Genomic DNA, 56,668 nt, shown 5'->3' with positions numbered 1-56,668 from the left:
AACCAATATTGTGATAACACATAGTAATATTGTGAAAACACCAAATATTGCTCGTAAGCTAAGATGCTTACCAGGCCGTCTATTCTGCTTTTCAGCACTTTTTTAAAGCCTCCCATTATGGGGGGCTTTTTTATGGCCAATACATTATTGTGGGGAAGAAGATCATGGCGAATTCGCTCTATCAAAAGCACATCATCTCAATTCCAGAGCTTTCTCGTGAAGAGCTAGAATTAATTGTTCAAACGGCAGGTCAGCTAAAGGCTGAGCCAAACCCAGAACTCATCAAGAACAAAGTTGTTGCCAGCTGCTTCTTCGAACCTTCTACGCGAACTCGTCTCTCTTTTGAAACTGCGATTCAACGCATCGGTGGTGATGTGATTGGTTTCGACAGTGGTGGTAACACTTCTTTGGCAAAGAAAGGCGAAACGCTAGCGGACTCGGTACAGGTTATCTCTTCATACGTTGACGCTTACGTGATGCGTCACCCTCAAGAAGGCGCAGCGCGTCTGGCTTCTGAGTTCTCAAACGGTGTTCCTGTTATTAACGCAGGTGACGGCGCAAACCAACACCCAACACAAACGTTATTAGACCTATTCTCTATAGCTGAGACACAAGGCCGCCTCGACAACCTAAACGTTGCATTCGTTGGTGACCTTAAGTACGGCCGTACGGTTCACTCGTTGACTCAAGCACTAGCAAAATTCGACAACATCTGTTTCTACTTCGTGGCTCCAGAAGCACTAGCGATGCCAGACTACATTTGCGAAGAGCTTGATGAAGCGGGCATCAAGTACCAACTATTGACGGACATGGAAGATGTGATTCCTGAGCTCGATGTCTTGTACATGACTCGAGTTCAAAAAGAGCGCTTCGATGAGTCAGAATACGCGCACATAAAATCCGCATACATCCTGACCGCTTCGATGCTGGAAAATGCACGCGATAACCTGAAGGTTCTGCACCCTCTTCCTCGCGTTGATGAAATTACTGTCGATGTCGATAAAACACCTTACGCTTACTACTTCCAGCAAGCAGAGAATGGTGTTTACGCCCGTGAAGCATTGCTAGCCCTTGTTCTTAACGAAACGCTGTAGAGGAGAGATATAATGTCTAAAGAGACTCAATTAAAAGTTGAAGCAATCAGAAACGGTACTGTTATCGACCATATCCCAGCCAATATCGGGATCAAGGTTCTAAAACTGTTCGACATGCACAATTCTCATCAGCGCGTGACGATTGGCCTGAATCTACCGTCTTCTGCACTAGGCGGAAAAGACCTGCTCAAGATTGAGAATGTGTTTATCACAGAAGAACAGGCGAGCAAGCTGGCACTTTATGCGCCTCACGCAACAGTGAATCAAATCGAAGATTACGAAGTGGTTAAGAAACTACCACTAGAACTTCCTGAGCAAATCAACGATGTGTTCGAGTGTCCAAATACTAACTGTATTACTCACAATGAACCGGTTGAAAGCAGCTTTAAGATCTTTGAAAAGAAAGAAGATATTCGATTGAAGTGTAAGTATTGCGAAAAAGTCTTCTCTCGCGAGATCGTGACAGAAAGATAACGTCATACTGCAAAGAAGACCGAATGTAAAAACTATCAAATACCTCGCCTGTGCGGGGTATTTTGCGCTTTACCTATCCAAAGTTTGAAGGCACACTGAAAATTGATTTTTATCTAATAACTGATGGAATAAACCAATGACTAAAGTACTTCACACAGAATCTGCTCCAGCTGCAATCGGCCCATACGTACAAGGCGTTGACCTTGGCAACATGGTACTGACTTCTGGTCAAATCCCAGTAAATCCAGCAACTGGTGAAGTATCTGCTGATATCGCAGAGCAAGCTCGCCAATCTCTAGACAACGTTCAAGCGGTTGTTGAAGCTTCAGGCCTGACTGTAAAAGACATCGTAAAACTAACGGTATTCGTTAAAGACCTAAACGACTTCGGCACAGTAAACGAGGTTTACGGCAAATTCTTCGATGAGCACGGCGTTGCAAACTACCCTGCACGTTCATGTGTTGAAGTAGCTCGTCTGCCAAAAGATGTAGGTATCGAGATCGAAGCTATTGCGGTTCGCAAATAGGTTTTAATCTCTAGATTAAACACCTTCTAATAAACGACTTAGCGTAATGCTGAGTGTTTATTAGATACAAAAAAAGGTTGCCCAGTTGGCAACCTTTTTTATTGTCTGTCGTTTAGCTTAAATGATTACTTCTTATTAAGATCGACCACTTCTTTGTCTAACTCTTCAAGCTTAGCAGCCATCTGCTCACGAGCTAGGTTAGCCAGTTCACGAACATTAGACTTGTCGTAGCCTTCAGTGCTGATTGGTGGCAGCATTTCAACAATCACGTGACCATTGTTCCAACGGTTTAGCTTCACGCCACCGGTTGAGCTACACACGATAGGGATGATAGGCAAGCCAGCACCAATCGCAGCATGGAATGCACCTGTTTTGAATGGCAGCAGACCACGGCCACGAGAACGAGTGCCTTCAGGGAACATCCAAACTGAAACATCGCTCTCTTTTAGACTCGTCACGACCTGATCAATCGTACCTACCGCTTTGCTACGGTTAGCACGGTCAATTAGGATGTTACCCGTCAACCAGTAAAGCTGACCAAATAGAGGCATCCACACTAGGCTTTTCTTACCAACAGTTACCACTTTTGGCGTTACCGCTGATGAAATCGTGAATAGATCCCAGCTGTTTTGGTGGTTCGCCACATAAACATGTTGGCCGCGAGAGTAGGCATCTTCTGGGATGCGAAGCTCTAACTTCATGCCGAAGATCTTCGACATGCGACCGAAATAACGGCCAAAGGTAAATACGTGTTTCGGGTTGCGTGGACTTAATAGGCAGTAACCACAACCAAATACAAACATAAGAATCGCAAATATCGCCACTGCGAAAATACGTAATATTGCTATCATTTTGTTCCTCACCGACCGCCAAGTTGATTCATCTATTCGCGCAAAAATGAGCAATAGATTTACTCGCGGTAAATACAACTATAAAAAAGCCGAAACCAAGGTTCCGACTTTTATGTTTTCATCTTACTGATTCATGAATCCACTAACCTAGGTTAGTTCGACTCACTAAATCGTGTAATGTTTGCGCCTAAGGCTGACAATTTATCTTCAATCTTATCGTAGCCACGATCGATGTGATAAATACGGTCAACGATGGTTTCACCTTGAGCAATACAGCCAGCAATAACAAGGCTCGCAGATGCGCGAAGGTCCGTTGCCATTACTTGAGCGCCGCTCAGTTTTTCCGTTTCACCACAGATAGCCGTGTTACCTTCGATTTCCGCTTTTGCACCCATTCGCTGTAACTCAGGAATGTGCATAAAACGGTTTTCAAAGATAGTCTCAGTGATAACACCACTGCCCTTCGCCATCATGTTAAGCAGAGTAAACTGTGCTTGCATGTCGGTTGGGAAACCAGGGTGAGGTGCCGTTACGATTTTCACCGCTTTCAGTTCACGACCCGTCATATCAAGACTGATCCAGTCTTCGCCCGTTTCAACCTTCGCACCCGCTTCTTCAAGCTTCGCTAAGGCAGCTTCAAGAAGATGAGCGTTGGTGTTGCGACAAACCACTTTACCGCCAGAAACAGCAGCAGCAACCAGGAAAGTACCTGTTTCAATACGGTCAGCAACCACAGAGTGTTGGCCACCACCAAGACGTTCAACGCCTTCGATAGTAATCGTATCTGTACCTGCGCCAGAAATTTTAGCACCCAGTTTGTTTAGGAAGTCAGCCGTATCAACAATCTCAGGCTCACGCGCTGAGTTATCGAGTACTGTTGTTCCTTCCGCTAGCGTTGCTGCACACATGATAGTAATGGTGGCACCCACACTTACTTTATCCATCACGATGTGCGCGCCTTTCAGACGGCCATCAACACTTGCTTTCACATAACCATCTTCCAACTTAATGGTCGCACCTAGTTGCTCTAGACCGTGGATATGCAGATCAACAGGTCGAGCACCAATTGCACAACCGCCTGGAAGTGACACTTGGCCTTCACCAAAACGAGCGACTAGAGGACCTAAAGCCCAGATAGAAGCACGCATTGTTTTCACTAAATCGTAAGGCGCACAAAATTCATTAATTTCGCTGCCATCAACATGAACACTACCATTACGCGATACTTTTGCGCCTAAACGCTTAAGCAGTTCCATCGTAGTATCGATGTCACGTAGGTGAGGAACGTTACTTACTTCCACTGGCTCTTCAGCAAGAATTGAAGCAAATAAGATAGGTAGCGCTGCATTTTTTGCGCCTGAGATCGTCACTTCACCGCTTAGCGGCTTATCCGATCCAATAACTCGAAACTTTTCCATCATAAACCTTAAAGTGACATCAGTTTCTTATCACGTTCCCACTCTTCCGGCGTGAAAGCCTTAATAGAAAGAGCATGGATGTCATTGCGTTGAATGTATTCCATTAGTGGGCCGTAGATTAGTTGCTGCTTCTTAACTCGATTCATGCCGTCAAAACATGGATCAACCGCAACAACTTCGTAATGACTGCCTTCCCCTTTCACGAAAATTTCCTGAAGGTTCAGTGCTTCTGCTAATAATTCTTGTACTTTTGTGCTGTCCACAAATAGCTCCTGCCTAATTTTTTATGTGTTCTGCCATCATTGGCTGGATATTGCTCAATTGGAACAACGTTCGTAATTGTTCTGGCACGAAACTGAGCATTATATGACAGTTTTGATTTTTTGCATGCTCTAATAAGTGAATTAGCATCACCATTCCTGCTGAATCGACTCGATTTATATGGCTAAGGTCAATTTCAACGCTCGATTCCGTCGTTTGCCACTTTTCCAATATACGCCAGATTGCAGGGACACTGTCTCGGTCTAAATCACCGAACAGTTGATACTCTTTAGAGCTTAGTGCTTGCCATTGAGAATGGCTCATTATTTGTTACTCTCAAAACGAATCGGTTGTGCGGCTAATTTCTCTAGTTCGTCTGCAACTTGTAAGATGCCTTCTTGACGAATCTTAGTATTCCACTCCGATTGCTTGCTCGACAACAAGCTAATACCTTCGGCAACCATATCAAATGCTTTCCACTCGCCAGATTTCTTGTCTTTGCGAAGCTTAAATTCAAGCTTAATGTTTGGTCGCGGCGTATCGATGATGTCGACCTTGATACTGGTAATGCGGCTATCCGCTTTGATTTTTGGTTCTGGACCAAATTCAATCGTCTGATCTGTGTATTGAGTCAGCACTTGGGCATAAGAAGAAACAAGGTATTTACGGAATGAATCGATAAACACGCCCACGTCTTTTCTATCCGCGCCTTTCAAGTTTGGTCCAAGTAACTTAAGAGCTGCATATTGTGCATTCACATAAGGCATCAACTCTTCTTCCACGATGACCTTCAATAACTCTGGATCTTGGTGGATGTTGTCTTGTTCACTCTTCAAACGCTCAAATGCCACTTCGGCAACTTGAGTCATCATCTGGTAAGGCTGAGTACGGTCAATCGATTCTGCAGCAAAGGCTTGGGTAGAAATAAGCAACGCCATTGCCGCCATAAACATTGATTTCAAGTAACCAATAGCTTTTAAATAACTAATAGTTTTCAACATTATCTTATTCCTTAGCTTCGCTGTCATTAGAACCACCAACGCTATACAGCACTTGGCCAATCAAATCTTCTAGTACCAATGCTGACTTAGTGTCTTCAATTGAATCACCATCGACCAACATCTCTTCATCATCAAAAATGAAGCCTGGAACCAGACTAATGTACTGCTCACCAATTAAGCCAGATGTTAAAATTTGAGCACTAGAGGTATCTGGAAATTGTGAGTACTTCCCGTCAATAGACAGTTCAACGACAGGAAGGTAGCTCTCGGTATCAAGCTCAATGCTTTTAACTCGTCCAACAACGACGCCACCCACTTTCACTGGAGAACGAACTTTTAGGCTGCCAATGTTGTCAAAGGTCGCTTTTAGATTGTAAGTATGGTTCGAACCTATGCCTTTTACGTCAGCGACTTGAAAGATCATGATTAAGATTGCGCAAATTCCGGCAATAACAAAGGTGCCGACCCATAATTCTAATTTTCGAGTTTGTTGCATGATTAATTCCCAAACATCAATGCGGTAAGAACAAAATCTAGCCCTAGTACCGCTAGAGAAGAGTGCACTACAGTGCGTGTGGTTGCCTGACTGATACCTTCTGAAGTCGGTACTGCGTCATAACCATTGAAAAGTGCGATCCAAGTTACGGTGATAGCGAAGACCATACATTTGATCATGCTGTTACCAATATCTCGGCCAAGTTCTACTGAAGACTGCATCGCAGACCAGAAACTGCCGTGATCAATGCCTTTCCAATCAACACCAACCAGTTGACCGCCCCAAATACCTACCGCCATAAAAATCATAGCAAGCAATGGCATTGAGATAAGCCCGGCCCAAAGACGTGGTGCAATAATGCGTTTAAGAGGGTCAACGGCCATCATCTCAAGGCTTGAGATCTGCTCTGTTGCCTTCATTAACCCAATCTCTGCCGTGAGTGCTGAACCGGCTCGACCTGCAAATAATAACGCAGTCACCACAGGCCCCAACTCACGCAACAGTGAAAGCGCGACCATTTGACCAAGGTTTCCCTCAGCGCCGTAGTCAATTAACACGACATAGCCCTGCAGGCTGAGCACCATGCCGATAAACAGACCCGAAACTAAAATAATAGCCAATGACTGAACGCCAACGCTATAAAGTTGTTTTACTAATAAGGGGAAGTTTTTTAGTCGCGGGATGCCAAACAAAGCCCCAAATAACATCAGGCTTGCTCGACCAAATGACTCACAGCTCGCAAGTGTACGCTTACCGACACCCGCAATAGTTTTAACAATCATATTAAAACAAATCCTTTTCTAAGCTCTTCGCAGGGAATCTAAATGGTACTGGACCATCGGCTTCGCCTTGCAAAAATTGCTGCACTCTCGGATCGCTATTGTTGTACAACTCATCAGGTGTTCCAGCGGCAATAATCTTGCTATCTGCCATGAGGTAAACCCAATCAGCAATACTCATCACCTCTGGCACATCGTGAGAAACAACAATCGAGGTTAAGCCCAAGGCTTGATTGAGATTTCGTATCAATTCAACCAATACGCCCATGGTGATGGGATCTTGGCCAACAAACGGCTCATCGTACATGATAAGTTCTGGATCCAGTGCGATTGCGCGCGCCAGTGCGGCACGCCTAGCCATTCCGCCAGACAACTCACTCGGCATCAATTGCGCAGCACCACGTAATCCTACCGCTTCAAGCTTAAGTAATACGATGGTAAGAATGAATTTTTCATTAAGTTCAGTGTGCTCTCGCAGCGGAAACGCCACATTATCAAAGACATTGAGATCCGTAAAAAGCGCACCCGATTGGAATAGCATGCTCATTTTCTTACGTGCTTGATACAGCTTTCGGCGTGATAATGCAGGGATATTGTCACCATCAAACCAAACTTCGCCTTCATCTGGCGGCAGTTGCCCACCGATCAAACGCAGTAAAGTCGTTTTGCCGATCCCAGACGGCCCCATGATGGCGGTTATCTTGCCTTGAGGCACCTCTAAACTGATGTCATCAAAGATAACGCGGTCACCGCGTGAGAAGCTGAGGTTCTTAACTTTCACAAGCTCAGTGTTCAACATATTTTTGTTGTTTCCTTGCTTTAAAAAACGCCAATTATGGCTGCAATAATAATGAGTCTACTTTAGAATTAAAAGCACTGTTCAATTAATTCATATTAAACAGGAATCTATGCAGGGATTTGAAAGCATTAGGAAATTATCTATTGATCTCTCTTTCTTGCCTGCTAACTGGTAATTAATTTGCCGAGTGACTTCCCTTTTATCTAGCAACAGGTCAAAATTAGCGGTTAATTCTCCGTTTTTATTAATTTTTTAGGAATCATCATGCTTGAAGCGATTGCGTTTCTTATTATCGGTCTAGGTTTTTTGGTGTGGAGTGCAGATAAGCTGGTTTACGGTGCCGCTGCTCTTGCTCGCAACTTCGGTATTTCACCACTAGTTATCGGTATGACGATCTTAGCAATGGGGTCTTCGGCTCCTGAAATGATGGTTTCTGCGACAGCAGCCCTTGATGGCAAAACAGATACAGCTGTAGGCAACGTACTGGGCTCTAACATCGCCAACATCGCGCTGATTTTAGGTATTACAGCCCTTATCAAGCCGTTATCGATTAGCTCAGGCGTGATTCGTCGTGAACTACCATTAATGATCGGTGTCACTCTGCTAGCGGGCGCCCTATTGTGGGATAACCATTTAGGCTTCTATGAAGGCGTGTTGTTGTTTGTTCTTTTTGCCGCGTTTTTGTTTGCTATGTTGCAAATCAGCCGCAGCGAGAAAAAGAACGGCGATGCTTTCCTTGATGAGCAAGAATCAGAGATCCCTGAAGGCGTAAGTAACCCTAAGGCTGCAATGTGGGTCGTGATTGGTCTAATCGTCCTACCTTTAGCTGCTGATATGCTGGTAGATAACGCTGTGATCATCGCGAAGTTCTTCGGCATGAGCGACCTTGTCATTGGTTTAACCATCATTGCTGTTGGTACTAGCCTTCCTGAACTTGCAGCATCACTAGCCGGCGTTATGAAGGGTGAAGATGATATGGCTGTAGGTAATATCATTGGTTCAAACGTATTCAACATCCTTGCTGTTATGGGTATCCCGGGCATCCTAAACCCTTCGATCTTGAGCGAGTTCGCTATGGGTCGTGACTTCTGGGTAATGCTAGGCGTATCGCTACTACTTGTTGTGATGGCACTAGGAAAATCTCGTAGTGTGAATCGTATTGAAGGCGGCGTGTTAATTGTGACGTTCGTGGCCTACCAAAGTTACCTATTAATGAACATGTCGGCTTAATTGTTGATTTAACTTCCCGTACTTGGAGTATTTGATGTCTCAGCCATTTGATTACCGCAGCGTTGCAAAACAAGTTTTGGAAACCGAAGTTGCAGGTCTCACTCAATTAGACCAATATTTTAATGATGATTTTTGTAAAGCTTGCGACCTTATCCTGAACAACAAAGGCAAAGTCGTTGTGATGGGCATGGGTAAATCAGGCCACATTGGCAACAAAATCGCAGCAACATTGGCAAGTACCGGGACATCGGCTTTCTTTGTTCACCCAGGCGAAGCGGCGCATGGCGACTTAGGCATGATCGAACCTGGTGATATTGTGATTGCAATATCCAACTCCGGCGAATCGGGAGAAATCCTCAGCCTATTTCCTGTGTTAAAGCGTCTGAGCATCAAGATCATCAGCATGACAGGCAAGCCAGCATCAAACATGGCAACCCTGTCTGATATCCATTTACAAATTTCAGTACCGGAAGAAGCTTGTCCGCTGGGCTTAGCACCAACAACAAGCACCACGGCGACTTTGGTCATGGGTGATGCATTAGCCGTTGCACTTTTGCAGGCTCGAGGCTTCACCGCTCAAGACTTTGCCCTGTCTCATCCTGGTGGCGCTTTAGGTCGTCAGCTGCTGTTGAAGCTCGACGACATCATGCACACAGGCGATTCACTTCCTGTTGTAGCACCCGACGCACTAGTAAGAGACGCTCTACTAGAGATATCTCAGAAAGGCTTAGGCATGACAGCAATCGTTGGTGAAGATGGCCAAATGGCCGGTATTTTTACCGATGGTGATTTACGCCGTATCTTAGACAAACGCGTTGATATCCATAACACGCAGATCGGTGATGTGATGACGCTAAACCCGACGGTAGCCGAGCCAAACATGCTCGCGGTTGAGGGCTTAAACTTGATGCAAGCGAAGAGCATCAATGGCCTGATGTTATGCCAAGAAGGTAAATTAGTCGGAGCGTTAAACATGCATGACTTACTGAAAGCAGGAGTAATGTAATGACACAGACAGTCGAAACTCTATACGGCACTGTTAATTCAGATGTATTTGCAATTGCAAAAGAGATCAAACTGCTGATTTGCGATGTCGATGGTGTCTTCTCTGATGGTCGCATCTACATGGGCAACAACGGTGAAGAGCTGAAAACCTTCCACACTCGTGACGGTTACGGTATCAAATCACTGATGAACGCAGGCATTGAAATCGCGATCATCACGGGTCGCAAATCTCAAATTGTTGAGAATCGTATGACCGCTCTAGGCATTAAGCTGATTTATCAAGGTCAAGACGATAAAGTTAAGGCATACCAAGATATTTGCGATAAGCTTTCTGTAAACCCTGAAAATACAGGTTACATCGGAGACGATCTGATTGACTGGCCTGTAATGGAAAAAGTTGGCTTGAAGGTCTGTGTGGCAGATGGGCACCCGCTACTTGCAAAGCGTGCAAACTACGTGACAACCATTAACGGTGGTCATGGCGCGGTACGTGAAGTCTGTGACCTTATTTTACAAGCAAGAAATGAACTCGACGTGCATAAAGGTTTAAGCATATGAGTTTTACTCGTATTATCTATTTAATACTCATATTTATTGCCTCTTGGTCGACCTATTACTTGTACGACAAAGAGCAAACATCAACGATACAAGTGGCTCCAAATTTGGAGCTGCCCGCGTTTAGTGGCAAAAGCCTGAACAACATTAGCTACGACGAAAGCGGTATTCGCAGCTATCAGGTTGAATCGACGTATTTAGAACACTACTCAGTAGTTGGCGATACGCACTTTCAAAACCCAGTTCTTTCGGTATTCCGTGAAGGGCACACGATTGAATGGCAAGTCACCGCTGATCGCGCGATTATGGATGAGAATCAAGTTGTCACGTTTTATGACAACGTCGTGGCAAAGAACCTGTTGCCAGAAGCCAGCTTCGATACAATGACCACAGATAAAATGGTTGTTGAGCTGCCTAGCCGAGATTTTTATTCAGAGACTCCGGTCCATATGATCGGTACATTTTTTGAAACTGAGGGACAAGCAATGAAAGGTAACTTCGGTACCAACAATGCAACCCTCTTTAATTCTGTTCAAGGTAGATATGAAACTCTTACACCTTAGTTTATTCGCTTTGACCCTTGCGGCACCTAATGTCTATGCTCTGTCTTCGGATAGTGAGCAACCTGTCTACATTGACTCAGACAGCCAGCAATTGGATATGAAAAGTAACCAAGTGACTTTCCTTGGTGATGTGAACCTTAAACAAGGCAGCATCAATATCAATGCCGATAAGGTTATTGTTACTCGTAACGCCGTAAACGGTGAGATTGAAGAAATTCAAGGCTTCGGTAAGCCAGCAACCTTCTCTCAGCTTACTGACGACGGTAAGACACTCTACGGTGAAGCTGACGACCTGCACTACCAGCTTGTTGCCGACCGACTGATCATGACTAAGAATGCGATGTTATCTCAAGATGGCAGCATCATTCGCGGTTCTAAGATCACTTACCAGATCGGTTCTCAGAAATTAGTCGCTGACAGTGGTGAAAACAAACGAGTGTCAACGGTTTTACAACCAACGGAAGTGAATAAGTAACGATGGCTGTTCTTAAAGCAAAAAACCTAGCGAAAACCTACAGTAAACGTAAGGTTGTTACCGATGTAAGCTTACAGGTAGAGTCAGGCCAGATCGTCGGTCTGCTTGGGCCTAACGGTGCAGGTAAAACCACATCTTTCTATATGATTGTTGGTTTGGTGGCGCGTGATGAAGGTACCATCAGCATTGATGACCGAGACATCAGTATCTTACCAATGCACAGCCGCTCTCGTCTTGGTATCGGTTACCTGCCTCAAGAAGCATCGATTTTCCGTAAGTTGTCCGTAGAGAACAACATCATGGCGGTTTTACAAACCCGTGATGAAATGACCAACGAACAACGCCAAGATAAGCTGGAAGACCTGCTAGAAGAGTTCCACATCCAACATATCCGTACCAGCAATGGTATGGCTCTGTCGGGTGGTGAGCGTCGTCGTGTAGAGATTGCTCGTGCACTAGCAGCAAACCCGCAGTTCATTCTATTGGATGAACCATTCGCCGGTGTTGACCCGATCTCAGTAATCGATATCAAAAAAATCATTGTTCACCTGCGTGATCGCGGCTTGGGCGTTTTGATTACCGACCACAACGTTCGTGAAACATTAGACGTGTGTGAAAAAGCTTACATCGTAAGCCAAGGACACCTGATCGCTGAGGGTACTCCTGAAGATGTTCTCAATAACGAACAAGTTAAACAAGTTTATCTAGGCGAACAATTCCGTCTATGATTATATAGAGAGTATCGAGAGTTCTAAGAATAATAACTAGGTAAGTCACACTGAATGAAACCCTCATTACAACTTAAGCTAGGCCAACAGTTAGCAATGACTCCTCAATTGCAGCAAGCGATTCGTTTGTTGCAATTGTCTACTTTAGATTTGCAGCAAGAGATTCAAGAAGCACTTGAATCTAACCCACTACTCGATGTCGAAGAAGGCAATGAAGATACGCCAACATCGGAAGAAAAACCTAGCAGTGACGAAAAAGAAACTGTTGAAGCCACAGAGCAAGACTTACCTGATAGCTCAGACTTAATCGAAAAATCAGAGATTGGCAACGAACTAGAAATCGACACAACTTGGGAAGACGTCTACAGCGCGAACACCGGTAACACGGGTATTGCGATTGATGACGACATGCCGGTTTATCAAGGCGAAACCACTCAAAGCCTGCACGATTACCTACTTTGGCAACTCGACTTAACGCCATTCACTGACACCGACCGAAGCATCGCTTTTGCATTAATCGATGCCATCGACGACTACGGCTACCTCACTGTAACTTGTGAAGACATCCTTGAAAACTTCGACAATGAAGAGATCGAGCTTGATGAAATTGAAGCGGTACGTAAACGAATTCAGCAGTTTGATCCGCTAGGTGTCGGTTCAGTCAACCTGCAAGATTGCTTGTTACTGCAACTGGCAACCTTTTCCCAAGATACGCCTTGGCTTAACGAAGCTAAGTTAGTACTTACTAGCCATATCGACCAACTCGGCAATCGCGATTACAAACTGGTTATCAAAGAGACCAAGTTGAAAGAAGCAGAACTACGTGAAGTTTTGCAACTGATTCAACAGCTGGACCCTCGTCCTGGCAGTAAGATTACTCCGGATGAAACTGAGTATGTGGTTCCAGATGTATCTGTCTTCAAAGACCTTGGCAAATGGTTAGTGACCATTAACCCTGATAGCGTGCCTAAGTTGAAAGTGAATCAGCAGTACGCTGATCTGGGCAGTAAAGGCAACAGCGCCGACAATCAATACATCCGCTCAAATTTGCAAGAAGCAAAGTGGTTAATTAAAAGCCTAGAGAGCCGAAATGAGACGCTACTCAAAGTTGCGCGATGCATTGTTGAACATCAGCGTGATTTCTTCGAACATGGCGAAGAAGCGATGAAGCCAATGGTTCTTAATGATGTTGCGTTAGCTGTTGATATGCACGAATCCACGATCTCTCGTGTGACGACTCAAAAATTCATGCATACGCCACGTGGCATCTTCGAGCTCAAATACTTTTTCTCAAGCCATGTCAGCACTGACAATGGCGGTGAATGTTCATCTACAGCAATTCGCGCACTCATCAAGAAGCTTGTCGCAGCGGAAAATACCGCGAAGCCTCTAAGTGATAGTAAGATTGCTGCTTTACTGGCTGACCAAGGAATTCAGGTAGCTAGACGTACCATAGCGAAATACCGTGAGTCTCTGGGCATTGCCCCATCGAGTCAGCGTAAACGCCTGCTATAAGCTCATTTAGTCGCTAGTTACTTAGCAACTATGATCAGGCAACCAACTGAAAAGGAAAGTCTATGCAAATCAATATTCAAGGCCATCACGTTGATCTTACCGATTCAATGCAAGACTATGTTCACACCAAATTCGACAAACTTGAGCGCTTCTTTGATCATATCAATAGCGTTCAGGTTGTTTTAAAAGTTGAGAAAATCAATCAAATCGCAGAAGCTACCCTGCATATAAATCAGGGGGAAATCCATGCGACAGCAACAGATGAAAGCATGTATGCCGCGATTGATTCATTGGTTGATAAACTCGTCCGCCAACTCAACAAGCACAAAGAAAAGCTAAGTAGTCACTAACATGCAATTAAGCGAAGTACTTTCATTGGACTGCACCAAAAGTGCAGTCCAATGCACAAGCAAAAAAAGAGCCCTTGAGCTCATCAGCCAGATCGCAGCAGAAAGCTGCGGTCAAGATTCAACAGAGCTATTTGAGTGTATGTTGAGCCGTGAGAAGATGGGCAGTACCGGTATTGGTAATGGTATCGCGATTCCACATGCTCGTATGAATGTCAGTGATAAAGCGATAGCTGTATTACTGCAATGCCAAGATCCTATCGAATTTGATGCGATTGATAATCGTCCTGTCGACCTACTATTTGCCCTGCTTGTTCCTAGCGAACAATGCAAAGAGCATCTAAAAACCCTTTCTTGTATGGCAGAACGACTAAACGACAAGCAGACTCTTAAACAGCTGCGTAATGCTCAGAGCGATCAAGAGCTTTACGACATCATGATTCAAGTGCCAACTTGCGAGCAATAACATGCGATTAATCGTGGTTAGTGGCCAATCAGGGGCCGGTAAAAGTGTTGCGTTACGAGTCCTAGAAGACTTGGGGTATTACTGTGTCGATAATCTACCAGTAAACCTGCTCAAGAACTTTGTCGAATCGGTACGCGAAAGCAACCAAAACGTTGCGGTAAGTATTGATATACGTAACCTACCGAAAGAGCCTCAGTTAGTCACCGACACGCTCGAGCAACTCGAGTCAGCTACAAACATCGATGTTGATGTATTGTTCCTCGATGCCAGCAAGCAGACACTCCTTAAGCGCTACAGCGAAACCCGCAGAATCCACCCTTTATCAATTGGCCAAGAGAAACTTTCTCTAGAGCAGGCTATTGATTTAGAAAAGACACTTCTCAGTCCTCTAGCAGAGCAAGCCAGCATTGTGATTGATAGCAGTGACTGCAACCTCTACGAGTTGAGTGAAAAAGTGCGCTTTAAAGTCGAAGGCAAAGAGAAGCAAGAACTAATCATTGTCTTTCAATCTTTCGGCTTTAAATTTGGTCTGCCAAGCGATGCCGACTACGTGTTTGATGTTCGCTTCTTACCAAACCCTCACTGGGAACCTGCACTACGACCACTAACCGGGCTAGATGCACCAATTCACTCCTTTCTAGAAGAACACTCAGAAGTTCTGGAACTCAAGCAACAGATCCAAGGCTTTGTTGAACAGTGGTTACCAATGTTAGAGAAGAACAATCGCAGTTACCTAACGGTCGCGATTGGCTGTACTGGCGGCAAACACCGCTCGGTTTATCTAACCCAGAAAATTGGTGAGTACTTTGAGCAACTTGGCCATCAAGTTCAAATCAGACACGCCTCCCTAGAGAAGCACCAACAGGGCTAACCATGGAATTAACTCGAACTGTACTGATCCAAAATCGCTTGGGTCTTCACGCTAGAGCAGCCGTAAAGTTGGTTGAGCTTGCACAAAGCTTTGATGCCACTATCACAATTCATAGTGAAGAAGATAAAAGTGCCACCGCAGACAGCGTAATGGGACTATTGATGCTGGAGTCAGCCCAAGGCCAACACATCACGATTCAAGCTTCGGGTACTGATTCACAACAAGCACTTGATGCCGTTTGCCACCTTATCGAAGATAAATTTGATGAGGGTGAGTAGCTAAGACGCTTTACTCACAACACCGCAAACTCAAACGGTGAACCAACCTATATTAAATCTTAGTTCTACCTAAGTTTATGATTTAAATAAGCCCTAGAATTAAGTTACTATTCCAAGCATTGTAAGAATAATGAGATAGGAGGAAAATATGGCAGAGCAATTAGAATTCGACCAAGCTCACCAAACCCTCCAAGAAGTCAGCGAAGCCCTAGAAAACGGCCGATTTGTTCACGTACGCCGACAACTTCAGGACATGGAACCTGAGGATATTGCACACCTTTTAGAAGCCTCCCCTCGCAAAAGTCGTGACGTACTCTGGCAACTCACCGATCCTGAAGACTACGGTGAAATTCTTGATGAACTAAACGAAGACGTCAAAGATGCTCTTGTGTCGAAAATGGCACCTGAGACCTTGGCAGAAGCAACCGAAGGTATGGAAACCGATGACGTCGCGTACGTACTTCGAAGCCTACCCGACGATGTTTCTCGCGAAGTCCTTTCTCAAATGGACTCCGTCGATCGTGCATTAGTTGAAACTGCCCTGTCGTACCCTGAAGATTCAGCGGGTGCGATCATGAACACCGACGTAATCACGATTCGTGGTGATGTCGATATTGACGTTGTATTGCGCTACATGCGTATGCGTGGCGAACTGCCGGATGCAACTGATGCTCTGTATGTTATTGATGAAGAAGAACGTCTTATCGGTAACCTATCACTTACCACGCTAGTAACGACTCAACCTGATGTCCCTGTTTCAGAAGTGATGGATGATGCCGACGAAGCGATCGCGGTAGAAACCAGTGCGTCAGATATCGCGAGCCTGTTTGAACGTCGTAACTGGGTTTCTGCGCCTGTCATCGATAGTAACCAGCACCTTGTTGGTCGTATCACCATCGATGACGTGGTTGATGTTATCCGTGAAGATGCCGAACACTCAATGATGAGTATGGCGGGTATGGACGATGACGAAGATACCTTCGCACCGGTCGTAAAATCTGCTCGTCGTCGTAGTGTGTGGCTTGGTGCTAACGTACTCGCAGCACTGGCGGCAGCATCTGTATCAAACATGTTTGAAGCAACGCTCGATCAAATGGCAGCGATTGCGGTTCTGATGACTATCGTGCCTTCGATGGGGGGTGTTGCGGGTAACCAAACCGTTGCTCTGGTGATTCGTGGTTTGGCACTCGGTCATATCGGTGACAGTAACAAACGCGAACTGCTACTCAAAGAGGCAGCCATCGGCTTCCTAAACGGCGTTCTATGGGCCGTTATCATTGGTGGTATCGTTGTAGCTTGGAAAGGTAACTGGATACTGGGAGGCATCATCTCAGCGGCGATGATGACCAACTTGATTGTCGCAGGTATTGCTGGTGTAACTATCCCAGTGATGTTGAAGAAGATGAATATCGATCCAGCCCTTGCTGGCGGTATGGCACTGACCACAGTAACCGATGTTATTGGCCTATCGGTGTTCCTAGGCTTAGCGACCATACTGATCTAGTTAGCATAAGCAGCTAGCCAATTTTTGGCGAAATACAGAAAACAAAAAGGGAGCCACGGCTCCCTTTTTTAATTCATCAGATTCGCTTTAATTGAATTACTCACCCGCGACTTTCATCGACTCAAGCAGGATAGAACCCGTTTGAATTTGCGAACGTGTTTCTACGTCGTTACCCACAGCAACAATCTGAGTAAACATGTCTTTTAGGTTACCTGCGATTGTTACTTCTGATACTGGGTATTGGATCTCTCCGTTTTCAACCCAGAAACCTGCAGCGCCACGTGAATAATCACCCGTTACGGTGTTTACGCCTTGGCCCATCACTTCAGTGACTAGGAAGCCAGTACCCAACTCTTTTAGCATCTGCTCAAAGTTTTGACCGGTCGATTTAACGAACCAGTTATGAATACCACCAGCATGACCGGTTGGCGTCATATCCATCTTACGTGCGGCATAGCTCGTTAGTAGGTAAGTTGCTAGCACACCGTCAGTGATGATTTCACGATCTTGAGTGAACACACCTTCGCTATCGAATGGGCTTGAAGCCAAACCACGCAAGATATGTGGTCGCTCAGAAATGTTAAACCAGTCAGGTAGGATTTTCTGACCGAGATGATCCAATAGGAATGACGACTTGCGGTAAAGGTTACCGCCACTGATCGCCATAACAAGGTGACCAATCAAGCCAGTTGCCACATCATTAGCGAACATAATTGGGTACTGGCCTGTTGGTAGCTTTTTCGCATCCAAACGGCTAATGGTCTTTTCTGCAGCTTCTTGACCTACACGCTCAGGCGTCCACAGCTCGTCACGGTGACGTGCAACGGTGTAGCTGTAGTCACGTTCCATCTCACCGTTAGCGCCTTGTCCAATTACACAGCAGCTCGTGCTATGACGACTAGAAGCATAGCTTGCTAGTAAGCCATGGCTGTTACCATAAACCTTAACGCCATAGTGGCTGTCGTAGCTTGCGCCATCACTCTGTTTGATCTTATCGCTATAAGCTAACGCTTGCTTCTCAGCAGCAATCGCAATCTCAGCGGCATAGTCAGGGTTTGGTTCATCAGGGTGAAAAAGATCCAAATCTGGAATTTCTTTTACCATGTATTCTTTTGCCGCAGGACCGGCAAATGGGTCTTCAGAAGTATACTGAGCGATATCAAGTGCGGCCGCGACGGTTTGAGCAATCGCCTTTTCACTCAGATCAGATGTAGATGCGCTGCCTTTTTTCTGGCCGCGATAAACAGTAATACCTAGCGCACCATCACTATTAAATTCAACGTTTTCCACTTCACACATACGTGTTGAAACACTTAAACCCGTTGACTTAGTAATAGCGACCTCAGCTGCGTCTGCACTCACTGATGCCATATCCAACGCTTTAGCTACTGCGGCTTCTAGCTCAACTCTTTGCTGGGCGACTTGCTGTTTTACATCCATATCTATTCTAATTTTTTAGGTCAATATTACGTAGGATAACAAGAATTTCGCTTTCTCCCCAAGATTCTTGCTAAAATAGGCAATATATTCGTTTGAGATAGTGACATAGGCAGAAAAGATGGCTCGCAAAAACCAAAAAGCCCCATGGGAACCAGAAGAAGAAATCATCTGGGTAAGTAAGACAGAAATGAAAACCGACATGGAAGCGCTACAAAAACTGGGGGAAGAACTTGTTTCCCTGAAGCCTTCTGTATTAGACAAGTTTCCTCTGTCTGAAGATTTGGCACAAGCGATTAAAGATGCACAACGCTTTAAAAATGAAGCGAAGCGCCGTCAACTTCAATACATTGGTAAAGTAATGCGCAATGTTGATCCTGAGCCAATTCAAGCGGCTTTGGATAAAGTACGTAACAAGCACTCACAAGCAACAGCTGAACTACATAAGCTTGAGCAACTGCGTGATCGTGTTGTTGCTGAAGGTGATGCGGCTATTTCAGAAGTAATGGAAATGTACCCTGAAGCAGACCGTCAGCGTCTTCGTCAGCTAGCTCGCCAAGCTAACAAAGAGAAATCAGCGAACAAGCCAGCAAAGGCTTCTCGTGAAATCTTCCAAATCTTAAAAGAGCTAAAGCTAGAAGACTAATCTTTGTCGCTTTATTCTGTAAGACAATAAAAGACCTAGCGCATGCTAGGTCTTTTTGTTTTCTACGTACTCAATATCAGAGAGATTAAACAAGAGTGATGAATCGTCACTCACCCGCTTTAACAAATGAGCTTAATTCTGTCTGTGGATGATCCGCCGTCAGTGCCTCTATCGAGTCTTCAACCAACACCTTACCTAGCGCCACAAACACAAACTTATTCGCGATACTGCGTGCGTCACCTAAATGGTGAGTCACCATCAAGACCGTAATATTTCGCTCTGCCGCTAATCGCTTCACTAAGCTAAGCATCTCTTCACGCAGCAAAGGATCAAGCGCAGAGAAAGGTTCATCAAGCAGCCAAATATCATGAGGTTGGACAAAACAACGCGCTAACGCAACACGCTGGCGTTGACCGCCGGATAAGTGCTCAGGCAACCTATCCAAATACTCAGCGACGCCAACTTGCGCTGCGGCTTGCTCCACAGCTTGCTTTTGGGTTGCAGTAAGCTTTAAACCTGGATGCAGACCTAAACCAATATTTTCTCGCACCGTAAGGTGAGCAAACAGGTTGTGCTCTTGAAACAACATCGCCAACGGACGCTGATGTGCTTCTTTACCAATAAGCGACTGCCCAGCCACTGATATCTCACCCGATGTAGGCTCGATGAAACCAGCAACTAGCGCCAACAGTGTAGACTTACCCGCACCACTCGGCCCCATAAGCGCAACAATATCGCCCTGCTCAGCTTGAAAATCAAAGCTAAACAACTCTCTGTGATAGTGGTAATCCACATCTTTCATCACTAACATCATCGGTTCCTTAATTCTTTAGCATCGAGCTTAGATCTTCGAGTAAATAAGAATTCTATTAAGCTAAAGCTGCCGACACTCAATAACAGTAAGCTCACAGAAACTACCGCCGCCGCTTCCATTTGATAGCTGCCTAACAATTGGAATAGGTACAAAGGCAGAGTTCTAAAATCTTGGCTACCAAACAAGGCAATCGCGCTTAAATCACCCATCGCCAACATAAAGCTGATCGAGAAGGCTTGCGCCATCGGCTTACGCAATGCTCGCCACTCCACTAACCTAAAACGCGTGAAACCTGTCATACCCAAGCTTGCACACACATACTGGTACTGCTGAGACAAATGCAGCATAGGTTGAGCTAGGGTTTTAATTACGTAAGGCAGCGCCATTAAGCTGTTGACGGCAATCACGATAAAGAAAGCTAAACTGAATACATCGGTGAATGAACGCAGTAATAAGAAGATACCCGTACTGATCACCAGCCCCGGAGTCACCAAGATAATAGCGCCAATCAGCTCGATTTTATCGGCTCGAAAATTCTTGTTCTGTAAACGCCATGCTCGGCTAGTCAGTAGTATGGCGATACCAATACCAACTGCGATAACACTTGCTAATGACGCAACTTTAACCGAGGTCATTAACGCCGCCCAAAACGGCTCGCTGCTGAGTACGGTTAATGCCTGCGAGTTAATTCCATTGACGATAACCATAGCTAATGGCGGCAATACCAGCATTGAGACTATGATGATCCAAAAGCTATCCCAAGCTTTTGACCACCAGCTGTCCTTAACCAAATATTTCTCTTCCGACAGCTGACTGGCCGTCACTGAAATAGGCTTCGATAGGCGTTGAATGCTCACCGCTAGCACACCACACAGCAGCATTTGCCATATCGCGAGCAAGGCACCAGCTTGAAGGTCAAAGTCGAATTTAATCGCCTGATAAATAGCGAGCTCGATAGTGGTTGATTTAGGTCCACCGCCTAGCGCCATCACGGTAGCAAAGCTGGTAAAACACAACATGAAGACTAAGCCACACACATGTGGTAATTGCTGTCTTAAGCGAGGCCATTCAACCCATCTGAATTTGTTCCAATGACTCATACCCAAGTGAGCACAAAGCTTGTGTTGCTCGGCAGGCACGGTATCTAACGCTTGCAGAAGTAAGCGACTGGCATAAGGCAAGTTGAAGAAAACGTGCGCCAGCAAAATACCATTCAATCCGTATATGGAAAATGGCAATTCAATATCGAAGTTCGCCAAAAACTTAGCTAACCAACCACTATTGCCATAGATCGCAAGTAAGCCAAATACACCCACTAACACTGGCAGGACTAAGGTCGACGCGAACAGCCTTAACAACAAAGCGCGTCCAAAAAATTGTCTACGACACAGCGCATGAGCAATAGGTATAGCAAAGCCAACACTCAGCACCGTTGAGAGTGTCGCCTGATAAAAACTGAATTTCGTTACATGCCAATAGTAGGGATCGGACCATACTTGGCTGATATCAAGAGAAGGGGCATTGCTAAGCAATGCCCCAACTGCTGAAACCACGAAGGCGGTAATGAGTATCGCTACCCAAATCCCAACCTTAGGTGTTTTCTTTATCATAGATTGATTTTTTACCGTAAATGGTTCGCTCAGTTAACATCGAACAAACCTTTAAATACAGAAAGTTAGAAAGCTAATTTTTTAAAAGCAAATTAAAAAGTAAGTGCACTCTGCCATTCACGAATCCATGGCTTACGCTTAGCTGCAATTTCTTCGGGCGTAAAGCTTAGCGCTTTCTGAGGAACCGTAAGTTGCTCGAACCCTTTTGGAAGCTCAATATCGGTCACTGGGTACATCCAGTTGCCTGTTGGCATCGCCGATTGGAATTCATCACTTAGGATAAACGCCATAAACTCATCAGCAAGCTTTTCGTTCTTGCTGCCTTTAACCTTAGCGGCCACTTCCACTTGAGTGTAATGCCCTTCTTCGAAGCTTGCTGCTGCATACTTAGAATCGCTCTCTGCAATAATGTGGTAAGCCGGAGACGTTGTATAAGACAACACTAAATCCGACTCGCCTTCTAGGAACATAGAGTAAGCTTCAGACCAGCCTTTGGTTACAGTCACTGTTTTCTGAGCAAGCTTCTTCCATGCTGCTGTCGCTTCATCACCGTATACTGATTTCATCCAAAGCATCATGCCTTGGCCTGGTGTTGATGTACGTGGATCTTGGTAGATGACCTTAAGATCATCACGCTGCTCAACCAGTTCTTTCAAGCTCTTCGGCGGGTTTTCCAGTTTCTCTTTATTGTAAACAAAAGCAAAGTAGCCAAAGTCATAGGGTACAAAAGTGCTGTCGTTCCAACCATTAGGAAGCGTTACCGATGACGTATCAACATTATGCTCAGCCAATAAGCCCGTCGCTTTCGCTTCAGCCATCAGGTTGTTGTCGAGACCTAGCAAGATATCGGCTTTGCTGTTGCCGCCCTCAAGACGTAAACGGTTCAGAATAGACACGCCATCTTCTAGAGCGACAAAATTCACATCACAACCACACTTCTCTTCGAATGCTTTTTCAACGGCAGGACGAGGGCCCCAATCCGCAGCAAAAGAGTCATAGGTGTATACAGTCAAAGTGTTGTCTGCAGCAAAGGCAGAAAAAGAAATAGCTGTAGTAACAGCAAGGGTAGTTAATGTGAATTTCACTGGACGCTCTCCATGGTCTGAGCGGCACAGGTTTGAGGGAGGAGAACGGTAGAGGTTGTTCCTAACTCAATTCCTACGCCAGCATTATCTGGTTCAGGTTTACGGGTCCCAAGCACCTGCTTGATCTCAGCTCGCATTCATTATTTGAATGGTTCGCTCCCCGATGAGTGTTCAGAATTGTAATTTGATTTTTAACAATAAGCTATCAAGTTTGGATCAATTACGTTGATCGTAACCCCAACGTGGCACTAAACCTTGTTCGATACCAAGGTGATCTAGAATACGCGCCACCATAAAGTCGACCAGATCTTCAATTGACTTGGGTTGATGATAAAAACCCGGAGCTGCAGGCATGATCGTTACGCCCATGGTCGAAAGTTTGTGCATGTTCTCGAGATGAAGCGTCGAAAATGGCGTCTCGCGAACCACCAACAACAATTGGCCTCGCTCTTTCATGACTACGTCTGCTGCTCGCTCAATCAGGTTATCTGATAGACCATGAGCAATCGAAGCCAAGCTTCCCGCTGAACATGGACAAACGACCATCTGTTTAGGTGCTGCTGAACCAGAGGCAACCGGCGAGAACCAATCATCTTTGCCACACACCACCAGCTTTTCAGGGTCGCAGCCAAGATGTTTAACCAAAGCTTGTTTCGCCGCATCTGGCCCAGCAGGTAACTTAAGTTCATGCTCGGTCGCCAATACCACTCGCGCTGCCGATGAAATCAGCAAGTAGACCTGATAATCGGCTGCCAAAAGGCATTCAAGTAAACGCAGGCCATAAGGCGCACCGGATGCGCCAGTGAAAGCAAGGGTTATCGCTTTATCGTGTTTTGTCATGTTCTCAATTACTTCAAATTATAAGGTCGTGGATGCCGTTAGCCTTTGAGTGCCAATCCATCCAACAGTTTTTGATGAATGCCACCAAAGCCACCATTACTCATTACCAAAATTTGGTCGCCAGCTTGTGCCTCTGAGACAATTTTAGCAACGAATGCATCCATGTCATCACTCACGTGTGCCGGTTGGTGACAAGCGTCTGCAACATCTTGAACTGACCAATCAATGTTATCCGGTTGGAATAAGTAGGTAGAATCCGCTTGTTTAAGCGAATCAGCCAAGGTTTCTTTATGCACACCACGCTTCATGGTGGCAGAACGAGGCTCTAAAACAGCAATGATTTTTTTCGTATCGACCTTATTACGTAAGCCACCCAGAGTAAGTTCAATCGCTGTAGGATGATGAGCAAAATCATCATAAACAGACACACCTGCCACCTCGCCTTTAAACTCCAAACGGCGCTTAGTATTAATAAAGGTAGCTAGTGATTCACAAGCAAGGTCAGGTGTCACGCCCACATGACGTGCAGCTGCAATCGCCATCAAGGCATTACTTACGTTATGATCGCCAACCAAATCCCAGTCTACGGTTCCAACACATTCGTCTTGGAAATAGACCTCAAATTTGGAGCCATCTTTAACCAGTTTCTTAGCATCCCAATCGCCAAGTTCGCCGCTCGATTCAGTCTCACTCCAACACCCACGAGATAGAACATCTTCAATAGCCGTATCTTGCTTAGGTGAGAAAATGCGACCATTACTTGGCACAGTGCGAACCAAATGATGAAATTGTCGCTTAATCGCTTCAAGATCGTCAAAGATGTCCGCATGATCGAACTCTAGGTTATTCATCACTAAGGTTCTTGGGTGGTAATGAACGAACTTAGATCGTTTATCGAAAAAAGCACTGTCGTATTCGTCGGCTTCTACCACGAAGAACATGCTTTCACCAAGGCGAGCAGAGATACCAAAGTTACCCAACACTCCGCCAACTAAGAAGCCCGGTGCATAGCCACAGTCTTCCAAGATCCAAGCCAACATGCTTGATGTCGTGGTCTTACCGTGCGTTCCCGATACCGCTAACACCCAACGGTTATGCAGTAAGAACTCTTGCAACCACTGAGGACCAGAGGTGTATCTAAGGTTGTTATCCAACACATACTCAACACACGGATTACCGCGGCTCATTGCGTTACCGATAACCACGAGATCTGGCCTTGGTTCTAATTGGCTAGGGTTGAACCCTTCAATAATTTCAATCCCTTGTGATTCCAACAAGGTGCTCATTGGTGGGTAAACATTCGCGTCACTACCCGTAACCTTGTGACCTAATTGACGAGCCAATACCGCAGCACCACCCATGAAGGTGCCACAAATTCCTAAGATATGAATATGCATAAATTGCTTCCAAACGCTTGGCTAAATAAACAGTGCCTAATTAAAACGGCTTGCACTCATTATCATTAAATGGCGATTAAAAGCGAGCGGCAATGCAAAACAAATTGAGTCGACATAGTAAGTGAGATCTGTGTCGCTTAGTTCATTACCATTAAAAAGATCTAACCTTTAGAATTTAGGTAAGCGTCTAGATGAATAAAGCCCACTCAAGAGGCCGAATCTACAGTGCTCAAATCCCCCCTAATATTGAGAGAAGTTTAAGGAAATAACATGTCTGAGATGCGCACCCTTGGTGAGTTCATTGTTGAGAAACAGAGTGACTTCCCCCATGCAAGCGGTGATCTATCATCCCTTTTGTCGTCTATTCGACTTGCTGCAAAAATTGTTAACCGTGAGATCAACAAGGCTGGCCTAGTCGACATCACTGGCGCTGTTGGTACAGACAACGTGCAAGGTGAAGAGCAGCAAAAGCTAGACCTTTACGCGAACGACAAATTTAAAGCGGCTCTAGAAGCCCGTGACCAAGTTTGTGGTGTTGCAAGTGAAGAAGAAGACGAAGCGGTTGCCTTCAATAAAGAGCTCAACAAAAACGCAAAATACGTCGTGTTGATGGACCCACTTGATGGTTCATCAAATATCGATGTAAATGTATCGGTTGGTACGATTTTCTCTATCTACCGCCGTGTCTCTCCAATCGGAACACCACCGACTCAAGAAGACTTCCTGCAACCAGGTCACAAACAGGTAGCTGCCGGCTACGTAATTTACGGTTCTTCAACCATGCTGGTTTACACAACTGGTGCTGGCGTAAATGGTTTCACCTACGATCCATCTCTGGGTACTTTCTGTCTATCTCATGAAAACATGATGATTCCAGACGAAGGCAAGATCTACTCGATCAACGAAGGTAACTACATCCGCTTCCCAACCGGTGTTAAGAAGTACATCAAATACTGTCAGGAAAGCGAGCCAAGCGATAACCGCCCTTACACGTCACGTTACATTGGTTCTCTTGTGTCTGATTTCCACCGTAACTTGCTAAAAGGCGGCATCTACTTATACCCAAGTACAGAGAGCCACCCTCAAGGTAAATTGCGTTTGCTTTATGAATGCAACCCTATTGCTTTCCTTATGGAGCAAGCTGGCGGTATTGCATCAGACGGTGCACAGCGTATCATGGATATCAAACCAACTGAGCTACACCAACGTGTGCCTTTCTTCGTTGGTTCAACAAAAATGGTACGTAAAGTAGAAGAGTTTCTTGAGCTGAACCCTGAGTAACCCTCTCATTTCATTCTCAAACTAACGCTATTAAAAAGCCAGCACCTCAGTGCTGGCTTTTTGTTGTCTCGTAAGGTGATTAACTAGTTAGGAATCATTGTTCCGCTGACACCAGTTACCCGAAAGTATTTCTTTATTAGCTGTTAGATCAAGCTGATACAAATATACCCATGCTAATCCAAATATAGTCTCTATTTGCTCGCGACGATACTCAACAGGAACATCTTCTAGCCGATCGAGCGACTCTAAAATTTCGTCGTTAATGATATAGACCTCACCAGCGACACTTTTCTTTCCCAAAATCATCGCCGGATAGGCACCTAAATCAAAAAGTGCGTATTCCTTAGGTGTATCAAACTGCCCTAATAAATCGCAGCCCTGCAAATAATGGTGATTGGACTGACCTTGCCTCAAGGTTCCATAGACAAAAACAAGATGCTGCATATGCCCTCCCATACGGCTCTACTCGAACTCAAATTGATAGAGAAGATCCACAGCACTGTCTAGGCCAGAAACAGCTTCAACATAGAGATCCTGCATCAATCTATAACGAACGGTAAACTCACCTAACGAGTTAAAGATACCCACACCATACTTCACCTGTAAGCCAGGCAGGATGTAACCACTTACCGTCACTTGAGAGTCATCGCCAGAGCCTGCAGTATCCAGTTGCAAGTCCTTTACACCAAAGGCTTCACCGATTTCACCAACAACCTTACCACTCTTCGCTAAACTCAAACCGATTAAAGTCGTTGTCATCGAACCGCTCGACTCACCGTCGATATCTTGGCCACGCAAAATATAAGACAGTGCGTTCGCTTGTGGCATCGCTGGGTCAGAATAAATCTCGATGGTAGGCTCTGTCGCAGGGCCAGTCACTCGAATACCAGCGGTCACGTCATCCTGAGTATTATCAGGATTACGAATCGCGTTGATGGCTACGTATGGCTGATCCGGTGGTCCATTCATTAGGATCTTACCCTCTTCGATCAAGAGGTCTTGCCCGAATGATTGATAAGTACCATCGACGATGTTCACTTCACCTGTAATAAATGGACCTTGGTCTTTTTGAGCCACGTTGAGCTTACCGACCAAATCACCTTCAAGACCGAAGGCAGACAGTTTAAAGTCATCACCAATGGAGATATTAATATTCGTCATCACATTGAATGGAATCGTATCTTCGTTTTCTGGCTCTAGATCTTTATTCAAAATAACCTGATCAGAAGAGACGCCAACCGCTGACGGTGGTAAATCTTCAACAACAATTCGTCCCCATGGTAATGCAATATCACCGGTGATTTTCGCCAGATCTGGTGTGACATCAATAGTCATATCAGGTACGACCTTCACCTTAACCATCGGTGGGATATCAACCATCAACTCATCAGCGAAAACTCTAACGTTCGAATGCCATGCTTTAAGATCTTGCCAATCTCCGGTTCCCTCAATATCAAGGTGACCATCAGGTGTTTCGACATTCGCATCCAGTTTTGCACTATAACCATCAAAGTCGAGGTCGATGCGGCCATCTTTCACATCAACAGGCGTAACATCGCCTTTGACTTGAATACCATCAACAGAGAATTGACCAAAGACTTGAGGGTGCATCAGAGAGCCTTTAACTTGAAGATCACTCTCAAGGTCGGCTTTCAATAAGCTGTATTCACCTAGAATTGGTTGTAAGAAATCAAGATGGAACGTGGTCAGCTTAATTGCCGCATCGACCATTTTGTCTTCGGCAAGAATATCCGGTAACGACACCGTGCCAGACAGGTCACCATTGTCGGAAACATCCAACTTAAAATCGGCATCCAGTTTGTTGTCTTTCAGTTGGGCATTCAATGCAACGCTTTCCCAACCCAGTGTGATTGGCTCACCCACTTGTTGAACAACCTGACCTTTCGGCATATCAACGCTTACCGTGACTTCAGGCTCATCTTGTTCAGACCACTTTGCATGAGCAGTCGCATTGACTAAGCCCTGTAATTGCGTCTCTTTAGGCACAAAGGCTTTAATCTGCTCGAAATCGAATTGATTGATGGCTACCTTGGCCTCACCCGATTTTCCGACACGAACGTCTTCATCCAAACACACGCTCGAACCCGATTGTTTCCAACAGTGCGCTTGAACATCGGCAAACTGTTTATCAACATCCGCATTTATCGCGACAGGTTGATCTAACACCCAAGGACCTTGCTGAGTGGTGATTTTGACTCTGTCTAACGATCCATACCAAATAAGAGAAGGCTTTTGAATCAACTCTCCGGAAATAGCTAAGCTTGTAGACACGATGTCGGATATCACATCAAGTGTCACTGTGTGTTTCTTCTCACCACCACTCACCGTGAGATCAATGCTTTTTACGCTCTGATCTTGATAGGTTAGGTTGTTAGCTTTTAATTCAAGATCAGCTTGAGCTTCAGGTAATGGCAGAGGAACCACAGAACCATTAAGCGACAAGGATTCTAGTGTTGCTTCGTTATTCCAATCTACCTTATCCACATTTAGAGCGAGATCGACTTCAGGCTTTTTCGTTGGACCACTGAGCTGGATGTTACCAATCACTTTACCTTTCAAATCAGGGACGCTTTTTACAAGCTCAGGGAAGTGAATCTCAACACCCATGTCCCATTTCTTATCAAGCTCACCCTGAGCCTTAATCGAGTTAACACCGTGAGCTAAGCTCAAACCACTGGTTTTCAGTTTTGGTTCACCGCTCGCGCTGCGATCCGACGCTGACAACTGACCTTCGATATCCAGAGGGTATTCTCGCAAGATCCCTTCAATATCCAATTTAGGCAGTTCAATCGCCCAGCCGCCCGCTTCAGTCAACTCACCTGAGGTGACGATGTTTCCACTAATGTTGCCCTCAGCTTCTGGCCACTGCAGACCCGGTTGAATATCTTTGAGTGTCACGTCAGCTTGCCAGTTAACGAGACTCTTCCAGTTCGCTTTAACGACACCGTTAAGCTCACCGCCTAGCGTGTTGAGCTTTAGACGCTCGAGAACAATTTGTTCCGTCGTGCCTTTACCCTGTAGATCGATGGCTAATTCAGGGATTTCCTTACCATCGGCTTCACCTTTAAGAAGAACATTAAAACCATCTAGTGAGCCATCAGCTTTAAATTGCTCAATTGTCGCTTGGTAATCGCTTTTTCCGGTAAGGGGCCACTGTGCTTGTCCGCCCTCTAAAAGAAGGTCAAATGGCAGAGTCGGTTCTAAGGGTTGAATATCCCCAGACAACTTTGCCTCAATCAGCTCAGAAAATTGGGAGTCTAGGTTTAGCTTAGCCACGCTGCCTTGTGCTTTCAGAGACAACTTCTGCCCAACAAGGTCGGTTTCTTTCACCAACGCATCCAAAGAAAGTTCTAGCGGGTAACCGCCCTTGAGCTCAACCTTCGTGGTTAGATTGGCGCTTGCTTGTGGCATATCGAGTTCGAGAGTTGAAACATCAACCGTGTGTTTGCCCGCGCGAGCTTCTAACCCAAGGTGGTTAACAACGATTGGTGTTTCTTGTTCTAAGGTGAAACGGTTGAGGTCAAAACGCTCCAACACAACCTGCAGAGGAATCCAGACTTCCGGCAATTCGATAGCCGTTTTAACGGCAGCTTTTGGCTCAACCTTTTCTGCTTGCGGTTCTTCTGTCGACTCAGCGAGTTTAACCTTAAGATCATTGAATAAGGTTGGCGATACAGTTAGCTTTTCGCCCTGCATACTCAAAGCCGTAGAGAACAAGCTCCATTCAATTTCATGCCCTAAGATATTCAACTTGATATCAGACAAAGCGATACGGTTGATTACGATTGGCAACGGTGTTTTTACCGATGTTACGGGCGGAGTAGGTTCTGTTTCTTCTGTAGAGGCCGGAGGCAGTTCAGTAAATGCGAAGTCCAATCCTTGAATCGCTAAACGATCGACACACAACTTAGGGTCGAGCAGACAGCGAGGATTAATCGCCAAGTTCAGCTTTTGAACTTTGGTGTCTATATGCAGGCTGTCATCTTTAAACTGAACATTATTAAGCGTAAAGCTCGGGAAAAGAGCCCCTTTAGTGCTTTCCACTTTAAGCTGTGGCAACGCTTTTTCAGCGCCCCACAACACAGTGTTCAACCCTGGATTGGTGAACAAAACAAAACCTAGCAAGGCTATCAACAACAGCAAAATAGACGTCAATGAGATCGACGTCCACTTGATGCACTTGCCCATCACTTTGATCATAATTCTGGCCCTAAACTAAAGTGTAACTGGAACTCATCACCTTTTGCTGCATCTAGACCCCAAGCAAAATCTAAGCTCACAGGGCCGACGGGCGACGCCCAACGAACCCCGACGCCGGTACCATGTTTCCATTCAGGTTTATCATTGAAGGCATCACCAATGTCGTAGAATGCTGCGCCCCACCAGTTTCCAACCAAGCGGTATTGGTATTCAAACGAGCTGGTTGCAATGAATTTGGCACCCGTTAGTGCGCCACTTTCATCTCGAGGAGAGATCGACTCATAACCATAACCACGAATGCTATTGTCACCACCAGCAAAGAATCTTAGGGAGGGAGATAGCTTATCAAACTCGTCGGCAAAGTTGCCGCCAAATTGAAGTCGAGTTAAGCCTCGGTGATTGTCGCCAATGCTTCGAATCCAAGCGGTTTGACCTTGAAAACGAACAACCTTAGTTTCAGATAACAAGGTATCATCACCCGCTTCAACCATAATGGTTTGTTTATCGCCCCACATCGGCATCGAACCGCCTCGCGTTCGAGTGCGTGAGAAAGAGATACCCGGCAGCACAAATTGCGCTAAATCATCCTGCAAACCTTGCTCATAGTTTTCGACCAAGTATCGAATGAAGACCGTGCGTTGCCAACCGTTATCCAGTCGCCAATATCTTTCTAGCGCTAAGTTTGACTCCAAACTCTTGGTATCACGATTATCCAAGTTTTTCATACCGTACTTAACTTGATAGTAGTCGTTCAGCACGTCATCCAGAGGGATTTTATAGGTAGCGGTAATCGTCTGTTCAGGTTTAGAAATCGACAGGCTGCTATTGAAGCTATGGCCTTGTTCATTAACCCAAGGTTTTTTCCACTTCAGAGTGCCTTTTACGCCAAGGTCGGTGGATACACCGATACCCGTTTCGATTTGGTTACGAGCTTGCGGAGCAAGGCTAACCTTCATCGGGATCTCTCGGCCTTCGCCTAACTGGCTTAAATCTGGTTCAACAAATACCGAGGAGAACCAATCCGTATTGGACAGGTTTTGGTTGTACTCACCGACTTTGATGATTGAGTAAGGTTCGCCATCCTCAAATGGTTTAAGTGACTGCACCTTATCTTCTTCTATCTGGCTACCAGTAACCTGAGTAGTACCAAAGTGATAGCGGATACCACTGTTATAATGAAGACGAACATAAGCGCGGTTCAATTCAGGAGCGACTTCTAGCTTACTAAGATCATAAGCACCATCGAAGTAGCCTTTCGCTAAGCCAAGGTTGCGGATCGACGATTTCAAAGAGTCATAATTACCATGATTCAGAGTCGAACCTTTAGACAAGCTACTCTTCGCTATCAAGGCTAAAAAGTCTGGGTCATCCTTGGCTTCACCAGTTAGAACGATATCTGAAGTATAAATAACAACAGGCTCTCCCGGCTCAACCGTAACGGTCATTTCGGTATCATCTTCGGAGTGAGTAAATGTGATTTTAGGGTGGTAGTAGCCTAACGCATTCAGGGCTTCTTTAATCATAGATTCCAAGCGGGATTGGAATCTTAGTGAAACCGAATACTCTTCTTCAGGGATCGCACTCAGATAAGCATCAACATTATCCTCAAGCGCTCCATCTAGCCCTTTGATTTCAAGGGAAACGTCAGCGAAAGCGAGCGTCGATGACAATAGAGTGCCAATCAGAACTGGTAAAGTTTTTCTTATCATGTTTAATTGGTGAAGAAGTTATCAATACGTTAATAAGTGAAAAGAAATAATACCGCTAAATAGGCATTGAGTCTGTAATAAATCCTGGAATAACACGGTCTAATTTAAAGACTTATTCAATATTGACCAACAGTTAATATGAACCCACGTTAAATAAAAGCCAGCGCGGTAAACGTATGCGAAAAGGAATATAACATGCTAAACAAACAACAACTGGTTTATGCAGCAACCGCACTACCGGGAAATGCTGACCCAATTCGAATCACTGAGCGCCATTTCGTCAATCAAACCGACCTGCTCGATGCACCCACGGGCTCTCAACAAGAAGTCCTGTTTGGTATGGGGTGCTTCTGGGGAGCTGAGCGTTTGTTTTGGCAATTGGATGGCGTTATTTCAACATCCGTTGGTTACGCTGGCGGATACACAGTTAATCCCACTTATGAACAAGTATGTACTGGGCAAACCGGCCATACCGAGGTCGTTCGTGTCATATTTGATAGTGAACAAACCTCTCTAGCTCGAATACTTGAAACCTTTTGGGAGCGTCATGACCCAACTCAAGGGATGCGCCAAGGCAACGATTTAGGGACTCAGTACCGTTCTGCGATTTACACCTTCAGTGAAGAACAACAATCTATCGCTGAGCACTCTAAACGTGAATATCAACGAGCAATGACTGAATCTTTAGGCAACGAGATCACGACGGAAGTTCTGCCTGCTGGAAAATATTTTTTCGCAGAAACCTACCACCAGCAATACCTAGCTAAAAATCCGAATGGGTATTGCGGGTTGGGTGGAACAGGTGTGTGCTTCCCTCCGCAATAATGTGCGTTAGGCATACAAGCTAGAACAACATCCATTAAAAAAAGGGCTTCCATCAGGAAGCCCTTTTCATTGTTAATCTATTCGGTGCAAGACAAATCGATAAAGCTCAGTTACACCGGCAACGCTGCAATGGTGCCGTTAACTTCTTTAAAAATAGTGAGCTTTTGTTTGTCTGAAACTTCAGGAAGTAGCACCTTGCCTTGGTCGAAGCGAAACTCTCCAACACCTTCGATGGCAAATTGGCCTTTGAACAGGACTTTAACGAAACGCGCCACCTGACGTGGACGGTAAGTAGAAAATTTTCTTAACATAATACAACCTCAATTCCATTTGAGTACTACAGTCACATACCTGAACAGCGTCGCTGTTCAAAGCACATTTAATCGCTAATTCCTTTAGCAAACAGCAAGATAATCTATTGTTCATCTTGATATTGATGCATTATACCTTTTGGTAACAAGCCTGCAACTTCTTTCTACGTCGTACGATAAAAAAGTTAAAGAGGCATTTTTCAAATTTCATATTATACTTCCTGTGCAAACCAATAAGCGGAACAAAAATATAATGAAAAACAAAACTCTACTGGCTTTTCTAGCCGCAGCCTCTCCACTCTTCGCCAATGCTCACAACCTATCAGTAGGCGCTACCCTGCCTGCCGTCGATGTGAGTAACTATGGTGAGATTGTTCTAAACGACGGAAATACTGGATATCAAGCTTGGGCAACCAATGATCTTCTAGGTAAAGTTCGCGTCGTTCAAGCTATCGCTGGCCGCAGCAGCTCTAAAGAGCTCAACGCACCACTGATGGCAGCCATTACCGCATCGAAATTCTCAGAAGACAGCTACCAAACCACCACTATCATCAACCAAGATGATGCGATTTGGGGTACTGGGTCTTTTGTTAAGTCCTCTGCCGAAAGCAGCAAAGAAGAATTTCCATGGTCTTCTATGGTCCTAGATGAAGACGGCGCCGTTGCGTCAACATGGGCTCTAAAAGAAGAAAGCTCAGCGATTATCGTTCAAGACAAGCAAGGTAAAATCTTGTTTGTAAAAGAAGGTGCATTAAACGAATCAGAAGTCACTCAAGTCATTGAGTTGATTAAAGCGAGCCTTTAATAAGATATTCGCGTCTTTTTCGAGACCTAACCAAAGGATATTGTTATATTATAACAGTATCCTTTTTTTAATTCTGTGGTTAATCATCCTGATGTGGCAAAACACACCCAACAATGTGAAACGCAAAACAGGCTTCTTGCTTGGGCTTATGCTCATGTTAAGCGTGTTAGCCGCAACACACATTGTGGATATCGCACCAGAGCACCACACTTCACACCATTGTGAGCTGTTTTCGCTTAATCAGTTCATCACAGCGCACTCACTACCACAGATTCCAGAGTTCCATTCGGAATTTACTGTCGCTATTACAGAGTCAGTAACTTCACTACAGCGGCTATATTTCGCTTATTTGGCACGCTCACCTCCTGTAAATATCGCTTAATTACCACTACTTTTTAATTAACCTTTATTCAGGAAAAAACATGAAACCTACTTTTTTAGCCGTTGTTATCGGCATGACTGTCTCTACAAATGCTCTAGCTAACGAAGAATTCCGCTCTCATGATGCACACGTACATGGCCAAGTTGAAGTAAACATCGCGCAAGATGGGCAAGAATTGCTTGTTGAAGTAACAGCTCCAGGCGCAGATGTGGTTGGGTTTGAACATGCTCCAAAAACTGCAGAACAGAAGAAAGTGTTTGAACAGGCTATCGCACAATTAAACAAGCCAGAAGAGCTGTTTAGTTTTAACAATGCGAGTTGTACTCTGAAGTTCAAGTCAGTAGCAAACACCTTAGAAGGCGGTCATGACGACCATGAAGGCCATGAAGGCCATGACCATGCGGAACACGGTCATGGCGACCACAAAGACCATGATCACGCTGAACACGATCATGACGACCACAAAGACCATGACCACGCTGAACACGATCATGATGACCACAAAGACCATGACCACGCTGAGCACGATCATGATGACCACGAAGGTCACGACCACCACGATCATGAAGGCCACGATCACTCAGAAGGTGGCCACGGTGAGTTCACTGTTGAGTACCACTATGAATGTTCAGATGTTGCTAAGCTAGACACAGTTAGCACTCAGTGGTTCTCTAAGTTCAGCAACACTGAAAAAATGACGGTGAACCTACTAACAGACACAGCTCAAGTACAAGAAGTGCTTAACGCAGAGCGTATTAGTTTCCGATTCTAATCACTCCTAGATCGGATTAAACGTAAAATAAACAGCCAGGTAAGTCATCGCTTACTTGGCTGTTCAAATCGGTGTGTTCCTGGGAATTTATGTTTCAAATTACTGTCCAGTAGATACACCGCTTTAATTATTGGAGCTAGCATGTCTTCTGACAGTTCATCACTTGTGGTCAAACTCGAAAATATCAGCTTTCGTTGGAAGCCTGAATTACCACCAACGCTAGAGATCCCCTCTCTTCACATCCAAGCCCAAGAGCACCTTTTTATTAAAGGGCCAAGTGGTTGTGGAAAATCAACTTTGTTAGGGCTACTGACCGGAATCAACCAAGCTGAGCAAGGAGAAGTCTCTATCCTTGATCAAGACCTCACTCAGCTTACACCTCGTCAAAGAGATAAATTCAGAGCCGATCATATTGGTTATATTTTCCAACAATTTAACCTGCTTCCTTATCTATCAGTTATCGATAACGTGACGCTTCCTTGCCAGTTTTCACAGATACGTAAACAGCAAGTCGCTGAAAGCCAGAAAAGCTTACAAGAGACGGCTCGAGAGTTGTTACTCAGATTAAAACTACCTCAAGCTTTAATGGACAAGCCCGTTACCGAGTTAAGCATCGGTCAACAACAACGTGTTGCTGCCGCTCGTGCTTTGATCGGCCAACCCAAAATCATTATTGCCGACGAGCCAACCTCGGCTTTGGATCATGACAACCGAGAAGCTTTTATCGAACTGTTGTTAGAACAAGCCAACCAGGCAGGTTCTACTCTTATCTTTGTTAGCCATGATCCAACACTAGAAAAGTTGTTCACTCGAACCATAGATTTAAAAACCGTTAACCAAGCTAAGGTTGTCGTATGAAAGTAATTACTCACTTAGCCTTAAAAAGCGTACTCAACCGTAAAGCCACAGCCATTCTAACTATTCTCACTGTGGCTGTATCCGTCATTCTATTACTCGGTGTGGAACGTGTAAGAACCGAAGCTAAGAGCAGCTTCGCCAATACGATTTCAGGTACTGACCTTATCGTCGGTGGCCGCTCTGGTCAGGTAAACCTGCTGCTTTATTCCGTATTTAGAATCGGTAATGCGACCAACAACATCGACTGGAAAAGCTATGAAGAATTTAGCCAGCACAACGCTGTAAAGTGGGCGATCCCAATCTCATTGGGTGATTCACATAAAGGCTTCCGCGTAATGGGCACGAACCATAGCTACTTCGAGAATTATCGCTATGGAAGTAAGCAACCACTTACTTTTCAGCAAGGCAAAGAGTTTAATCAGCTATTTGACGTAGTGATTGGTGCCGACGTCGCGAAGAAGCTAGATTACAAAATAGGTGATCAAATCATTCTTGCGCACGGTATCAGTGATGTTGCGTTTAGCCGTCACGATAATCTGCCCTTCAAGATTGTGGGAATACTCGCGCCAACAGGAACACCAGTAGACAAAACCGTACACGTATCGCTAGAGGCAATCGAAGCAATTCATGTTGGCTGGGAATCAGGTGCCAACCTCGGGCACACACCGAATGCTGAAGCGCTAAAGCAACGTGACTTCCAACCGAAGCAGATTACCGCGATGATGGTTGGCCTTAAATCGAAGATCCAAACCTTCGCACTGCAACGAGAAATCAATAACTACCGCCAAGAACCTTTAAGCGCCATTATGCCGGGCATTGCGCTTCACGAATTGTGGGGAATGATGGCTGTAGCAGAACAAGCATTACTGATTGTTTCAGGGTTTGTTGTTGTCGCCGGATTATTGGGTATGCTCAGTAGCCTACTCACTAGCTTGCAAGAAAGGCGTCGAGAGATGGCTATCCTACGTGCGATGGGCGCAAGACCTCGTCATGTGTTTGGTTTACTGATCAGTGAAGCCAGTGCACTAACCTTCCTTGGCATTACATTAGGTGTTGCAGTATTGTTTGCGCTGATCGCAGTGGTTGCTCCTATTGTGCAACAAAGTTATGGTATCAACATATCGATATCCGCAATCACACCGCATGAGTGGAAACTGCTTATGCTGGTACAAGTTGCTGGAATCATTATCGGCTTTATTCCCGCTTTCAGGGCTTACCGCCAGTCATTGTCTGATGGCATGACGATTCGAATCTAAAATAGGAACCTACGATGCAACGCAAATTCCTACTGATACTTGGGCTACTTCTGTTCCCATTTATCAGTACAGCTCACGCTGAAACCACTCAGAATGACGAATCGGTATTAACACTTGAATGGATTGATTTGATTCCAGAATCAGAACGTGCTCAGCTAGATTCATTTGGTATGCCGATGGTTGACCACAATAGTATGGACAAACCTCAACAATCGACACTTGGTGCTGTTCGCCCAGAGCTGAATGGCAGCACAGTGAAGATTCCTGGCTTTGTGATTCCATTGGAAGGTGATGAGAATATGATCACTGAGTTTCTGCTGGTACCGTACTTTGGCGCATGTATCCACGTGCCACCGCCGCCACCGAACCAAATCATCTACGTGAAGTTCCCGAAAGGTGCACCAATACAGCAGTTATGGGATGTGATCTATTTGGTCGGAACGCTGAAAACTGAGTCAATCAGCCATGACTTAGCGCAAACCGGTTATCTTATTGAAGGTACTGCGATTGAAGAGTATGACGACATGTAGTCATTAGAAGGGTGGCTCAAGGATGAGCTGCCGTCACTGAACGAGTGTGATCATTCAATAACAGTTTAATAACGATAATTTTCTTCTGAATTACGCGATGTAATTAGATAAGTAAGCTAGAACAGCGACATAAATCGCGAGTAATAACCCTATACTAAGCTGTTTCTTCAGCTTGTTATCATTGACTTGATTCATAACTCCTCCCTGAGAATTACAACAAATTTAACATTTTATTATCATTAACAAAAGTAAAATTTTGTTGAAACCTTCAACTATGCTCGCAAAATCTAGCCACCAATAAGATAAAGAGTTACATTTTAGACAGTTATACCAATCACAATAAGTAAGTGTTCAGAAATAGCGTAGGAAAAAGCCTTGAGAACAAGGCGGAGCTTTTTGATAAGTAGTTATTCTACAATCAAAAATTGTAGCTCAGTTATCAAGCGTTTTAACAAGCTAGGCTGAGCAATTATTTACTACGATTGGTTTTGAGTCGTCTCCTAACGGTACTCTTATGTCAAAAACCAAACAGCCAGTGATCATTGAGCATGCTAGCGACACACAGCATAAGCATGAGAAAAAGCCTCATATTGCCGACAGTGCCAGCAGAATGCTGCACATCGCACAAAGCTTCGGCCTCGATTCCTTAATTAGTCATAGTGCCAAGCCAAAGGATAAAGCTGAGAGTACGCTTATCGAACGGGCACTATTGCGAGAGAAAAAACGTAGAGAGCTTCGCCAAAAGAACCTAGAACAGATTCTAAAGTTGGCGCACTCTTCATGTAAGGATGAAGCGGCTGGAGACCCGGATCAGGACTGGCTATACCGTTTCTTCGACATGGCACAAGAGATCCACAATACATCGATGCAGAGGCTATGGGCTCAAGTACTGAAACGAGAAGTCACCAACCCAGGCTCGACGTCGATGAAGGCACTGCAAATCTTAAAAGACATGACGCCAAAGGAAGCACTGACCTTACAAAGAGCAGCTTCATTAGGCTGCAGTTTTGGTAGCGATAACAGCAGAAAGCTCTTACTCGGCTTTAAATCTCATGCTGGGCTATTCAACTTTGGCAAAAGGGACACCACCAACACCATCAACCTTGGTGGGCACAACCTGCCCTACTCCAGCTTGCTCCACTTGATAGAGCTCGGGATTATTCTGGGCACAGAATTAGAATCCGGAGAGATTGATTTCGATCCAGCCCTGCACCTAACCTATCAAGGTAAGAGCATGTCACTGGCACCATTATCAAAAGGCGTGAAGCTGGTTTACTACCGATTCAGCCCTACAGGCAATGAGCTTTGTACCTTGCTCGGTAACAAGCCAAACACGCAGTATTACGATCAACTGATTGCACTATTGAGCCAGAAATTCACAGTACAGACAGAAGTGAAAAGCAGCGTAAATTACACCGTCTAGACACTCGACGGAGCTAAAATAGACGGTGTAAAAAGTGAAGTATAGAGAGGAATAAAGAGAATCTAGAGGATAGGTTTCTTGTCTCGGTAAACTAAGGCTGCACTATTTATCGGTCGTGAATAAACAGATAAACAGCTGAGTAGCCTTAGTCATACCAACGATCTCAGTTGGCTAAGATATTTCGCTTCTCCAACGCATCAATACACAGTTCGACCAATTCATCGAGTGTCTTCTCACCTGCAGGTAGATCAATCTCAGGGTTCTGAGGCGCTTCGTACACTGAACTAATACCTGTAAAGTTCGGGATCTCTCCGGCACGTGCTTTCTTATACAGACCTTTAGGGTCACGCTGTTCGCAAACCTCTAATGGAGTATTGACGAACACCTCAAGAAACTCACCTTCCGGCAATAAATCTCTCACGAGTTGCCTTTCAGCTTGATGCGGAGAAATAAAGGCTGACAACACGATCAAGCCTGCATCTGCCATCAATTTAGCAAGCTCACCAATACGACGGATGTTCTCTCGACGATCTTGCTCAGAGAAGCCAAGGTCGCTACATAAGCCATGACGCACATTGTCACCATCCAATAAATAAGTATGGTAACCAAGCTGTGCCAAACGATTTTCTAATGCTCCAGCGACTGTCGATTTACCAGAACCAGACAACCCCGTGAACCAGAGCACGGCTGGCTTTTGTGATTTCAGATCCGCGCGAAATGTTTTATCAATCGAGTGTTGATGCCACACAACATTCTCATCTTTGGGTTTGAGTACTGCGGTCATAATTAGTCCTTTAAATAAACAGCATTAAAATGGGAAAAAATAAGGAATTAGGGTCAGCACCAAGCCCGAATATACAATCGAGATTGGAATGCCGATACGCAGATAATCCGTTAAATGGTAATTACCTACGCTATAAACAAGTAAGTTGGTTTGGTAGCCGTATGGAGAGATAAAACTGGCACTGGCACCAAACAGTACCGCCATGATGAACGGCATAGGGTCAACGCCATAACCTACTGCCATACTGTAGCCAATCGGAAATGAGAGTGCTGCAGCCGCATTATTGGTCACCAGCTCTGTCAAAACCAAAGTCATAAAGTAGGTAGCAACTAACGCACCGAATACGCCCCAGCCATTAAACGCCTCCATAAACATCAGCCCCATCCGCTCAGATAAACCCGATGAAATCATCAGTTGAGCAATAGAAAGTGCAGAGCCCACGATCACCACAATATCGACTGGGAAACGGCGGCGGAGCTCACCCAGTTGCACCACGCTAAATGCCACCAGCAACAGTAGAAAACCAGCTAAGCCTTTGATAATAGGTACTGCATCGATAAGGGCTAAACCAATCACGCTAGCAAAGCCGAGCAACACGAACGTCGATTTGTCGGCATCAAGCTTGGCACTCGAATCTAAGTCATTCATCAACACAAACTCTTTGTTGTGTTGTTGGCGCTGTTCTTCAAAGCGTTTACCTGGAACCAAAATCAAGGTATCACCAGCGGTCAATGTGATATTCCCTAGCCCACCTTCTAGGCGTTCATGGCCACGACGAATAGCAACCACAACCGCATCGAAACGATCTCTAAATTGGCTGGTTTTCAGGGTTTTGTTACAGAAGCTTGCCGATGAGCTCACTACTACTTCAACAAAGCTTTGTCCGTTAAGGTGGTGTTGACCAAACAAGGTTAGCCCTTGAATCTCTTGTAATGTCGCTACGCTCTCAACATCACCACAAAACAGCAGTCGATCACGAGCTTGGAGAATAAAATCAGGGTCAATAGACGCCGTAGTTTTCCCGTCTCTAATAACTTCGGCTAAGAACAGTTTTCTCAGCGCTCTAAGGTTGTTTTCACTGACACTGCGACCAACTAACGGTGAGCCGGGCTCAACCCTTGCTTCAAGAAAATACGGAAGGTCGTCCTGCGATCCATCATCGTAGCTAGGTAAAAAGTAACTCAGAGGAATAAGGATCAATACCCCACCGACCAAAACAGCTAAACCGATCAAAGTTGGCGTGAAAAAGTTTAAACTCGGCAGTCCTGCATCTTCAACAAAGCTATTAATGATCAAGTTGGTTGAGGTGCCGATCAATGTCAGGGTTCCACCTAAAATGGCAGCGTATGACAGAGGGATAAGCAGTTTAGATGGCGCATGTTGTTGATTGCGTTTGATTGCGCCGATCAAAGAGACAACCACCGCCGTATTATTAGTAAAAGAAGAAAGTAACGCTGTGGAAATACCCAACTTCGCGACCACGGTGCCTAGCCGGCCTTCAGAAATATTGCGGCTAACCCAACTGATTAAGCGAGTTTTCTCCAACGCACTTGATGCGAGGATAAGAAGAATTAAAGTCAGTAACGAGGAGTTAGTGAAGTTATTGGCTAAGCTCGACAAGTCGATCATGCCAGCCATAAAAGCAATAAACGCCGCGCCAGCAAATATAAAGCTTGGCTTAATACGGGTAACGAGCAGGCAAGTAATGATGCCGAGCAAAATCGCTAATACAAATCCTTGTTGCCACATATACCCGTCCTTTATGGCGGAAACGATCGGTTTCCGCCTAATTCAATAAGCTGTTACTTGGTCGTTTATGACTTCAGTAGTTGGCTTAGATCTTTGGCATCCCAATGAGGGAAATGTTTGCGAACCAATGCGTTGAACTCAAGTTCAAATGCAGAGAAGTTACCCACTTGCTGTTCAACAGAGTCCAAACGGTCTCGAATCAAACCTGCGCCAACCGTCACGTTAGTTAGACGGTCGATAACGATGAAGCCACCGGTATCGGCACTTTCACGGTATTTATCCAGCGCAACTGTCTCGTTCAATGACCATTCACACAAGCCAATGCCATTCAGTGGCAACTCATCAACGGCGTGAGTCGACAGGTTGTTGATGTCGTATTGGTGACGAACGGTTTCAACCTGACCGACGGTTTTCTTGCCTGCGATCTTGATGTCATAAGCTTTGCCCGGTTGTAGTGGTTGCTCTGTCATCCACACGATGTCAGCCAATACGTGGTTAGTAGATTCAATCTGAGCGTTTTCCAACACAATCAAATCACCACGGCTGATGTCGATCTCATCTTCAAGGGTCAGCGTTACTGCCAAGCCCGCTTGCGCAGACTCCAAATCACCATCAAAAGTTACAATGCGTGCAACCTTAGAGGTTTTACCCGACGGCAGCGCCTTGATTTCATCACCGACACTGACACGGCCAGAGGCAACGGTGCCAGCAAAACCGCGGAAGTCTAAGTTAGGACGATTGACGTACTGAACTGGAAATCGGAATTCACCTGCCGAACGCTTTTGGTCAATGTCGACGTTCTCTAACACTTCTAGCAGAGATGGGCCTTCGAACCATGCAAGCTCTTTACTTGGTGCAGCAACGTTGATGCCTTCAAGCGCCGATACTGGCAAGATCTGAATATTGGTTTCGCCTTCTAGGTTTTCTGCAAACTCTAGGTATTCATCGCGAATTTCTTCAAAACGATCTTGCGCGTAATCCACGAGATCCATCTTGTTTACAGCAACGATGAAATGCTTCAAACCAAGCAGGTTAGAGATAAACGAGTGACGACGTGTTTGATCCAGAACGCCCTTACGAGCATCAATCAAGATCACCGCCAGATCACACGTTGAAGCGCCTGTTGCCATGTTGCGCGTATACTGCTCATGCCCAGGAGTATCAGCAATAATGAACTTACGTTTTTGAGTCGAGAAGTAGCGGTAAGCCACATCGATCGTGATCCCTTGCTCACGCTCAGCCTGCAGACCATCAACAAGCAGTGCCAAATCAGGTTTCTCACCTGTCGTTCCCACTCGTTGGCTATCCGAGTGAACCGCCGCTAGCTGATCTTCATAAATCTGTTTTGTATCATGGAGTAAGCGACCGATTAGCGTACTTTTACCGTCATCTACCGAGCCACAAGTTAAAAATCTAAGCATAGATTTATGCTGATGCTGACTTAGATAACCTTCAATCCCTAGTTCAGCCAATTCGGCTTCTACTGCACTATTCATTTTTCTTTCCTTAGATTCTTAGAAATAACCTTGGCGCTTTTTCAGCTCCATAGAGCCCGACTGATCATGGTCAATCGCTCGACCTTGACGCTCACTAGACGTCGCCACCAGCATCTCTTCAATAATGCCCGTTAGCGTATTCGCCTCAGATTCAACCGCTCCGGTTAATGGGTAACAGCCTAAAGTACGAAAACGAACGCTTTTCTCTTCAATCACTTCACCTTCTTGCAGCTCCATACGGTCATCATCAACCATGATCAGCATGCCATCACGCTCAACTACAGGGCGTTTGTCTGAAAGGTAAAGTGGAACAATATCGATGCTCTCTAGATAGATGTATTGCCAGATATCGAGCTCAGTCCAATTAGATAGCGGGAAGACACGAATGCTTTCGCCCTTATTAACCTGACCGTTGTAGGTGTGCCAAAGCTCTGGACGCTGGTTTTTTGGATCCCACGTATGGTTCTTATCACGGAAAGAATAAACACGTTCTTTCGCACGAGATTTTTCTTCATCACGACGCGCACCACCAAAAGCCGCATCGAACCCATACTTGTTTAACGCCTGCTTAAGGCCCTGTGTTTTCATGATGTCAGTGTGCTTCGAAGAACCATGTACAAATGGGCTACAACCCATCTCAATACCTTCTGGGTTCTTATGTACTAAAAGGTCGAAGCCGTACTTTTTAGCCGTACGATCACGAAACTCAATCATCTCGCGGAATTTCCAATCCGTATCTACATGCAATAGCGGGAATGGAATCTTGCCTGGATAAAACGCTTTGCGAGCTAAATGAAGCATCACAGAAGAATCTTTTCCGATGGAGTACATCATCACTGGGTTATCAAACTCAGCCGCTACTTCACGGATAATATGAATACTTTCCGCTTCGAGCTGTTTTAGGTGGGTTAAACGTTCTTGGTCCATTTCAGTGCTTCCTTTAAGGCTCGCGTTACGAGCAATTCATTACTTGGTCTTGCCAAGCAAGGGATTTAACTCATCCACTTGAGTGAATGGGAGTATTGGCACTAGAAGAAAACAGAAGCTTCGTTTTGAGCTATCCTTGCTATTCATCTGCCTGATACGTCCTTGATATAGGCATTATGACGAGCCTCTCATATTACTGGAAATTCTAAAATTTCATTTTTTATTCGAAAAGCTGATAAGGGATTGAATTTACCGATAAGCAGGTGAAATGAATGGACTAATATTATCGATATCAGTTGCGCATTGATTGAGCAGCTTTGGGAGGCGTCTTGCAGAACACCATAAAGTAATCGATCTAAGTCACGAATTAACATTCGTTGTAATCATTGTTTCATTCGGTTTTGTTACATTACGCAACGAATTTTCTACTATCCACTTTGGAGCTACAAAATGAAAGTTGCAATGAAACCTTTGTCATTGGCTGTACTTGCGGGTCTTGGTTTGACTTTAGCAGGCTGCACAACAACACCAGATACCGATGAAGTGATTAAATTACGTGTCGTAGAAACGACGGATATCCATACCAACCTAATGGATTACGACTACTACAAAGACAAGCCATCGAAAAAAATCGGCTTAGCACGTACTGCAACTTTAGTAAAAGAAGCTCAAAGCGAAGTAACCAACAGCGTTTTAGTTGATAACGGTGACTTGCTACAAGGTAGCCCAATGGGTGACTACATGGCAGACAAAGGCATCGAAGCTGGCGAAGTTCACCCTGCATATAAAGCAATGAACCAACTAAGCTACGACGCTGCAAACCTAGGTAACCACGAATTCAACTACGGTCTTGAGTTCCTAGAAGAGTCTATCAACGACGCTGATTTCCCGTACATCAGTGCTAACGTTTACGACGCAGAAACCAAAGAACACTACTTCACGCCTTATATCATCAAGACGCACACGTTCGAAGATACTGCTGGCGTAGAGCACGAAGTAAAAGTGGGTTACATCGGCTTTGTTCCACCACAAATCATGACGTGGGATAAGAAGAATCTAGAAGGCAAAGTGATCGCTCGCGATATCATTGAGACGGCTAACGAGTTAGTGCCTCAAATGAAAGCGGAAGGTGCAGAGGTTATCGTTGCTATCCCTCACTCAGGCGTATCAACTGACCCATACAAAAATGGCGAAGAGAACTCAACGTTCTACCTATCTGAAGTAGACGGCATCGATGCGATCGCATTCGGCCACTCTCACGCAGTTTTCCCAGGTAAAGGTTTTGATGACATTCAAGGCATCGACAACGAAACTGGCACAATGAACGGCGTTGCGGCAGTAATGCCTGGTCGTTGGGGTAGCCACGTTGGTGTTATGGATCTAACACTTGCACAAAAAGACGGTAAGTGGGAAGTTGTTAAAGGCCAATCAGAAGCGCGCCCTATCTACGACAAAATCGAGAAGAAATCTCTTGCTGCAGCTGATGAAGGCATCGTAACAGCACTAGAAAAAGACCACGCTGGTACTCGTGAGTTTGTTAACCAACCGATTGGTAAAGCAGACGATGTGATGTACAGCTTCTTGTCTCTAGTACAAGACGACCCAACAGTTCAAATCGTTAACCTTGCACAGAAAGATTACGTTGAACAGTTCATCCAAGGTGACCCTGACCTAGATGGTACGCCAGTACTTTCAGCAGCTGCACCATTCAAGGCCGGTGGCCGTAAGAATGACCCAGCGAACTTCACTGAGGTTGAATCTGGTCAACTGACATTCCGTAACGCAGCTGACTTATACCTTTACCCGAACACACTAGTTGCGATGAAGGTAACAGGTCACGAAGTAAAAGAGTGGCTTGAGTGTTCTGCTGGTCAATTCAACCAAGTTGATGTTAACTCAACAGCACCACAACAGTTGATCGAGTGGGAGAACTTCCGCACTTACAACTTCGATGTTATCGACGGTGTTGATTACCAAATCGACGTAACTCAACCTGCGAAATACGATGCAAACTGTAAAGTCGTTAACCCTGACTCACAGCGTATTGTTGGCCTAACTTACCAAGGTAAGCCAATCGACATGAAGCAAGACTTCCTGATCGCAACCAACAACTACCGTGCATACAGCGCTAAGTTCCCAGGCACAGGTGAAGACTTCATCGCATTTGATGCACCAGATGAGAACCGTACTGTTCTTGCAAACTACATCTCTCGCGTAAGCAAAGAACAAGGTCAAGTGAGCCCAAGCGCAGATAACAATTGGTCATTTGCACCAATCAAAACGGATAACAAGCTAGATATCCGCTTTGAAACATCTCCAAGCGACAAAGCAGCAGAGTTCATTAAAGAGAAAGGTCAATACCCGATGAAACGTGTTGCGACTGACGATGTTGGTTTTGCTGTTTACCAGATTGACCTAACTAAATAGATTGCTTAAGTAATCCATAGTTAACGTTCTGAAAGGCTGAGTTTTACGACTCAGCCTTTTTCTTTTCTTCTAAATGTTCAGCCCAAAGCCCTAATTTTCGAACGACAAACTCTCGTTCAACCCGCTTCCAAATGCCACGCCTTCAGCTTCAAAACAGCAGTCAAACAGCAGTCAAACAGCAGTCAAACAGCAGTCAAACAGCAGTCAAACAGCACGACTCAAACCACCAATTGAATGAATCCAACACAAAAAAACACTAATCAGCTGTAAGTTTTTATCTGCTCCTCCTGTCTATTTAATTTACCACACTCAATGAATGGTGGTTAAGCCATTCATCTATAGGATAGATAAGGGCATTTAATGAGCACCGTCGAGAGCATTCAAGCATGGTTACATTCAGGGGAGGAGTCGCTGCTATGGCTGATGCTTGGCATCATCGCGCTTTCTTATCTGCTTGAAGATCTTGCGATTGTTACGGCGGCAGGTATCGCGACTCAAGGTCTAATACTTCCTCAATATGCGCTGCTTGCTATTTTCATCGGTATTGCCACGGGTGATCTCGGTCTTTATTACCTGGGTAAATCAGGACGTTACTTCCGAGGTGTTCGATATAAAGCCCTCACTAATAAGTACTTTCGTTCGCTTCGTACCAAATTACGTCAGAACGCATTCAGCAGCCTTTTTGTTATCCGCTTTATTCCCGGGCTTCGTACCGTCGGCTTTACCTTAAGTGGCTTTTTCGCCATCCCACTGCCTACTTTCTTGTTTGCCGTGATTAGTGCCACTGCGCTCTGGACTGGCATTGTCTTCTCTGCCATCTACTATTTAGGGACATCAGCGTGGCTGCAAGCCTCTGAATATCAATGGATCATCATCCCGTGTGCCATCGCTTTGCTGTTTATCGGCAATCGATTAATGAATAGAACCTACTCTAGAGGATTATCATGAGTTCACCGCAAGATATTCGCATCATTCCAGCACATCAAATTAATGCAGGCATGCCTTTGCTTGAAAAAGATACCGTGCGCAGCGTCTCTCCTTATGAGTTTCTTCCAACTTGGTTCTTCTACACGCCAGTGGTGATTCAAAGCCTGATGCAAGGGTTACGGCACTTTGACTGGGCACTGCCGCTCATCGCCAACCCAAGCATCAAGTTAAGCGGTATGGTAGGCGAATCAAAACACGAGATATTAAGCCTTGCCGGATCTTCAAGTCAGCGTTGGATCTCTCCGTTTATCACCCTCACCAAAACGGATCTCAACGGTAAGAAACAAGCCGAAGACGCACGCAGCGCACTCATACAAACGGATCTTGATTTCCCTATCGTGGCTAAGCCGGATCTTGGCTGTCGAGGTGTTGGCGTTAAGCTGATCAACAACCAAGTTCAACTTGAGCAATATGTCGAATCTTTCCCAAATAATGCTCGCTTTCTACTGCAAAAAAAGGCGCCTTATCAAGCCGAAGCGGGTGTTTTCTACGTTCGTTACCCAAATAAAAAGCAAGGTGAGATCATCTCGATCACACTCAAATATGCGCCAATGGTGATGGGTGATGGCAAGTCGACACTCAAGCAGTTAATTGAAAACAGCCCGCGCGCTGGGCAGCTCAGTCACCTGTATCTACCAAGGCATGAAGATAAATTGGATCACGTGCTCGCAGAGGGCGAAGAGTTCCAACTCGCGTTCGCAGGTAGCCATAGCCGTGGCTGCATCTTCCGCGATGGCAATCAATACATCACTCGGGCTTTAACTGAACGTTTAGACGAGATATTCGATGACTTCGATGGTTTTCATTTTGGCCGACTCGACGTCAAGTTTAAGGACATGCACAGCCTAATGAACGGCGAGGATTTCACGATCCTTGAGGTCAATGGCGCAAGCAGTGAGGCTGGGCATATCTGGGATCGCAACACACCGCTGCGAGAGATATTTTCTACGCTACTACTGCAATACCGCATTCTTTTTGATATTGGCGCTCAGCAAAAACAACGAGGCCACCAATCCCCTTCTTTCAAGAGCTTATTTGCGGCGTGGCAAGAAGAGCGACGTCTTGTTCAACAATATCCGACTACCGACTAACTTTTCACGAGGATCATGAATGAACCCCATAGCCCAGCCGAGCGCCCTTACTTCTTTCTCTCCTAGCATCAAGGGAGCGGTAGAGATATTGAATCAGGGTCTAGAGTTTTTGTTAGCGATTTCTGACAGCGATTACCTAACACGAGCAAAGCCACACGTTACAAGCTCTATCGGTGAACATACTCGTCACACACTGGATCTTTTTCACGCCTTGATTTTAAAAGAGGATGAGACCGTTGATTACAACACTCGTCGTCGTGGTCATCCTGTCGAATACGACCGCTCTATTGCAGTCAAAGAGATCCACTATGTGATCAACTGGCTTGAACGATTAGACCGTCGAGATCTCGAAGCGCCTATCATGATCCAAACCGAGGTTTCGATGGATGCTCAAGTGTTCGCAAGCCTGCCTTCAACGCTCGAAAGAGAGGTCACCTTTGCCGCACTGCATGCCAATCATCATTACGCGATGATCAAGGTGATCACCACCTTCCTAGACGTCGAGACCTGCAACACCTTTGGTTATGCCCCAACCACCAACAGCTATCTGAGGGAGCAATAATCATGTGTTCAGTATCTTGGCTGCTTGAAGAGAATGGTTATCAGGTCTTTTTTAATCGTGATGAACAAAAGACGCGAGCACTGGCAATGCCACCCAGACAATATCGAGTCAACGGTGTCGATATCATTATGCCACTCGACCCAACTGGCGGCGGTAGCTGGATAAGTATTAATGAGTTCGGGCTTTCGCTATGCCTACTCAATAACTATCAAGGCACAGTGCCCGTTGGTCCTTTAGTAAGCCGCGGTTTGCTACTTAAAAACCTATCATCGAGTCGTAATATCAGTCAGCTATCTGAAGCGTTTCACAAGCTATACCTACACTCTTTTGCCCCATTTACCTTGCTAGCTTTCGCGCCCAATCTAACCCAACACAATGGTCTGGTTATCGCCTACATGTGGGATGGTATTCAACAGAAAATAGTCGACACTGATTCTCCACTCTTCTCATCCGGTGTTGATTTAGAGCGAGTGCAAGCCTACCGACAAGCAAAATATGATCAGCTCATGGCGGCAGGTAAGAATCAACAGAACTTACTGATGTTCCACTCTCACCATCACAATGAGCAACCTCATTTAGCGACCTGTATGCATCGCGAAGACGCACATACCGTGAGCTTTACACACTTACGTAACCTGCATGGTCAAGCCTCTATGTTTTATGCACCCGGCTCACCATGCGAACCCATTAAACCATGTCAGATAAATCAGCAGCGCTTTACCTTTGATTTATCACCCGCAATCAATCTATAGATGGAGTCCATCATGAGAAAACTATTCACCATGGTTCTGCTACTTGTTAGCCCGTACGTATTTGCCGCCGATGAAATCTACACTGGTTTCTTTAGCAGTAAGGCGCTCGATGGCTACGATACCGTCGCATATTTCACTTCCGGTAAGCCCATTGAAGGCAGTAAAAAATTCAGCACTGAGTACAAAGGGGCGGATTGGTATTTCTCTTCTGAAAAGAATCTGACTTTATTTGTTAATAATCCTGAAAAATATGCCCCTCAATATGGTGGCTATTGCGCTTGGGCAGTATCAGCGAAGAGCGACTTTGCACCGAGTGACCCACATCAATGGACGATTGTTGATAACAAGCTTTACCTCAACTACGACCAAGAGATTAAGCAGCGCTGGGAACAAGACCAAGCACAGCATATTCAACAAGCCGATAAAGTTTGGCCGCAACTGATTAAGTAAGGTAATTTCATTATGATTGATAGTCCTTTTCGTTTACCACGTTACACGCCTTTTGGTTTAGGTGAGTCTGTTGTCGAGTGGGCAACTGGGCTATCTAAGCTAGACCGACTCTACCAAGATCGTAAAAACGAGTTATCTAGCTTCGAATTCATGAATTACACTCTGTCGGCGCTCAATATCGACTACTCGGTTGCATCGGGAAGCACGGAAAACATCCCGGAAGAAGGGCCTGTCGTGATTGTGGCGAACCACCCGCTTGGCGCCATCGAAGGCGTGATCCTTGCCGATCTCGTAGGATCAGTAAGAAAGGATGTGAAGGTGCTGGCCAATGAGTTACTTAAGCGCCTGCCTGAACTGGATGATCTTTTCATCGGTGTCGATGTCTTTAACAGTAAAGAATCGAAACGCACCAATGCCAAAGCGATTCGAGATGCCAATCGTCATTTGGCTGATGGTGGACTATTGATTGTATTCCCAGCAGGTGAAGTATCAAGCTACCGTAAAGGGGCAAAAACACTGACAGACATCGAGTGGAGCAAGTCGGTAGCGAAATTCGTCAAACGTCACCAAGCCACCACGGTACCTATCTTTATCAATGGCAAGAACAGTGAGCTTTTCTATCAAGCGGGTCGTGTTCATCCACTGTTGAGAACCGCTCTACTCGGGCGTGAACTTCTTAATAAACAAGCGACAACTATCTCTATCTCGATTGGCTCATCGATTCCATATTCAGAGATAAAATCGTTTGAAAAAGAGATGGATATCGTCAACTACCTACGACTTAATACCTATCTAATGAGTCAACAAGACAGCCCGAGCACGCCCATCCACGCACCTTCTTTTGATACCCAAGTGATTGCGCCTATTCCGCCAGAAGTGTTGGCAATAGAGGTCGATTCTCTTCCGGAAGATATGAAGTTACTTGAGCAAGGGAACTTTGAGGTCTACTGCACACCAAGCCAATCCATTCCTAACTTAATGCGCGAGATTGGTCGAGTAAGAGAAGAAAGCTTTAGAGAAGTCGGAGAAGGCAGCGGGCTGGCCTGTGATTTAGATGAGTATGACCTTTACTACCATCAACTGTTTGTGTGGAATAAAACCAAGGCAGAACTGGTTGGCGCGTATCGACTCGGTATGGTCGACAAACTCATCGCTGAGCACGGGCTTGATCAGCTCTACTCTCGTAGCCTGTTTAACTACAACCAAGAATTCATTGATACTCTAGAAAACAGCATTGAGCTTGGGCGATCGGTAGTAAGTAAACCTTACCAAAAGAGCCTGAACTCACTGTTACTATTGTGGAAAGGCATTGCGACCTTTGTGTCTCGTCACCCTCAATATACCCATCTGTTCGGCCCAGTCAGTATCAGCAATGATTACAGCCACAATGCGCGTCTGTTGATCGCGACCACGTTATCAATCCACCATTATGATGAGGAAAAGGCGAATTTGGTTTCACCTTCGTCACCACTCAATACCAGCAGTCATGTGTTCTGGCAAAATCACCTGCTCTCTTCACTGGCGAGTGTGCCTCTGCTCTCTAAAGTGTTAGCACGCATGGAGCAAGGTAAAGGCCTGCCGGTACTGCTGCGCCAATATCTAGGGATGAACGGTAAACTGGTGTGTTTTAATGTCGACCCATCGTTTAATGATGCCTTGGATGGCTTGATTGTGGTGAACCTTAAGAAGGTTCCATTGAAGACCTTAGGTAAATACATGGGCAGAGAACTTGCTCAAGATTACCTAGAGCAACACGCACGCCTCTGATTTATCCTGCTCTGTACCTCTATCCAAATAAGTGCGATGATTTCGGCACTTATTTGGGATAGGTTATTTTCATGCACACCTCTTTTATCGAACAACTGCAAAGCTTCGACTTCTCTGAAAGCCAGATTGAATCTCTACTCGCTGTCGCCAAGCCACTTGAGCTGCCAACCAGACACATCTTGATCAATCAAGGTGAGATGGCGAGTTCAATCTACTTTGTACTTGAAGGCTTGTGCCATGCCTGCTACCTCACTGATGATGGTAAGCAATACAGCAAAGAGTTCTATTGGGAACAAGATTGGATCATCGGCTTTGAGAGTCTGATAAAGAACCAAGCCTCTCCTTACCTATTAGAAACGCTGACACCCATCACCATGTTAGAGCTGCCAATGAATGCGGTTATCGAGTGGCGTGCATCAAATAATCCTTTGTATTTAAAGCTGTTAGAAACACAACTGATGCATAAGGAAAACAAAGAACGCTTCATGCTGCTCTATACACCAGAGCAACGCTATCAGCTGTTCTGCGAGCACTATCCCGACCTTGAGCAGCGCTTGAACGACAATCAAATTGCAGCCTACCTATGAATAACCGCAATCAGCCTGAGCAGAATTAAAGGTCGAATTAACAATAGTTAATGCCAACAGTCATCGCGCATAGTACATTCAGAGCATCGATAATCTCTGGATGTAAACATGATCACTTGGCACTCAATTCCTTTTTCTGAACTCTCAACACAACAGCTTTATCAACTACTTAAATTAAGAGTCGATGTATTTGTGGTCGAGCAGACTTGTCCTTATCCAGAGCTGGACGGTAAAGATACACTCGCGGGTGTTGAGCACCTGCTTGGCTATGCTGATGAAGAGTTGGTAGCGTGTGCACGTTTATTACCACCAGGTACCTCTTACGACAACACCAGCATCGGTCGAGTCGCAACCAAGCAATCGGCAAGAGGTGGTGGCTTGGGGCATCAATTAATCAAAGAAGCATTAACACGCTGCGAGGATCTTTGGCCAAATACGGCCATTGATATTGGCGCGCAGCAACACCTAGAAAACTTCTATGCGAGCCACGGCTTCAACACCATCTCGGATATGTACCTCGAAGATGACATTCCTCATATAGACATGAGATTAGAAAAATAATGACGAATATCACTGCCGGTATTCTATTGTTGGTTGCAGGTAACTTGTTTGCCTCGCTTTCCGACGTAGCGGTAAAGCTGTTAAATGGCGAAGTACCGCCCTTACAGTATATTTTTTTCCGACAGTTGATATCTCTGCTCATCATCACCCCTTTGTGGCTACAGCAGAAAAAAGAACAACGGCGCTTACAGCAGGCTAAGGTAACCTTCATTCGAGGTCAGTTAATTCTGATCGGCAGTGGGTGCATGGTGGTCGCGATCACTCACTTGTCTTTGGCAACCGCCAACGCAGTATTTTATGTCGCGCCTTTACTGATGTTGCCGCTCTCAATGTTGCTATTGAAAGAGCAACCGGCACTCGGCAAGGTTATCGGCACAACCATAGGTTTTATTGGTGCATTGATTGTCTTGAGGCCATCACAATTTCATTGGGCGGCACTGTTTGCTTTGGGGACAGCACTCACCCTAGCACTATTTAATGTACTCGTAAGAAAGCTTCCTAGTGAGCAAAGGGTGGTCACTACGCTGTGGTGGACAACCTTATTCTCTATTCCAGCCTCATTAGTACTGTGCTTCTTATACTGGCAGCCAGTGTCTGTGGAGCATTTGGGATACATAGCCCTGAGTGCGACGCTAATCTTAAGTTACAACGGCCTTGCGGTTGCTGCCTATCAAAAAGCACACTCTAGCCAAATTGCCTTGGCTGAGTATTCAGGATTGGTGTTTGTCGCGCTAATAGGTGCAATATGGTTCGATGAGATTCCGGATACATTAACCTTTATCGGAATCATGCTTATCATCTTGCCACTCGCCCCTTTCAAGCGACCAAAAAAAAGAGCTAATGCTTAGCTCTTTTCTATCGTTTATCTGTGTCTGGTGAAGCGCTTTAACTCAGGCTCACTATTCATCTACTTACTGCGACCAAAGCCACCATCGGATAAGCGGAAGAACATCACCGAAGTGTCGCCTTTCTCTAGCTGAAGAATGTCCAACTGCCCAGTTTCAGCAAGTTTGAAACGAACCAGCTGGCCTTTACGAATCTGACTGAGCGGCTTATCTGCACCTTCAATTCGCACTAACGCATTCAAGTCAGACAATGGCAAATCGTTGTTTCGAAAAACCTGCGCTAACGTATCCCCTTGCTTAACAAGGTACTCCTGCCAATTTTTGTTACTCGGTTCTAATGAGCTGTTCTTGGCATTTTGCTGTTCGCTTAAGCCGACGGTGCTTATTTCAAGCTCAACGCGCGATGTTGTTGGAGCTGTGTCTACTTTAGGTTCTGGTAGCGGCACAAAAAGTAATATCAGTACGATCGGAGAAATCACCATCAACAGTCTTTGGTGTAACTTCGGCAATGAACCCCAAGTTTGCGCTGTCGAGGTTTTCATTTTCTTCACATCGATCGAACTCAATTTCTCTTTGACCTGATTCAGTCGATCCTTGAATTCTGCTAAGTGGTCAACTTTCTGTTTTTTCTTTTGACGACGATTCATACCACTGCGTCCTATACATTGAATAACTACAGTATAAAAACCAAAGTACCAACAGTATAGATCTTTCCGTCACAACAAGGCCCAAAGCGAGAAAATTGACATGGCTGTGATTTGGGCACGGTAAAGCGCAAGTGATCAGGGACTAGCCGTTTCTTCACGCTGCTAATACTGGTATTCTTACCCTTTTCGTACTGACAAAAAGAGTGACTTTTCATGTCTGAAGTAAAATTTGAAACTGTAGAGCAAAAAGCTAGCTACGGTATCGGTCTACAAATGGGCCAACAACTTGCTGGTTCTGGTCTTGAAGGCCTAAACGTTGACGCAATCGCTGCTGGTATCGCAACAGCTCTAGTTGGCGACATGCCAGCTATCGAAGTTGACGAAATCAACAACGCACTACAAGAGCTACACACTCGCGGTGAAGCTGCACGTCAAGAACTAGCTAAAGCTGCTGCTGCTGACGGCGAAGCTTTCCTAGCTGACAACGCTCTTCGTTCAGAAGTAACGGTTCTTGAGTCTGGTCTTCAGTACGAAGTACTAACTGAAGGTACTGGCGAAATCCCAACTGCAGACAAGCAAGTACGTGTTCACTACCACGGCGAACTAACTGACGGTACTGTTTTCGACAGCTCTGTATCTCGCGGTCAACCTGCTGAATTCCCTGTAACTGGCGTAATTCAAGGTTGGGTACAAGCTCTACAAATGATGCCTGTTGGCTCTAAGTGGAAGCTATACATCCCTCAAGATCTAGCATACGGTGAGCGTGGCGCAGGTGCTGCAATCCCACCATTTGCTGCTCTAGTATTTGAAGTAGAACTTCTAGCTATTCTTTAATTTTTATAAAAACCTTTAGTAAAACAAAATACTATTGGCAAATAAAATTGAAATAATCCAACGGCGATGTGACTACATCGCCGTTTTTCGTTTATAGTGAAAGAGTAAATTACTTTATTACTTAAGGACGAATAATGAAGAAAGTACTCATCACAGTTTTAAGCAGCCTTGCTGTTGTCTCTTGCGCTAGCACTAGCGACTCTGAACAAACCAGTTCATCATCAGATACCAACTATTCCCAACTATCACAAACTGCACTAATGGCAGCAGTGAATATGTGGTCTCAGCAGAACGAAACAACACCACTTGTGGATACGGTAGCTGACCAAGCTTCTGTTACCAGCGACCAAGCAGTTGGCGGTATTGGTTCAATGTTAGCCCTTGCACAAAACTCTCTTGGCACAGCCGACAACAAAGAACTCGCGACACTTATTCCGGGTATGTCGAGCCTTGAGTCTACTGGTCTATCATCGCTACTAAGCTCACAAGGTGCCGTTGAAAGTGCGTTTTCTGGATTAGGTATGGATCCATCAATGGTTACAACATTTGCACCCATCATTCTTCAAGCATTGCAGTCACAAGGTGCGACGAGCGGCCTGATGGATTCACTTTCAGCTATATGGCAATAAGCGTTAGTTATTAATAGCTAGCTTAAAATTTGATAAGGGCACTTCGGTGCTCTTTTTTGTGCGTGGAAGAAAAGATATTTGAGATACGAGATACGAGATACGAGATACGAGATACGAGATACGAGATACGAGATA

At 45.2% G+C, this 56,668-nt stretch carries 60 protein-coding genes and 1 riboswitch; of the genes, 37 read left to right on the top strand and 23 right to left on the bottom strand.

Features of this window, described 5'->3' with window-relative positions:
- The first annotated feature begins 164 nt into the window (after window positions 1-164).
- The 3 genes from pyrB (at window position 165) to AB6F11_RS10375 (ending at window position 2,094) form a co-directional block, all read left to right on the top strand.
- A complete protein-coding gene (gene pyrB, locus AB6F11_RS10385) occupies window positions 165-1,094 on the top strand; it encodes an aspartate carbamoyltransferase (RefSeq protein WP_012604860.1) in 930 nt (309 codons plus the stop codon).
- 12 nt (window positions 1,095-1,106) lie between these two features.
- A complete protein-coding gene (pyrI, locus tag AB6F11_RS10380; RefSeq protein ID WP_017058927.1) occupies window positions 1,107-1,568 on the top strand; it encodes an aspartate carbamoyltransferase regulatory subunit in 462 nt (153 codons plus the stop codon).
- A gap of 136 nt (window positions 1,569-1,704) precedes the next feature.
- Window positions 1,705-2,094, top strand: coding sequence for a RidA family protein (locus tag AB6F11_RS10375; protein WP_004735319.1), 390 nt, complete (start codon window positions 1,705-1,707; stop codon window positions 2,092-2,094).
- A gap of 125 nt (window positions 2,095-2,219) precedes the next feature.
- On the opposite strand, the gene AB6F11_RS10370 is transcribed toward AB6F11_RS10375, so the two are convergent.
- From AB6F11_RS10370 to mlaF, 8 genes are all read right to left on the bottom strand, one after another.
- Complete coding sequence (locus AB6F11_RS10370; protein WP_081230959.1) at window positions 2,220-2,945, bottom strand: 1-acylglycerol-3-phosphate O-acyltransferase; 726 nt, start codon at window positions 2,943-2,945, stop codon at window positions 2,220-2,222.
- A gap of 152 nt (window positions 2,946-3,097) precedes the next feature.
- Window positions 3,098-4,363 (bottom strand): UDP-N-acetylglucosamine 1-carboxyvinyltransferase, encoded by a 1,266-nt coding sequence (gene murA / locus AB6F11_RS10365; RefSeq protein WP_017058925.1) that lies wholly within the window; start codon window positions 4,361-4,363, stop codon window positions 3,098-3,100.
- Window positions 4,364-4,371: 8 nt separating this feature from the next.
- On the bottom strand, window positions 4,372-4,626 hold the full coding sequence (gene ibaG / locus AB6F11_RS10360; RefSeq protein WP_017058924.1) for a BolA family iron metabolism protein IbaG: 255 nt from the start codon (window positions 4,624-4,626) through the stop codon (window positions 4,372-4,374).
- A 13-nt stretch (window positions 4,627-4,639) separates the two neighbouring features.
- Entirely contained in the window at window positions 4,640-4,948 is a 309-nt protein-coding gene (locus tag AB6F11_RS10355; RefSeq protein ID WP_017058923.1) for a lipid asymmetry maintenance protein MlaB, read from the bottom strand.
- Window positions 4,948-5,577, bottom strand: coding sequence for a phospholipid-binding protein MlaC (locus AB6F11_RS10350; protein WP_120459707.1), 630 nt, complete (start codon window positions 5,575-5,577; stop codon window positions 4,948-4,950). The genes AB6F11_RS10355 and AB6F11_RS10350 overlap by 1 nt, the downstream gene beginning before the upstream one ends.
- Window positions 5,578-5,629: 52 nt before the next feature.
- Window positions 5,630-6,121, bottom strand: a complete 492-nt coding sequence (gene mlaD / locus AB6F11_RS10345; protein WP_017058921.1) for an outer membrane lipid asymmetry maintenance protein MlaD — start codon at window positions 6,119-6,121, stop codon at window positions 5,630-5,632.
- A 2-nt stretch (window positions 6,122-6,123) separates the two neighbouring features.
- Entirely contained in the window at window positions 6,124-6,903 is a 780-nt protein-coding gene (gene mlaE, locus AB6F11_RS10340) for a lipid asymmetry maintenance ABC transporter permease subunit MlaE (RefSeq protein ID WP_017058920.1), read from the bottom strand.
- 1 nt (window position 6,904) lies between these two features.
- A complete protein-coding gene (gene mlaF, locus AB6F11_RS10335) occupies window positions 6,905-7,699 on the bottom strand; it encodes a phospholipid ABC transporter ATP-binding protein MlaF (RefSeq protein WP_102394279.1) in 795 nt (264 codons plus the stop codon).
- A gap of 264 nt (window positions 7,700-7,963) precedes the next feature.
- Here mlaF and AB6F11_RS10330 point away from each other — a divergent pair, with 264 nt between their 5' ends.
- From AB6F11_RS10330 to mgtE, 12 genes are all read left to right on the top strand, one after another.
- On the top strand, window positions 7,964-8,929 hold the full coding sequence (locus AB6F11_RS10330) for a calcium/sodium antiporter (RefSeq protein WP_017063737.1): 966 nt from the start codon (window positions 7,964-7,966) through the stop codon (window positions 8,927-8,929).
- Window positions 8,930-8,963: 34 nt separating this feature from the next.
- Complete coding sequence (gene kdsD / locus AB6F11_RS10325) at window positions 8,964-9,935, top strand: arabinose-5-phosphate isomerase KdsD (protein ID WP_017058917.1); 972 nt, start codon at window positions 8,964-8,966, stop codon at window positions 9,933-9,935.
- Complete coding sequence (gene kdsC / locus AB6F11_RS10320) at window positions 9,935-10,492, top strand: 3-deoxy-manno-octulosonate-8-phosphatase KdsC (protein WP_017058916.1); 558 nt, start codon at window positions 9,935-9,937, stop codon at window positions 10,490-10,492. The genes kdsD and kdsC overlap by 1 nt, the downstream gene beginning before the upstream one ends.
- On the top strand, window positions 10,489-11,052 hold the full coding sequence (lptC, locus tag AB6F11_RS10315; RefSeq protein WP_004735306.1) for an LPS export ABC transporter periplasmic protein LptC: 564 nt from the start codon (window positions 10,489-10,491) through the stop codon (window positions 11,050-11,052). Before kdsC ends, lptC begins: the two co-directional genes overlap by 4 nt.
- On the top strand, window positions 11,033-11,527 hold the full coding sequence (gene lptA / locus AB6F11_RS10310; protein ID WP_017058914.1) for a lipopolysaccharide transport periplasmic protein LptA: 495 nt from the start codon (window positions 11,033-11,035) through the stop codon (window positions 11,525-11,527). Before lptC ends, lptA begins: the two co-directional genes overlap by 20 nt.
- Window positions 11,528-11,529: 2 nt before the next feature.
- Window positions 11,530-12,255 carry an LPS export ABC transporter ATP-binding protein gene (gene lptB / locus AB6F11_RS10305; protein WP_004735304.1) on the top strand — a complete coding sequence of 242 codons (726 nt, stop codon included), beginning with the start codon at window positions 11,530-11,532 and terminating at the stop codon, window positions 12,253-12,255.
- A 54-nt stretch (window positions 12,256-12,309) separates the two neighbouring features.
- Window positions 12,310-13,770, top strand: coding sequence for an RNA polymerase factor sigma-54 (locus AB6F11_RS10300; protein ID WP_102394280.1), 1,461 nt, complete (start codon window positions 12,310-12,312; stop codon window positions 13,768-13,770).
- 62 nt (window positions 13,771-13,832) lie between these two features.
- A complete protein-coding gene (gene hpf / locus AB6F11_RS10295) occupies window positions 13,833-14,120 on the top strand; it encodes a ribosome hibernation promoting factor (RefSeq protein ID WP_009847742.1) in 288 nt (95 codons plus the stop codon).
- Window position 14,121: 1 nt separating this feature from the next.
- Complete coding sequence (gene ptsN, locus AB6F11_RS10290) at window positions 14,122-14,583, top strand: PTS IIA-like nitrogen regulatory protein PtsN (protein ID WP_004738707.1); 462 nt, start codon at window positions 14,122-14,124, stop codon at window positions 14,581-14,583.
- Window position 14,584: 1 nt separating this feature from the next.
- Window positions 14,585-15,454, top strand: a complete 870-nt coding sequence (rapZ, locus tag AB6F11_RS10285; RefSeq protein ID WP_102394281.1) for an RNase adapter RapZ — start codon at window positions 14,585-14,587, stop codon at window positions 15,452-15,454.
- 2 nt (window positions 15,455-15,456) lie between these two features.
- The gene (locus AB6F11_RS10280; RefSeq protein ID WP_008220439.1) at window positions 15,457-15,732 is read left to right on the top strand and encodes an HPr family phosphocarrier protein; all 276 of its coding nucleotides are present in this window, start codon (window positions 15,457-15,459) and stop codon (window positions 15,730-15,732) included.
- 148 nt (window positions 15,733-15,880) lie between these two features.
- Entirely contained in the window at window positions 15,881-17,236 is a 1,356-nt protein-coding gene (gene mgtE, locus AB6F11_RS10275; RefSeq protein ID WP_102394282.1) for a magnesium transporter, read from the top strand.
- A 96-nt stretch (window positions 17,237-17,332) separates the two neighbouring features.
- Here mgtE and pmbA read toward each other — a convergent pair whose 3' ends face one another.
- Window positions 17,333-18,676 carry a metalloprotease PmbA gene (pmbA, locus tag AB6F11_RS10270; RefSeq protein ID WP_017058910.1) on the bottom strand — a complete coding sequence of 448 codons (1,344 nt, stop codon included), beginning with the start codon at window positions 18,674-18,676 and terminating at the stop codon, window positions 17,333-17,335.
- Between the two features lie 118 nt (window positions 18,677-18,794).
- Here pmbA and yjgA point away from each other — a divergent pair, with 118 nt between their 5' ends.
- Window positions 18,795-19,319: a ribosome biogenesis factor YjgA gene (gene yjgA, locus AB6F11_RS10265; RefSeq protein WP_102394283.1), complete on the top strand. Its 525-nt coding sequence runs from the start codon at window positions 18,795-18,797 to the stop codon at window positions 19,317-19,319.
- A gap of 106 nt (window positions 19,320-19,425) precedes the next feature.
- On the opposite strand, the gene thiQ is transcribed toward yjgA, so the two are convergent.
- From thiQ to mpl, 5 genes are all read right to left on the bottom strand, one after another.
- Window positions 19,426-20,130: a thiamine ABC transporter ATP-binding protein gene (gene thiQ, locus AB6F11_RS10260; RefSeq protein WP_017071293.1), complete on the bottom strand. Its 705-nt coding sequence runs from the start codon at window positions 20,128-20,130 to the stop codon at window positions 19,426-19,428.
- On the bottom strand, window positions 20,130-21,743 hold the full coding sequence (thiP, locus tag AB6F11_RS10255) for a thiamine/thiamine pyrophosphate ABC transporter permease ThiP (protein ID WP_017071294.1): 1,614 nt from the start codon (window positions 21,741-21,743) through the stop codon (window positions 20,130-20,132). Before thiP ends, thiQ begins: the two co-directional genes overlap by 1 nt.
- 92 nt (window positions 21,744-21,835) lie before the next feature.
- On the bottom strand, window positions 21,836-22,828 hold the full coding sequence (gene thiB, locus AB6F11_RS10250) for a thiamine ABC transporter substrate binding subunit (protein ID WP_017058906.1): 993 nt from the start codon (window positions 22,826-22,828) through the stop codon (window positions 21,836-21,838).
- Between the two features lie 53 nt (window positions 22,829-22,881).
- A riboswitch (TPP riboswitch) is annotated at window positions 22,882-23,001 on the bottom strand.
- A gap of 43 nt (window positions 23,002-23,044) precedes the next feature.
- Window positions 23,045-23,668 (bottom strand): flavin prenyltransferase UbiX, encoded by a 624-nt coding sequence (locus AB6F11_RS10245; protein ID WP_016787846.1) that lies wholly within the window; start codon window positions 23,666-23,668, stop codon window positions 23,045-23,047.
- 38 nt (window positions 23,669-23,706) lie between these two features.
- Window positions 23,707-25,065, bottom strand: coding sequence for a UDP-N-acetylmuramate:L-alanyl-gamma-D-glutamyl-meso-diaminopimelate ligase (gene mpl, locus AB6F11_RS10240; RefSeq protein ID WP_102394284.1), 1,359 nt, complete (start codon window positions 25,063-25,065; stop codon window positions 23,707-23,709).
- A 270-nt stretch (window positions 25,066-25,335) separates the two neighbouring features.
- On the opposite strand from mpl, the gene fbp reads away from it, so the two are divergent.
- Window positions 25,336-26,346 carry a class 1 fructose-bisphosphatase gene (fbp, locus tag AB6F11_RS10235; RefSeq protein WP_008220458.1) on the top strand — a complete coding sequence of 337 codons (1,011 nt, stop codon included), beginning with the start codon at window positions 25,336-25,338 and terminating at the stop codon, window positions 26,344-26,346.
- 87 nt (window positions 26,347-26,433) lie between these two features.
- On the opposite strand, the gene AB6F11_RS10230 is transcribed toward fbp, so the two are convergent.
- From AB6F11_RS10230 to AB6F11_RS10220, 3 genes are read right to left on the bottom strand one after another with little or no spacing between them, the layout of a single operon-like run.
- Complete coding sequence (locus AB6F11_RS10230) at window positions 26,434-26,790, bottom strand: gamma-glutamylcyclotransferase (protein ID WP_017069403.1); 357 nt, start codon at window positions 26,788-26,790, stop codon at window positions 26,434-26,436.
- Window positions 26,791-26,808: 18 nt separating this feature from the next.
- Window positions 26,809-30,567, bottom strand: a complete 3,759-nt coding sequence (locus AB6F11_RS10225) for a translocation/assembly module TamB domain-containing protein (protein ID WP_017058901.1) — start codon at window positions 30,565-30,567, stop codon at window positions 26,809-26,811.
- On the bottom strand, window positions 30,564-32,276 hold the full coding sequence (locus AB6F11_RS10220; RefSeq protein ID WP_102394285.1) for an autotransporter assembly complex family protein: 1,713 nt from the start codon (window positions 32,274-32,276) through the stop codon (window positions 30,564-30,566). Before AB6F11_RS10220 ends, AB6F11_RS10225 begins: the two co-directional genes overlap by 4 nt.
- Before the next feature lie 195 nt (window positions 32,277-32,471).
- Here AB6F11_RS10220 and msrA point away from each other — a divergent pair, with 195 nt between their 5' ends.
- Window positions 32,472-33,101, top strand: a complete 630-nt coding sequence (gene msrA / locus AB6F11_RS10215; RefSeq protein WP_102394286.1) for a peptide-methionine (S)-S-oxide reductase MsrA — start codon at window positions 32,472-32,474, stop codon at window positions 33,099-33,101.
- A 110-nt stretch (window positions 33,102-33,211) separates the two neighbouring features.
- On the opposite strand, the gene AB6F11_RS10210 is transcribed toward msrA, so the two are convergent.
- On the bottom strand, window positions 33,212-33,412 hold the full coding sequence (locus AB6F11_RS10210; RefSeq protein WP_017058898.1) for a DUF1107 family protein: 201 nt from the start codon (window positions 33,410-33,412) through the stop codon (window positions 33,212-33,214).
- 253 nt (window positions 33,413-33,665) lie between these two features.
- On the opposite strand from AB6F11_RS10210, the gene AB6F11_RS10205 reads away from it, so the two are divergent.
- The 7 genes from AB6F11_RS10205 to AB6F11_RS10175 all read left to right on the top strand — a co-directional run bounded on the left by AB6F11_RS10205 (window position 33,666) and on the right by AB6F11_RS10175 (window position 39,438).
- A complete protein-coding gene (locus tag AB6F11_RS10205) occupies window positions 33,666-34,217 on the top strand; it encodes a YtfJ family protein (protein ID WP_017063723.1) in 552 nt (183 codons plus the stop codon).
- A gap of 91 nt (window positions 34,218-34,308) precedes the next feature.
- Window positions 34,309-34,599, top strand: coding sequence for a DUF2607 family protein (locus tag AB6F11_RS10200; protein WP_017063722.1), 291 nt, complete (start codon window positions 34,309-34,311; stop codon window positions 34,597-34,599).
- A 40-nt stretch (window positions 34,600-34,639) separates the two neighbouring features.
- Window positions 34,640-35,371: a DUF2796 domain-containing protein gene (locus AB6F11_RS10195; protein ID WP_102398082.1), complete on the top strand. Its 732-nt coding sequence runs from the start codon at window positions 34,640-34,642 to the stop codon at window positions 35,369-35,371.
- A gap of 141 nt (window positions 35,372-35,512) precedes the next feature.
- Window positions 35,513-36,229: an ABC transporter ATP-binding protein gene (locus AB6F11_RS10190; protein WP_017058894.1), complete on the top strand. Its 717-nt coding sequence runs from the start codon at window positions 35,513-35,515 to the stop codon at window positions 36,227-36,229.
- A complete protein-coding gene (locus AB6F11_RS10185) occupies window positions 36,226-37,485 on the top strand; it encodes an ABC transporter permease (RefSeq protein WP_017058893.1) in 1,260 nt (419 codons plus the stop codon). Before AB6F11_RS10190 ends, AB6F11_RS10185 begins: the two co-directional genes overlap by 4 nt.
- 14 nt (window positions 37,486-37,499) lie before the next feature.
- Window positions 37,500-38,015 carry a DUF3299 domain-containing protein gene (locus AB6F11_RS10180; RefSeq protein ID WP_017058892.1) on the top strand — a complete coding sequence of 172 codons (516 nt, stop codon included), beginning with the start codon at window positions 37,500-37,502 and terminating at the stop codon, window positions 38,013-38,015.
- Between the two features lie 514 nt (window positions 38,016-38,529).
- A complete protein-coding gene (locus tag AB6F11_RS10175; protein WP_017069397.1) occupies window positions 38,530-39,438 on the top strand; it encodes a TIGR03899 family protein in 909 nt (302 codons plus the stop codon).
- Window positions 39,439-39,601: 163 nt separating this feature from the next.
- Here the strand turns inward: AB6F11_RS10175 and cysC are convergent, their stop codons facing one another.
- The 4 genes from cysC to cysD form a co-directional block, all read right to left on the bottom strand.
- Complete coding sequence (cysC, locus tag AB6F11_RS10170) at window positions 39,602-40,222, bottom strand: adenylyl-sulfate kinase (RefSeq protein WP_017067555.1); 621 nt, start codon at window positions 40,220-40,222, stop codon at window positions 39,602-39,604.
- 24 nt (window positions 40,223-40,246) lie between these two features.
- Window positions 40,247-41,971 carry an SLC13 family permease gene (locus tag AB6F11_RS10165; protein ID WP_102394288.1) on the bottom strand — a complete coding sequence of 575 codons (1,725 nt, stop codon included), beginning with the start codon at window positions 41,969-41,971 and terminating at the stop codon, window positions 40,247-40,249.
- A gap of 65 nt (window positions 41,972-42,036) precedes the next feature.
- Window positions 42,037-43,467, bottom strand: coding sequence for a sulfate adenylyltransferase subunit CysN (gene cysN, locus AB6F11_RS10160; RefSeq protein WP_017058887.1), 1,431 nt, complete (start codon window positions 43,465-43,467; stop codon window positions 42,037-42,039).
- Between the two features lie 18 nt (window positions 43,468-43,485).
- Complete coding sequence (gene cysD, locus AB6F11_RS10155) at window positions 43,486-44,430, bottom strand: sulfate adenylyltransferase subunit CysD (protein WP_226088532.1); 945 nt, start codon at window positions 44,428-44,430, stop codon at window positions 43,486-43,488.
- Window positions 44,431-44,844: 414 nt separating this feature from the next.
- On the opposite strand from cysD, the gene AB6F11_RS10150 reads away from it, so the two are divergent.
- The 10 genes from AB6F11_RS10150 to AB6F11_RS10105 all read left to right on the top strand — a co-directional run bounded on the left by AB6F11_RS10150 (window position 44,845) and on the right by AB6F11_RS10105 (window position 54,426).
- Window positions 44,845-46,821, top strand: a complete 1,977-nt coding sequence (locus AB6F11_RS10150; RefSeq protein WP_102394289.1) for a bifunctional 2',3'-cyclic-nucleotide 2'-phosphodiesterase/3'-nucleotidase — start codon at window positions 44,845-44,847, stop codon at window positions 46,819-46,821.
- A gap of 360 nt (window positions 46,822-47,181) precedes the next feature.
- Window positions 47,182-47,769: a DedA family protein gene (locus tag AB6F11_RS10145; RefSeq protein WP_017100018.1), complete on the top strand. Its 588-nt coding sequence runs from the start codon at window positions 47,182-47,184 to the stop codon at window positions 47,767-47,769.
- Entirely contained in the window at window positions 47,766-48,899 is a 1,134-nt protein-coding gene (locus tag AB6F11_RS10140) for an ATP-grasp domain-containing protein (RefSeq protein WP_102394290.1), read from the top strand. The genes AB6F11_RS10145 and AB6F11_RS10140 overlap by 4 nt, the downstream gene beginning before the upstream one ends.
- A gap of 19 nt (window positions 48,900-48,918) precedes the next feature.
- Window positions 48,919-49,461 (top strand): hypothetical protein, encoded by a 543-nt coding sequence (locus tag AB6F11_RS10135; protein WP_048618622.1) that lies wholly within the window; start codon window positions 48,919-48,921, stop codon window positions 49,459-49,461.
- Between the two features lie 2 nt (window positions 49,462-49,463).
- On the top strand, window positions 49,464-50,213 hold the full coding sequence (locus tag AB6F11_RS10130) for an NRDE family protein (protein WP_102394291.1): 750 nt from the start codon (window positions 49,464-49,466) through the stop codon (window positions 50,211-50,213).
- Window positions 50,214-50,225: 12 nt separating this feature from the next.
- Entirely contained in the window at window positions 50,226-50,663 is a 438-nt protein-coding gene (locus AB6F11_RS10125; protein WP_102333018.1) for a YHS domain-containing (seleno)protein, read from the top strand.
- A gap of 12 nt (window positions 50,664-50,675) precedes the next feature.
- Complete coding sequence (locus AB6F11_RS10120; protein WP_102394292.1) at window positions 50,676-52,430, top strand: lysophospholipid acyltransferase family protein; 1,755 nt, start codon at window positions 50,676-50,678, stop codon at window positions 52,428-52,430.
- Window positions 52,431-52,501: 71 nt separating this feature from the next.
- Window positions 52,502-53,017: a Crp/Fnr family transcriptional regulator gene (locus tag AB6F11_RS10115; protein ID WP_102394293.1), complete on the top strand. Its 516-nt coding sequence runs from the start codon at window positions 52,502-52,504 to the stop codon at window positions 53,015-53,017.
- 108 nt (window positions 53,018-53,125) lie between these two features.
- On the top strand, window positions 53,126-53,578 hold the full coding sequence (locus tag AB6F11_RS10110) for a GNAT family N-acetyltransferase (protein WP_102394294.1): 453 nt from the start codon (window positions 53,126-53,128) through the stop codon (window positions 53,576-53,578).
- On the top strand, window positions 53,578-54,426 hold the full coding sequence (locus AB6F11_RS10105; protein ID WP_102394295.1) for a DMT family transporter: 849 nt from the start codon (window positions 53,578-53,580) through the stop codon (window positions 54,424-54,426). The genes AB6F11_RS10110 and AB6F11_RS10105 overlap by 1 nt, the downstream gene beginning before the upstream one ends.
- A gap of 59 nt (window positions 54,427-54,485) precedes the next feature.
- Here the strand turns inward: AB6F11_RS10105 and AB6F11_RS10100 are convergent, their stop codons facing one another.
- Complete coding sequence (locus AB6F11_RS10100) at window positions 54,486-55,070, bottom strand: LysM-like peptidoglycan-binding domain-containing protein (protein WP_102394296.1); 585 nt, start codon at window positions 55,068-55,070, stop codon at window positions 54,486-54,488.
- Between the two features lie 213 nt (window positions 55,071-55,283).
- Between AB6F11_RS10100 and AB6F11_RS10095 the strand changes: the two genes are divergently transcribed.
- Together AB6F11_RS10095 and AB6F11_RS10090 are read left to right on the top strand one after the other, a co-directional pair.
- Window positions 55,284-55,904 (top strand): FKBP-type peptidyl-prolyl cis-trans isomerase, encoded by a 621-nt coding sequence (locus AB6F11_RS10095; protein ID WP_008220519.1) that lies wholly within the window; start codon window positions 55,284-55,286, stop codon window positions 55,902-55,904.
- A gap of 134 nt (window positions 55,905-56,038) precedes the next feature.
- Complete coding sequence (locus AB6F11_RS10090) at window positions 56,039-56,533, top strand: DUF2780 domain-containing protein (protein ID WP_017058875.1); 495 nt, start codon at window positions 56,039-56,041, stop codon at window positions 56,531-56,533.
- Window positions 56,534-56,668 lie beyond the last annotated feature (135 nt).

Origin of the sequence: Vibrio sp. 10N.247.311.14, assembly GCF_041467715.1 — a bacterium.
GTDB lineage: Bacteria > Pseudomonadota > Gammaproteobacteria > Enterobacterales > Vibrionaceae > Vibrio > Vibrio crassostreae_C.
The sequence above is the reverse complement of the archived record's forward strand: the minus strand, read 5'-3'. Positions and strand labels throughout refer to the sequence as shown.

Excerpts from the sequence above, each read along its gene's own strand:
- AB6F11_RS10210 (WP_017058898.1), bottom strand. The coding sequence starts at position 33,412 with ATGTTAAGAAAATTTTCTACTTACCGTCCACGTCAGGTGGCGCGTTTC.
- rapZ (WP_102394281.1), top strand. The coding sequence starts at position 14,585 with ATGCGATTAATCGTGGTTAGTGGCCAATCAGGGGCCGGTAAAAGTGTT.
- lptA (WP_017058914.1), top strand. The coding sequence starts at position 11,033 with ATGAAACTCTTACACCTTAGTTTATTCGCTTTGACCCTTGCGGCACCT.
- AB6F11_RS10190 (WP_017058894.1), top strand. The coding sequence starts at position 35,513 with ATGTCTTCTGACAGTTCATCACTTGTGGTCAAACTCGAAAATATCAGC.
- AB6F11_RS10145 (WP_017100018.1), top strand. The coding sequence starts at position 47,182 with ATGAGCACCGTCGAGAGCATTCAAGCATGGTTACATTCAGGGGAGGAG.
- AB6F11_RS10185 (WP_017058893.1), top strand. The coding sequence starts at position 36,226 with ATGAAAGTAATTACTCACTTAGCCTTAAAAAGCGTACTCAACCGTAAA.
- AB6F11_RS10165 (WP_102394288.1), bottom strand. The coding sequence starts at position 41,971 with ATGTGGCAACAAGGATTTGTATTAGCGATTTTGCTCGGCATCATTACT.
- AB6F11_RS10330 (WP_017063737.1), top strand. The coding sequence starts at position 7,964 with ATGCTTGAAGCGATTGCGTTTCTTATTATCGGTCTAGGTTTTTTGGTG.
- ptsN (WP_004738707.1), top strand. The coding sequence starts at position 14,122 with ATGCAATTAAGCGAAGTACTTTCATTGGACTGCACCAAAAGTGCAGTC.
- pmbA (WP_017058910.1), bottom strand. The coding sequence starts at position 18,676 with ATGGATGTAAAACAGCAAGTCGCCCAGCAAAGAGTTGAGCTAGAAGCC.
- AB6F11_RS10125 (WP_102333018.1), top strand. The coding sequence starts at position 50,226 with ATGAGAAAACTATTCACCATGGTTCTGCTACTTGTTAGCCCGTACGTA.
- AB6F11_RS10355 (WP_017058923.1), bottom strand. The coding sequence starts at position 4,948 with ATGAGCCATTCTCAATGGCAAGCACTAAGCTCTAAAGAGTATCAACTG.
- AB6F11_RS10220 (WP_102394285.1), bottom strand. The coding sequence starts at position 32,276 with ATGATAAGAAAAACTTTACCAGTTCTGATTGGCACTCTATTGTCATCG.
- AB6F11_RS10245 (WP_016787846.1), bottom strand. The coding sequence starts at position 23,668 with ATGACAAAACACGATAAAGCGATAACCCTTGCTTTCACTGGCGCATCC.
- AB6F11_RS10110 (WP_102394294.1), top strand. The coding sequence starts at position 53,126 with ATGATCACTTGGCACTCAATTCCTTTTTCTGAACTCTCAACACAACAG.
- AB6F11_RS10195 (WP_102398082.1), top strand. The coding sequence starts at position 34,640 with ATGAAACCTACTTTTTTAGCCGTTGTTATCGGCATGACTGTCTCTACA.
- fbp (WP_008220458.1), top strand. The coding sequence starts at position 25,336 with ATGTCTGAGATGCGCACCCTTGGTGAGTTCATTGTTGAGAAACAGAGT.
- thiP (WP_017071294.1), bottom strand. The coding sequence starts at position 21,743 with ATGATAAAGAAAACACCTAAGGTTGGGATTTGGGTAGCGATACTCATT.
- AB6F11_RS10095 (WP_008220519.1), top strand. The coding sequence starts at position 55,284 with ATGTCTGAAGTAAAATTTGAAACTGTAGAGCAAAAAGCTAGCTACGGT.
- mpl (WP_102394284.1), bottom strand. The coding sequence starts at position 25,065 with ATGCATATTCATATCTTAGGAATTTGTGGCACCTTCATGGGTGGTGCT.
- AB6F11_RS10140 (WP_102394290.1), top strand. The coding sequence starts at position 47,766 with ATGAGTTCACCGCAAGATATTCGCATCATTCCAGCACATCAAATTAAT.
- yjgA (WP_102394283.1), top strand. The coding sequence starts at position 18,795 with ATGGCTCGCAAAAACCAAAAAGCCCCATGGGAACCAGAAGAAGAAATC.
- AB6F11_RS10090 (WP_017058875.1), top strand. The coding sequence starts at position 56,039 with ATGAAGAAAGTACTCATCACAGTTTTAAGCAGCCTTGCTGTTGTCTCT.
- AB6F11_RS10205 (WP_017063723.1), top strand. The coding sequence starts at position 33,666 with ATGAAAAACAAAACTCTACTGGCTTTTCTAGCCGCAGCCTCTCCACTC.
- AB6F11_RS10370 (WP_081230959.1), bottom strand. The coding sequence starts at position 2,945 with ATGATAGCAATATTACGTATTTTCGCAGTGGCGATATTTGCGATTCTT.
- lptC (WP_004735306.1), top strand. The coding sequence starts at position 10,489 with ATGAGTTTTACTCGTATTATCTATTTAATACTCATATTTATTGCCTCT.
- kdsD (WP_017058917.1), top strand. The coding sequence starts at position 8,964 with ATGTCTCAGCCATTTGATTACCGCAGCGTTGCAAAACAAGTTTTGGAA.
- AB6F11_RS10120 (WP_102394292.1), top strand. The coding sequence starts at position 50,676 with ATGATTGATAGTCCTTTTCGTTTACCACGTTACACGCCTTTTGGTTTA.
- AB6F11_RS10135 (WP_048618622.1), top strand. The coding sequence starts at position 48,919 with ATGAACCCCATAGCCCAGCCGAGCGCCCTTACTTCTTTCTCTCCTAGC.
- cysC (WP_017067555.1), bottom strand. The coding sequence starts at position 40,222 with ATGACCGCAGTACTCAAACCCAAAGATGAGAATGTTGTGTGGCATCAA.
- kdsC (WP_017058916.1), top strand. The coding sequence starts at position 9,935 with ATGACACAGACAGTCGAAACTCTATACGGCACTGTTAATTCAGATGTA.
- cysN (WP_017058887.1), bottom strand. The coding sequence starts at position 43,467 with ATGAATAGTGCAGTAGAAGCCGAATTGGCTGAACTAGGGATTGAAGGT.
- mlaE (WP_017058920.1), bottom strand. The coding sequence starts at position 6,903 with ATGATTGTTAAAACTATTGCGGGTGTCGGTAAGCGTACACTTGCGAGC.
- murA (WP_017058925.1), bottom strand. The coding sequence starts at position 4,363 with ATGGAAAAGTTTCGAGTTATTGGATCGGATAAGCCGCTAAGCGGTGAA.
- mgtE (WP_102394282.1), top strand. The coding sequence starts at position 15,881 with ATGGCAGAGCAATTAGAATTCGACCAAGCTCACCAAACCCTCCAAGAA.
- AB6F11_RS10280 (WP_008220439.1), top strand. The coding sequence starts at position 15,457 with ATGGAATTAACTCGAACTGTACTGATCCAAAATCGCTTGGGTCTTCAC.
- pyrI (WP_017058927.1), top strand. The coding sequence starts at position 1,107 with ATGTCTAAAGAGACTCAATTAAAAGTTGAAGCAATCAGAAACGGTACT.
- hpf (WP_009847742.1), top strand. The coding sequence starts at position 13,833 with ATGCAAATCAATATTCAAGGCCATCACGTTGATCTTACCGATTCAATG.
- thiQ (WP_017071293.1), bottom strand. The coding sequence starts at position 20,130 with ATGTTAGTGATGAAAGATGTGGATTACCACTATCACAGAGAGTTGTTT.
- lptB (WP_004735304.1), top strand. The coding sequence starts at position 11,530 with ATGGCTGTTCTTAAAGCAAAAAACCTAGCGAAAACCTACAGTAAACGT.
- AB6F11_RS10375 (WP_004735319.1), top strand. The coding sequence starts at position 1,705 with ATGACTAAAGTACTTCACACAGAATCTGCTCCAGCTGCAATCGGCCCA.
- AB6F11_RS10175 (WP_017069397.1), top strand. The coding sequence starts at position 38,530 with ATGTCAAAAACCAAACAGCCAGTGATCATTGAGCATGCTAGCGACACA.
- AB6F11_RS10350 (WP_120459707.1), bottom strand. The coding sequence starts at position 5,577 with ATGTTTATGGCGGCAATGGCGTTGCTTATTTCTACCCAAGCCTTTGCT.
- AB6F11_RS10115 (WP_102394293.1), top strand. The coding sequence starts at position 52,502 with ATGCACACCTCTTTTATCGAACAACTGCAAAGCTTCGACTTCTCTGAA.
- AB6F11_RS10200 (WP_017063722.1), top strand. The coding sequence starts at position 34,309 with ATGTGGCAAAACACACCCAACAATGTGAAACGCAAAACAGGCTTCTTG.
- msrA (WP_102394286.1), top strand. The coding sequence starts at position 32,472 with ATGCTAAACAAACAACAACTGGTTTATGCAGCAACCGCACTACCGGGA.
- pyrB (WP_012604860.1), top strand. The coding sequence starts at position 165 with ATGGCGAATTCGCTCTATCAAAAGCACATCATCTCAATTCCAGAGCTT.
- AB6F11_RS10105 (WP_102394295.1), top strand. The coding sequence starts at position 53,578 with ATGACGAATATCACTGCCGGTATTCTATTGTTGGTTGCAGGTAACTTG.
- AB6F11_RS10230 (WP_017069403.1), bottom strand. The coding sequence starts at position 26,790 with ATGCAGCATCTTGTTTTTGTCTATGGAACCTTGAGGCAAGGTCAGTCC.
- AB6F11_RS10150 (WP_102394289.1), top strand. The coding sequence starts at position 44,845 with ATGAAAGTTGCAATGAAACCTTTGTCATTGGCTGTACTTGCGGGTCTT.
- AB6F11_RS10300 (WP_102394280.1), top strand. The coding sequence starts at position 12,310 with ATGAAACCCTCATTACAACTTAAGCTAGGCCAACAGTTAGCAATGACT.
- AB6F11_RS10100 (WP_102394296.1), bottom strand. The coding sequence starts at position 55,070 with ATGAATCGTCGTCAAAAGAAAAAACAGAAAGTTGACCACTTAGCAGAA.
- mlaF (WP_102394279.1), bottom strand. The coding sequence starts at position 7,699 with ATGTTGAACACTGAGCTTGTGAAAGTTAAGAACCTCAGCTTCTCACGC.
- mlaD (WP_017058921.1), bottom strand. The coding sequence starts at position 6,121 with ATGCAACAAACTCGAAAATTAGAATTATGGGTCGGCACCTTTGTTATT.
- AB6F11_RS10130 (WP_102394291.1), top strand. The coding sequence starts at position 49,464 with ATGTGTTCAGTATCTTGGCTGCTTGAAGAGAATGGTTATCAGGTCTTT.
- AB6F11_RS10225 (WP_017058901.1), bottom strand. The coding sequence starts at position 30,567 with ATGATCAAAGTGATGGGCAAGTGCATCAAGTGGACGTCGATCTCATTG.
- AB6F11_RS10180 (WP_017058892.1), top strand. The coding sequence starts at position 37,500 with ATGCAACGCAAATTCCTACTGATACTTGGGCTACTTCTGTTCCCATTT.